Genomic DNA, 57,671 nt, shown 5'->3' with positions numbered 1-57,671 from the left:
GCGACCACGCGGCATGGGCGTGGTCAGTTGGTGATGACGGCAAGCTTGCCCTGTCTCATCGTGCGACCATGTTCGTGTTACCTCGTCTCTGTGCAGGCGAATTTGCGCGCACTGCGCCCGCCCACATACGCCAATCAAGCATACTCATAACGCTGGATAGGCATGCGAAAACCGCGAGCCGCGCCATATGGGTACGGCCCGCGGGAAACGCCTTCTTCCGGTTGTCCGGTTACCTGGACGGTTACTCGGCCTGCGCCGGATCCGGCTGCGCGGCCTGGGCGGCCTCTTCGGCGGCCTTCTCGGCGGCCACCTTCTTGGCGTGCGCCTCGGCGGATTCGATGCCGATCTTCCAGCCGGTGAGCTTGGCGGCCAGACGTGCGTTCTGGCCCTCCTTGCCGATGGCCAGCGACAGCTGATCGTCGTGAATGAAGGCGATGGCGGTCTTGTTCTTCTCGCTGATCACCTGCACGCCGGTGGCCACGGCCGGGGAGAGCGCGGCGGCCACGAACTTGGCCGGATCCTCGGAGTAGTCGACGATGTCGATCTTCTCCGGGCCGAGGTTCTCCATGACGGCACGCACGCGGGCGCCGCCGGGGCCGATCAGCGCACCCTTCGGGTTGACGCCCTCGGTGTTGGCCTTGACGGCGATCTTGGTGCGGGCACCGGCCTCGCGGGCGATGGCCATGATGGACACGGCACCGGAAACCAGCTCCGGCACCTCGCGCTCGAACAGACGGCGCACCAGCTCCGGGTGGGAGCGGGAGACCACGATCTCCGGGCCGCGCACGCCGCGGGCCACGTTCACCACGTACACGCGGATGCGCTCGCCATGGCGGTAGCGCTCGCCGGGCACCTGCTCACGACGCGGCAGGATGGCCTCGACGTCACCCATGGCCACATGCACGTTGGCCGGGTCGGAGGCGTCCTGCTGGATGATACCGGTGACGAGCTTGCCCTTCTGGCCGGAGAAGGCGCCGAAGACCTTGTCGTCCTCGGCCTTGCGGAACAGCTGGGTGATGACCTGACGCGCGGTGGCTGCGGCGAGACGGCCGAAGTCGTGCGGGGTGTCGTCGTACTCCTCGCCCAGCTTCGGGGCGGGGTGCGGATCGTCTTCGGTGGGTTCGACCGGAATCTCATCGGCGGCCCACACGGTGAAGCTGCCGGCGCGCTCGTCCAGTTCCACGCGGGCGTGCTTGGCGGCGTGCGGGGTCTTGAGATAGGCGAGACGAAGGGCCTCGGCCAACGCCTCATCCAGGGTTCCGGGGTCGATTCCTTGCTCAGCGGCAAGCTTGTGCATTCCTGTCAGGTCCAGTTCCATCGATCCGTACCTCCTATGAAGTTATGTGGCGCATGGCCTTGAGTGGTCACAGTTAGCTATTAGTGTAGGTTTCCATGCAGACACGCTCCCCCTTGTTCGTTCTCGGCCGACGCGCGCTGGTTGTGGCGTGCGCCGGGGCGATGCTGTGCTCGCTGACGGCGTGTTCGGCGCCGCGTCTGGCCGGCCGCGCGGAGGCGGAGCGCGCGATGAGCCCGTGCGAACAGGCGTTGACGCTGGTCAATGACGCCGATTGGGCATCGGCCGGGTCGCCGATGATGGTGCGTTTCGTGGTCGGGCAGTCGATTCCGCTGAAGTGGATCGACGTGGCCACGTACTGTCCGGGGCGCTTCGGCGAGGGGGTGCTGCGCGACGCGCAGACCAAGGCCGACCTCGCTTCGCTGGCCGACCGATTGGGCGGCACCGAACCTGCCGTGACGCCGGCACGTCTGGACGGCGTGACTTCCGCGGTCGCCGGGACCGATGTGCTGGATGCGATGGCCGTGGCCGAGGATCGCGCGGGATTCGCGTTGGAGGTGCTGGCCGCCCGTGGCCAGACCGAGGGGGCGACGCTGGCGTTGAGCGACATGCATAAGACCGCCGGACAGCAGTTGGTGTCGCTGGCGGATGGCAGTTGGGGTGACACCGGTTCGTCTGATACCAGTGGTTCCGGTTCATCCAGTGCCGATGGTTCCGGTTCGACCGGCGATTCCACGGCCGGCGATACGGACGATTCTGGTTCGTCCGGTAGTGGCTCGGCTTCCGACGGCAACAGCGGCGGCAACGGTAACGCCGGAACGCACGCCGACCCGCGGCAGAAGGTCTACGACATCAGCCAGCTGCTGGCCAATCCCGTCACCATCGCGGACAAGGCCAGCGGCCTGAGCGTGCCCACGGCCGCCGCCATCGAAATGGATTGCGCCCGCGCGGAGATCAAGGCCGTTACCGATGCCGACGCGCAGTTCGACGACACCACGCTCTCGATTCTCGCCGCCTTGGCCGCCAAGCACGCCTACACCGCCATTCAGCTCGGATACCCCGCCAGCGACGCAGCGTTGTTTGAGTGAGCTCGAATATGAATAACAGGAGGCCGCCGACCTTGTACAGTCGGCGGCCTCCTACCATTTCACAAGGCGAGTCATACGCCTAATGCCGAATCAGAACCCATCGGAGCCGAAGCTTCAAGTGGCCACCTAAAAAGAGCCCCGAAGTTGAACCGATTCCTTCATCGACAGCTTCAGTATACGCGCCATTACTGATTATGCCTCAGGCATATAGAAATCCCCTCTGTCACAATAGTTCTATCGCACATGCGCTTTACTCTTCATTGAACCGGAGATGCCAAGCGAATGAGCGATCGGCCGGGCCATCCGGCCCGACTGCCATTTCACAGAAGAGATTGCCATGAAATCTCAGTCAGATCCCGGTAATCCTGGGCATAATCCACTCATCGTGGTGATAGCCATGGTGGTATTCGCTCCCTATGTAGACAGGACATGGCTTGCAATACTGCTTAGCGTGACCATTCTGTATGGTCTAATCACGGATTGGAGGAGCCAGAGGAAGTAACCGGCTGTTCCTGTGCAGTCTGTCATGCACAGGAACCTATTGTTCGTCACCGCAAGTTCATTGGACAAGCCGCGTGGAGGCACGCTCCACCAGCGTGAAATCGGTGGTGTAGGTGCGGGCGGGGCCGCTGTAGCCTTCGATGCGGTCGATGAGCATGTCCACGGCGTGCTTGGCGTAGTCGTCCACATGCGGGTCGATGGTAGTCAGGGCAGGCACCGAGTATTCGGCTTCCGGCACGTTGTCGAAGCCGACGAGCTGCACATCGTTGGGGATGCGCAGGCCCCGGCGCTGCAGTTCATGCACGGCACCGAGCGCCATGGCGTCGTTGAGACAGACCACTGCCTCCGGGCATGGTAACGAATCCAACATTGCGGCCGTGGCCTGCACGCCGCCGTGCTGGTTCCAACGGTGCACCGGAATCACATACCGCCAGTCGACCTCAAGACCACGCTCCAGAAACGCCTGCACATAACCCTGGGTACGCAACGCCTGTGTGCCTTCACGCTGCCGTTTGATGGTTTCCCAGTCCTCCATGCCGGGCGGCGCGCCCAGCAACGCGATGGCCCTGGTCCCGGAATCCAGGAGCCGGCCGACCGACTGTTTGACGGCTTCCACATTGGGCATGGTGACCAAGTCGCTCTTGCCGTAGGTGAGGTAGTCGCCGGCAAGCACCACCGGATACGGCTGCTGCAACACCGCACCCTCGTCGGCGAGCGCGCGCTCGCTGAAGAAGATCCAGCCGTCCGCGCCAAGACGGTAGGTCTCCTCGATGTTGTCCGCAAGGCCCATGCCGTCGGAGCCGTACGTGTTGATGATCACGCCGTATTGCCGGGCCTTGGCGAATTCGATGACCTTGTCGGTCAGGTAGGGCGCAAACGGCTGGGAGAAGTCGAAGATGTTGAGGCCGATGAGCCGGGTGCCGCCGGAACGGATGGCGCGGGCGGACAGGTTGACCGTGTAGCCGAGCTTACGCATGGCGTTCTCCACCCGCTCACGGGTGTCGGGCCGCATACGACCGGTGCCGTTGATGACGTTGGACACGGTTTTGATGGAGACGTCGGCCTCGCGGGCCACGTCCTTGATTGTTACGCGGCTGGTCATTGTTCTCCTTAAGAAATCCTGCCGTGGCATCGTCATCGTCTGCACATCCATGGTTTCCTCAATTCTAATCAGAATTACAACAAATCACGCCGTATACAGTAAACGCCGAGATGCTGGTGCGAACAGACATCTCGGCGCCTACTTATGCCTCATGCTGCATTGATTACAGTGGCAGAACTACTGATCCGGATTCGGCTTGAGCTCGATGACCGTCATATTCCACCATCCAGTTATCGGCCACATCTTCGGAACGAGCTTCCAGCGTTCCATCAACATAACGAACACGGAACCTGACTTCGGCGGAATCCTCCTCGAATCCTCGACGGAGCGCTACTGTCTTCCACTCAGAACCGAGCGATTCGGCACAGTATACCTTTAGCGTCACGCCTTTGACCAAATCACCTTCAGTGTCATTCCGGCCTTCTTGCATAGGAATAATGGCCCCCGGACGTGCAAGTAGCGGCATCGACAGATAATCGAACTGCTCTTCCACCCACTTCGGTCCGGTGATTTGTTCGCCATTGAGTACATTCGTCCATGTTCCTTCCGGTACATAGTACTTGACCACGCCATCTGGCGAGAATACAGGAGCGACCAGCAAATCTCCGCCGAGCATATATTGACGATCAAGATATTCAGTAGCCGGATCATGCGGGAATTCCAACGCCATCGGACGCATCAACGGTACGCCTTCCTCACTGACCTGCTTTGAGCCACAAGCCAGATACGGCAGTAGCGACAGCTTCAGTTTCGTGAACTTGCGCAGGACATCGCAAGATTCTTCATCGAAGGCCCACGGGACACGTACCGAGTGAGAGCCATGCAGACGCGAATGTGTGGAAAGCAAGCCGAACTGCACCCAACGCTTGTACAGATCGGGACCGGGGTTACCTTCGAAACCGCCAATGTCATGCGCCCAATAGCCGAAACCAGAGGACATTAGAGACAGACCACCACGCAACGATTCCGCCATGGCAGTGTACGTGGATTCACAGTCACCGCCCCAATGCACCGGGAACTGCTGACCGCCAACCGTAGCTGACCGAGCAAACAGTACAGCTTGCCCCTTGCCCATCTTGCGCTCAAGGAATTCATAAACCGTCTTGTTGTACAAATACGTGTAGTAATTGTGCATCTTGACTGGATCGGAACCGTCCTCATACACTACATTGGTCGGCACTGATTCGCCGAAATCAGTTTTGAAGCAGTCCACGCCCATGTCGATAAGCTTTTCCAATTTGGAACAATACCATTCACGAGCTTCGGGCTTCGAGAAGTCCACGAGGCCCATTCCGGGCTGCCAGAAATCAGTCTCATACACGCTACCGTCTGGCAGCTTCAACAGATATCCCTTTTCCATCGCCTCATCAAAGAGCGGAGACATGGAGCTTAGATACGAGTTAATCCAGACGCAGACCTTAAGCCCCTTACGGTGGTGCTCGGCGATAGTTCCTTTTGGATCACGGAACATGTCACCGTCCCATTCGAAATCGCAGAAATGGTATTCCTTAAGCCAGAAGCAATCGTAGTGGAACACGGACAGCGGAATATCACGTTCACGCATGCCATCCACAAAGCCGGCAACGGTCTTGTCATCGTAATCAGTAAGGAACGATGTGGTCAGCCACAAGCCGTAAGACCAAGCCGGCAAGTAGGGAGCACGACCTGTCAGCTCAGTGTATCGACGCAGCACATCCTTCGGCTCAGGACCATTGATTACGTAATATTCGAGTCGATGCCCCTTGACGGAGAACTGCACTTTACCGACAGTTTCAGATCCGACCTCAAAGGAGACATCCTCACTATGGTTTACAAATACGCCATAACCATTGTTCGTCCAGTAGAACGGGATGGCCTTGTATACGGCATCCGAAGAAGTACCGGCATCCGAATTCCACATTTCCACGGTCTGACCATTTTTGACGAAGTGGCCGAAACGCTCGCCCAAGCCATACACCTTTTCGTCCAAAGCCAAACGCAGCTGTTCACGCATGTAATGCGCACCAGTGGCCTGTTCTGTATATGCACCAAGACCTTTATACGAGGTCCCCGTCAGACTGCGACCATTAGCACGGAAATCTATAGACCAGATTTCTCCGGGTGCGGAAATCACCGCTTCCAAGGATCCTGCGCGCAATACAGTACCTTCATCGGTGGTTTCCGCTTCGAAATTCGCATGCTCATCAACATTCAGTTGGAAATGCGGACCGGGATCAACGGCTCCACGGAAATGCTGTTCAACTACCTTGATGATTCCTTCTGCCGGAGTGGACAATGTGACGGTGAACACGGGACCGCCAAGAGAATCGCCTCGCCCATTGACCAAATTGGCTGAGGCATGCGCACATACGCTGCTCTCATTGATTGCAATATCGTGCGTCTGGCGGGCCCAAGCTGCCGTGAATCCTTCGCGTACGCGCCAGTATCCATCAGAGAACTTCATATCTGTTATTACCTTTCTTGTAATACCACAGCTCTTCATCGAACTGCGATAACGAACAATAAACGATACCCAAGGCCGATGGGGAGGAGAGAGGAAAGGAACACCACCGGCCTCGAGAATCGACTCGCTTACTTCACTGCGCCAGCAGTAATGCCCTTGGTAAGAGTCCGCTGGAACAGCAGGAAGAAGACGAATGCGGGGATAAGAGAGATAAGGCTTCCTGCATTGATGGTCGGCACATCCATGATGCGGTCGCCTTGTAGCGATGCAATTGCCAGTGGAATCGTCTGCGTGTCACCAGTGACCAAGAAGATGAGCGTGAAGTAGAACTCGTTCCAAGTCCAGATGAAGAAGAAGATGAACAGCACTGCACAGTTGGACTTCATAATCGGGAACACAACATCCTTGAGGGTACGCCACCTTCCGGCACCATCAATCTGTGCCGCCTCCAGCAATTCCTTGGGGAACGTAGACATCACCGAACTCAGCAGATATGTGCCGAATGCCATGTTGATGATGCCGCAAATAATCACGATTGTCCACTGAGAATTGCCCATACCTACCGCATTGAACATGTAGAACAGTGGGTAGATGAAGCCTTCACCTGGAAGCATCGTCAGAATCATGAACAATGCCACAATCAGCGAACTTCCGCGTACACGTCCTATACCAAGAGCATAAGAGTTAAACAGAGAGAGCACTACCGAAATAAGCGCAGAAACCACAGAAATCCATAGAGAGTTCCAGAATTTGACTGGAAAATTCGTGGCTTTCCAGAAGTTGATAAGGCCGCCGAAATACAGTTCCTTAGGGAAACTAAGAGGGCCGTTCTGTGTGTAATCCGCTGAAGTCTTGAACGCATTAAGCAACATCAGGAACAACGGAGAGAGAATCAAAATGGCAAAGAGTACACAAGCAAGCAGGATTATCCAACGCAACGGATCGAACGGCTTGCGATTGCTAGTTCCACGAGCTTCATCCTTACGTTCGATGCGCGTCATACGACGCTGTATCGTGGTTTTTACTGATGATGACGCGCTCATGAGATCAGAGCTCCTTCACGTTCACGTGCAGCACTGCGATTTTGGAATATCATGATGACCGATGCCACGATGGCGATGACGATTGCCAATACACTGGCGATTGCCGCGCCATAGCCGATTTGGGACTTGCCGAAGAAATTGATGTACGAATAGTAGGAAGGCACCAGCGTTGAGCTTTGCGGACCACCTTTGGTCAACATGTAAACCGGGCCGAAGACCTTAAGCGCGGCAACGGTACAGGTCAACACAACTACGAAAATCTCGGGCTTAATCTGAGGCAAGGTGATAGCCGTGAATCGACGCCACCATCCAGCACCGTCCAGAGCCGCAGCCTCATAGAGTTCCGGATCGACGCGCCCAAGTGCCGACATGAAGATGACCACAGGGTAGCCAATCTGGCTCCAAACCAGCATCAGCATCACCGCGTAAATGGCTAAATCAGGGTCGCCAAGCCAATCCGGAGTCTTATCCATGCCGAAGAATCCCGCAAGGATTCGGTTGATGGCGCCGGTCTGAGAATTGAGAATCCAGTTCCATAGGATGCCAGCCACGCCAACCGGCAGAATCTGCGGAAGATAGTAGCAAGCACGAAGGAAGCTGGAAGTCTTGCCGCCGAATTCACGGCCAATGTAGTCGAACAGCACCGCAGCGAGCACCAAACCGATGAGCAACGGAATAATCACCATGGCCACAATCATGTACAGCGAATTGCTGAATGAAGTCCAGAATTTTTCATCTCCCAACAGCTTGGTGTAATTATCCAAGCCAATAAACTTCATTCTGCTGCGTCCACCGCGCCAACTGTGTAGTGAAATCCATAGATTCGCCACAAACGGAACCAACAACACTACGATGGTTCCCACGGCTCCTGGAATCAAATACCGCCCGTATCCGCTACGAGCTCGTTTTTCATATATTTTCTCGTTCTTTGTACGTTGCTTCTTTGCATGAGACGAGCCGATGGCCTGCGACATTGTCTCCTCCTCGTCAATGCACGCCGTTGTGATTGGTCCAAGGTCCCGGCCCGTCAACGAGTACAGCTGACGGGCCGGAATCGTGGGAATTGTGAGCCCTTACAGACCCAGATCGGCCTTACCCTCCTCGTAGGCGGCCTTGATTTCATCGGTCGCCTGCTCCGGGGTAGAGTTACCGTTAATCAGGCCCTGAAGAGCGGAGTTCAATGCATCATACATGCCTGCACTCGGCCAATCCGGATACAGAGCGATGGCGTCGTTGTCGAGCAGCTGCTTGAAGACTTCATTGAATTCCTTGGCAGAATCCTGCATGTCGTCAAACGTACCCAGCGGATTCTTCAGCTCGGCAGGCAGCGAATCAATGGAGTAGTCAGAAGATGCATTGAACGGCAAGGCAGCTTCCGTGGCAAGCATATTCTGCACATCCTTAGACAGCAGGAAGTTCAGGAAATCGGCGGCAAGATCCTTGTGCTTAGATGTCTCCGGCACAACCCACAGTTTGCCAGTAGCACCGGTATTAAGCTTTTCGTTGCCAGGCAGCGCACGGAAAGTACTCTTGAATTTACCGTCCTGATTGACACGGCCGAACCACCAAGAGCCAGAGAACATAATCGGGTAGTCGCCCGCGCAGAACTGCGTAATCATATCCTCAGCTACCAAACCACCAGAATTGCTCGGCAGGTAGCCCTTCTTAACCCATTCAGAGAATTTATTGGCGGCATAGGTAAACGGCTCGCTGGAGAAGTCTACATCATGCTCATACGACTGATAATCATTGACGAACTGGCGATCGGCTTTGGAAAGCACCAGCTGATACCAGAGATGCTGGGAAGCGGTCTCATTGCCCTCGAAAGCCACTGGAGTGATGCCCTTATCCACGAACTGTTGCATGGCAGACTCAAGCTCATCGAAGGTTTCCGGAATGGCGATGCCATTGGCATCAAACATATCCTGGTTGTAGTAGACCAGCACAAACTCGCCATTGACCGGAACGCCGTACCACTGGCCATCGGGAGACATAATGCCACCATCATCAGCCTTGTACTTGGCTACGGTCTGAATAGATTCCGGCAGAATATCAGTCCAGCCATACTTATCAGCGTATTCACTCAGATCGGCAAGGATGCCCTGAGAAGCAAGGTTGCCCACGGAGCTGGTGCCCTGATTGTAGAGAGCCACATCCGGAGCATCATCAGCCTGAAGAGTCAGAGCAGCATTCTTCTGCATCTGCGGGAAGGACGTGTGAACCTCATTAATCTTCACATCCGGGTTCTGCTTCTTGTATAGCTTGATGGCACGTTCCCACGTGTCGCCGCCGCCGGAAGAGTAATACCAGGAAATCGTCAGTTCCTTCTCATCGGACTGTGCGGTTTCACCGCCGCCACACGCGGCGAAGGAAGTCAGCATCGCCATTGCGCTGACCGCAGCAACCGCATTTCTCAAGAGGTGGTGCTTCATTGTTCTTCTCCTTACTTGTTATGCCTGCACGTTGTTGTGCAGACAAAATCTTTTACTATTCGCAAAGCTCCGGCATGGAGACCGCGAACACCCTAGCGCTTGGACGACTGGACGAAATTATGAGACGGACATGCGTCTCATCAACCGGTTCAATCTGCCAATCGATGGCTTGATTGAGATTGACCAATCCCGGAGTGGGGAATATTTGGCTGATTGAAGCTCCATGGGGAATTTCAACCACAATGGACCGATTGCCTGTACGATGCCAGACCGTCATATATCCGGTTCGGATATCGGAACCGTCTTGCGGTCTCAATCCGCTAGAGAGCCAATCACCCTGGAAATCAGGAAGCCCCAATGGCCAGAACGGTACTTGCTGCGTTTGATGTGCAAGTACCTGACGATGCACGTTAATTGCATTGCGCACCAAGTCCAGCCGCCGTTCATCCATACGGTTTACAAAACCGGAAAGATACAGTCTGCCAGCAATTCCCGCAGCTAACGTAAAGACTGCAGTCTCATCATCCATTTCCTGTTGTGCATATCCCCAGTTTCCCTGCTGTTCAGGCAGAATCGACATGGACGCTGCTGAAGCAATGGCAGCATAAATGGCGGGATCACACTGGTCTGAGGTGGACTGCAGATCCAGACGCTGCAGCATTGCATAATCTGCGCGCATGGCACCCGAGCTGCAGTTTTCGATGATCAGTCCGGGATAGCGACGCTTCAAATCATCTAACCACTGGACGTACGCCCTACTGTGTCCCAGCAATCCGGCACCTAAATAAGGAGTATCAATCTGCGTGCCAACGCCAGGTACGGTGTTGTAGTCGAACTTGAAGAACATCGGGTGGAACTCATCGACCAGCCGATCAATCGCAGCATCCATGTGAGCACGTGCCGCAGAAGAACGAAAATCAAGATGGTATCGGCCATCATCAGCCACACGCTCACCGTTGCGGCAGAAGAAAGCTGAGTTCGGGAGTTTTGCTGCAATCGGAGAACGTACACCCACCACTTCAGGCTCAACCCATAGGCCAAGTTCCATACCGGCTTGATGAATGGCGTCCGCGACACCATGCAAGCCGACTTCACCGAATCGATTGGTTGAGGGCTTCCATTCGCCGACCATATCCCACCAACCACCGTTGTTGCTGTCATACCATCCTGCATCGATGCAGAACACATCCACACCGAGTCGGCCAGCAGCTTCGATTAGCGGCAGTTCCTTGTCGAGAGTCGGATCACCAAACAGCGTGTTCATATAGTCGTTGTAGATGACCATTTGCTCGGATTCATGATCTTGTCTGTTAGCAGCCAAACGCTCCGAGCGCAAAGCTCGACGGTTCAAGGTCATCTGCTCAATAGCTTGCTGCCAATCTCCAGCGCAAATAGCAAAACTTGCCGGAACCGTGGTGAAATCCGTAGACTCATCAAGCACCACAGTCCATTGATGGTCATCAGCATTGGGACCACCAGCAGTAACATGAAGACCTTCAACGCCTTCGCCGATTTCCCAAGTCCACGGACCGTTATGCTCAATCTGCCAGATTAGCGAGCACCGGGCACCTTCTCCCAGCGTAATAATGCCTATAGGCAACTTCTCTCCAGTGGACCATGCCGATCGAGAGGAAAGGGCGAACCGGGCACCCGGTACACGCGGGTTAATTACGGTATTGATATCTGGCAGACCAGATTTACGTAACGGTGCGTGATGCCAGTCGTTTTCCGCCGCCCAAGTACTCGTTGCCCAATATACTTCAGTCGTATCGACTGTAGCTTTAGCGGCATTCAAGGGCACAGTGATGTTCAAAGAAGAGACTGCCTCAACCGGTAGTCTGCGTCGGGAAGCAATGCGGGAGCAACAATTGACTGCGTTTACATCACAGAATACCGAGAACATCGTTTCGGCAAGCAGTCCAGAAGCATCGTCTTGCTGATCAATGCGCAATACACGACGATTGCCTTCTTCATAAGCATATGCCGCAGTGAATCGCAGATTGTTGCCCTCCCTGGTATCAGTCAGACGTTGATGATTCATGGTGCGGCCCGAAGTGGAAGTGAGCACTTCAATTATCGGCGACGCTCCCGTCTCCTCAGCTAATTGATCTGCGGGAGTCATACCTTTACCTGATACTCCAACAAGCATAACTGGCGCTTCATCATTCACTGAGAAAACCATGCACACATCATCAACGCGCCAAATCAGACGACCATCAACAGGCGTCAGCGAAGTTCCTTGGCATGAACTGAACTGATTTACTACCATGTCTTGAATCCTTTCTGAGACGCGAAGCAACACTGCTTAGTCATTAAGAGAGACGGTTTCGCCGTTCGCGTTCACCGCTAACGGCGAAACCAATAAGGAAGGAGGAAGGAAAGCGATTGAATATTACCTGATATGAACGGCGGTCCAGGAGGCCGGCGGCAGGGTCACGTGGACGGTGCCGGTTTCGAGGTCGAGGACGGCGGTGTCGTTGGCGTGCAGAGTCACGCGGTTCTGATCGTCACGGGTGTTCCGGGCGAAGAGGTCGTCCTCGTGCAGGGTCCGGGCCTCGACCGCAGGGCCACTGCCTTCCGGCAGACGAATCTCGAAGTCATTGGCCTGCTCCAGCGAACGGTTGGTCACGAATACGGTCACGGAACCGTCCGCGCCACGCACGGCCACGGCGTTGACGATCGGCACCTCGCCGTACTTGGCGGTCTCATAGGTGCCGGTGGCGAGCTTCGGCTCCAGGACCGTGCCGCCCTTGGCGTACTTGGCGGTCAGCGCGAACGGGTAGAACGTGGTCTGACGCCAGGCAGGACCGCCGGGTTCGGTCATAATCGGGGCGATGACGTTGACCAGCTGGGCCAGGCTCGCGGCATGCACGCGGTCGGCGTTCCTGAGCAGCGTGATCATGAGATCGCCGAACACCACGGCGTCGGCCGCGGAGTAGACGTCCTCCAGCAGACGCGGGGCGACCGGCCAGTTGCCGATGCCTTCCGGGTTCCTGCTCGGTTCCTCGTCGATGTACCAGACGTTCCATTCGTCGAACGAGATGAACACGTCGTGCTTGCTCTTGAGCCGGGCCTTGGTGGCGTCGATGGCGGCGGCCACATCCCTGATGAAACCGTCCATGTCCACGCCGGAGGCCATGAAGCTCTTCATGTCGCGGGTGCCGTCGGCCTGGAATTCGGGGTGGTAGTAGGCGTGGCAGGAGACGAAGTCGACGTTCTCATAGGTCTTCTCGAGAACGGTCTCCTCCCATTTGCCGAACGTGTCCATGGAATGGCTGGAGGAGCCGCACACCACGAGTTCCACATCGGGGTCGATCATGTGCATGCCGGCGGCCACCGATGCGGCGAGCGTGCCGTAATCCTCCGCGCTCTTGTGGCCGGTCTGCCACGGGCCGTCCATCTCGTTGCCCAGGCACCACATCTTGATACCGAACGGCTGGTCCGCACCATTGGCGCGACGCTCCTCCGAAAGCCTGGTACCACCGGGAATATTGGCGTATTCGAGCAGGTCAAGCGCCTCCTCCAGACCACGGGTGCCCAGGTTCACGGCCTCCATGAGCTCGTTGCCACCGACCTTCTCCAGCCACTTGGCCATCTCATGCAAACCGAACTGGTTGGTCTCAGTGGAATGCCACGCCAGGTCGAGGCGACGCGGGCGCTCCTCCTTGGGACCCACGCCGTCCTCCCAGCGGTAGCCGGAAACGAAGTTGCCGCCGGGATAACGGATGGTGGTGGCGCCGAGCTCGCGGACCAGCTCGATGACGTCCCTGCGGAAACCGTCCTCATCGGCCTCGGGATGGCCGGGCTCGTAGATACCGTCATAGACGCAGCGGCCAAGATGCTCCACGAACGAGCCGAACAGGCGGTCGTTCACCGGAGCGACTTCGAAGTCATCATCGACGATCAGGCGGGAGGAATCTGAATTTGTAGTGGACGTCTGCTCTGACATGTGCTCTCCTTTGCTCACATGAAGTTCGATACAACGTTGTCCCAAATAAATAAATCAGACAGCCATTGTCTTCCTGAATTCACCTTAGTTACTTATTTGATACAACATTGTACTTCTTGATGGAAACAATGATACAACAAGGAATCATCCCGCGCAACCAATCCTTCCTTCAATAGCTAAGACCGTTGAAATATCAACGAACACGCCGGCTCCCACCTCACTATTCTCCCCTAAGCCAGCATCACCTCCGGTGCTTACAATATGACATCAACACAGTCATAGAGCACCAGTCAATACAACGCTGTATCATTAAACACATCATTATTTTTCTTGCGCATCGCAGCGCAACAAATCCTCGCTCCACACAAACAGAATCCCAAGAACAGGAATCCTCCAATGAAAAAGAGCCTTCTCACACTATCTTTCGGAGCATTCGCTCTAGGGGCAGCAGAATTCGTCATGATGGGCGTATTGCCACGCACCGCTTCAGAACTCGGCGTGGACATTCCGACCGCAGGACATTTCATATCCTCATACGCCATCGGAGTCTGCTTCGGCACATTGATGCTCATTTTTGGCCGACGCATAGCACCGAAGCAGCTCCTCGTCGGATTTACAGCCCTCATCGCCGCCGGAAACCTCCTAGCCGCATTCTCATCAAGCTATGCGATGCTCATTGCTGCGCGTTTCATCTCCGGGCTTCCGCACGGCGCATTCTTCGGCACAGCTTCCGTTGTGGCCAAACGATTGGCAAAACCCGGGCATGAAGCCGTCGCAGTCTCCATCGTGCTGACCGGCCAGACCATAGCCAACATGCTGGGAGTGTCAGCAGGCACGCTGCTGGGCGAATTATTGACCTGGAGACTCGCTTTTGCGACATTAGGACTCTGGGCAACCATCACGCTGTTCCTAATCAGTCTGTGGCTGCCAAACCTTGCGCCTATCAAGGACGCAGGACTTCGCGGACAATTTCGCTTTCTCGTCACACCAAGACCATGGCTGATACTTGGAGCCGTGCTGCTAGGCAGTTCCGGCGTGTTTTGCTGGTGGAGCTACGTGTCCCCTTGGCTCACTCAGGTTGGAGGTTTTCCCTCATCAATCACGCCCGCACTCATGGCATTGGCCGGATTCGGCATGGTGGTCGGCGGCATTGCCGGCGGTAAGTTAGCGGATCTATGGCATCCCGGTATAGCATCTTCACTCGGTCAAGGCATGATCTGCATAACCCTGCTGCTTATCGCATTGGATCCAGGATCGATGCCAACCACCGCGCTGCTAACTTTCTTGTGCGCATGCGGCATGTTCTTCGTCAATTCACCACAACAGCTGGTCATGGTGGAGATCGGCGAAGGAGGCGGAGAAATGGTCGCGGCCGCGCTCGTACAGATCGGATTCAATTTCGGCAACTCCATCGGCGCAGCCGTCGGCGGCGGCGTATTGGATACGTTCGGTTCCAATTATCATCTCACTGCGTTGGCCGGCATTCCGTTCTCACTTGTTGCCGCAACGTTGTTGTTCATATTCCATATGAGTTACGAACGATCCGATAGAACTGTCACAGGCCACGTATGTTGAGGCAAGACAAGAACGCCGCTCCAGATTCAGAACTCATTCATCTTCTGCCGTTCAGGTCATTTAGTCTTTGCGAATAGCTGCTACAAGGTTACGGGCGCGACGCGCACGAGGAACGCCACGCCCTTAATGAACGCTACACGAGCAGTCTCAGCAACTGGTAAAGCTGCCATAGACTGCACACGTTGAACAACGTGCCGTCAACCGTTGCAGTCGCCTCTTGATCACCCATATGGATAATCACGGTTCGCCCATTCACGGTCAGCGTGCCATGCATCGTGATATGCTTCATTTCGTAACCTTTGGTTTGCGGTAGTAAGCCGCTAGCCACAACAAGGCCCGATGTTCCAGCACCGGGCCTTTTTGCTACCGGTTCACCACCGGTAACGGCCCGTCATATCAACGGGAACGCCGCATGTAACGGCGTCACATCCCAACGTAGCAGAACGCACGGATGCGCTCACATTCACATGACATCAACAGACATAAAACGGAGGAAGTCGGATAAACGTTGCAATTGCAACGTTTTCGGCATGAAAAAGGGGTTTCAGGCGAGTGGCCTGAAACCCCAGAGGCGGATAAGGCGAGATTCGAACTCGCGGAGGGGTTAACCTCACACGCTTTCGAGGCGTGCTCCTTAGACCGCTCGGACACTTATCCATGTCACCAAAAGGCAACTTGTTTATTATGCCACAACCTGCCGATCTGGCAAATCGATGATACCGGCAGCGTTTCGTCCTACAACGAGTTGTATAGGCGTACAGGAAACGCCTCGCGATATTGCTTGGGCGTCAACCCTGTACGACGTTTAAATACTCGCATGAAATACTTAGGATCGTCATACCCGGATTCGCATGCGATATCCGCAATGCTGGATGTCGTGGCACTGAGCAATTCACGTGCACGATCGATTCGGTATTCCGTTATCTGTTCGGTTACAGTTACACCGAATACACGCCGGTACATCGCGGTCAAATAGCTCGGCGAGTAATGGAACCTCTTCGCTATCCCAGCTACCGTAATACGGTCGCAAGCATTGGCCAAAATCCAAGAACGAATTGCAAGCATCGGCTCCAGTCCTGCATTCAAACTGCTCGTCTCGGCCTGGTGCACCACACGGCGCTGTTCCTGGCGTGCACGATCCTTCCCCGTGATGACCAGACGATCTGCCGCGTATCCGGTAATCGTTCGATATCCACGAAAATCAGACTTGAGCCGTTCTTGCGCACTAACCTCCAGTAATAGGCTAGTTGCGAGATAATCACAATACGCATTGGAATATGGCCCAAACCGCGCATAGACATCACTCAATTGATCGCACATCACCGTCAATCGGTCCAGATCAGCAGCCGCACGTACGTCGGGAAGCACCAAATACCGACTATCCTGCGGCATATCATCATCGGACACGACATGCGCATCTGGCAACAGGAAGTGCATCCAGTGAAATTCAATGTTGTCAGTAATAATTGCGGAACCCTCATGTTCTACGTCCGGCGGCAATAAGGCTATCCGACCAGCGTTGACGCGGATGTATCGGTCGCCCACGCGCATCGGGAGCACTCCGCGTCGCACCACCACCAATTCATAGGTATCGATAGTGCGTCTCATATGACGCCACCCCGGCCCGGAGACGAACTGTCCGATAGAGAAAAAGTCCACCGGTCCGGAAAGCCTGGCAATAGTCACCGTCATGGGCACCAGAGTAGTCCGGCGCAAAGAACAGTGAACGGCGATGGCTTCCACCGCATAAGAGGAAGCCATCGCCAATACCAATCAGTCTCGCAACCAGACCGTCATTTCACTCTCACCGCGATTGGCCCACGCGAAGTAAGGAATCAACGTTGCCGTGACAGGCTCACGAGTCGCCGGCCGGTACTTGGCATACAGCGGCGCAGACGCCGCAGTATCCGCGGTGATTGCCGAGGAATCCACCTTGTTCGGCAAGGTTTCTCGCCACGCGGGCACCCGCAACCGCACCATATGCCGGGTAACGGAATCAACTTTGCCCAATCCGCTATCGTTCATTCCGCTCGCCCCGGCCTGGAATTCAAACTCATCCACCGATACGGAATCCGGATTATCGAGGATTACGGAAACATCCGCATGCAGCAGATGAAGATTTCCACCATTGTCATGGCCTTCCGCGCAAAACGTAATCGGACCGCGGACGAACGCCACTTTGTCTGAATCCTCCCTCACTAATGGATTGGCAGAGACCATATGGACGGGCATCGGAAAATCAATGTCAATCGTATCGCCAGCTCGCCAAGTACCGGAAAGATACAGATAACCGTTCCGAACCATACGGGAGATACGTCCATCACTGCTTTCGGATACCGCAACCGAGGACGCGGCCTTTTCTCCGCCAGCCCATGCAGGCATGCGAAAAGCGAGTGTGAAATCAGCGTTAGTAGCATTCATATGAACCACTGCCCGACAATGTCCGCTCCACGGCAGCCCCGACGCCATCGTAAGGCGAATCGGAACTCCTGCCAGTGCAGTCTTCACCTCACCGCCGACGTAAAGATGTGTAAACAATGTTCCGCCATCATCAGCAACGGTGCAGGCGTACTCCTGCAGCGATTCCACGATTCGTGCGATATTCGGCGGGCAACATGCGCAACCGAACCACTTCTGACGTACCGTCTTGACATGATTGAGCCGTTCATCCCTATGACATGCATAGGGGTTGACTTCCAGCGGATTCACATAGAAGAAGCTCTTACCATCCAGCGCCATGCCTGCCAACGTGGTGTTATACAGGGCGGATTCCATAACATCGGCATATTCGGATTTCGGTTCAAGCTCCAGCATTCTACGAGCGAAGAACGCGAGCGCGATTGAGGCACAGGTTTCCGAATATGCGGTGTCGTTCGGCAAATCATAGCGATATGAGAATGACTCGCCATGCACCGTGCCACCGACGCCGCCGGTGATGTACAGCTTTTTGTCCACGATATCGCGCCAAAGTCTACGGGCGGAGTCAGCTAACGCCTCATCTTCGGTAAGCCGCGCGACATCGACCAAACCTGAGTAGAAGTACCCAGCACGCACAGCATGACCAACTGCCTCGTCCTGTTCCATAACCGGTTTATGCGCCTGATAATACGCATAGTGATCACGGTCCGGAACATACTTGGTACCGTCCAGTTCGGCACGGGCGCGATCTTCCTGCGCGAAGTATGACGGTTCTTGGCCACGTTCGGTAACGAAGTACACGGCAAGATCCAAGTATCGGTGGTTGCCAGTGACCTCATACAGACGGACCAGCGCCATTTCCGCGATTTCATGTCCCGGGTAGCCACGCAACTTGCCGGATTCGCGACCAAATCGAGAATCGACATAATCAGCGAATCTTTCAGCCGCCTTGAGCAGTTTATCCTTGCCCGTACCTTGGTAATAAGCCACGGCACCTTCGACCAGATGTCCAAAACAATACAGTTCGTGATGGTCCTTGAGACAGGTGAAATGCCGATTCATGCCATTAAGGATGTAATAGGTATCCAGGTATCCGTTCTCCAGCTGGGCGGCACAAACGATGTCAATGGCCTCGTCAGCAATTCGTTCCAACTCTGAATCGGGATGATGGACGAGGCTGTAGCCTACGGCCTCAATCCACTTGGAGAAATCACTGTCCTGGAACAGGAAGCCGTAGAACTTGTCAGGCTCAGGATGCTGCGGGTCATTCGGAAGCGTCTCGAAGCCGCGGTAGGTATATCGTGGAGGCACAAAGGATTTACCTTGCTGCTTTTTGCTGGCATTTTGCGCAGCGGCAGCCTTGAAATTGTGCATGCAGTAGCTGGGCGCGGCACCCGGCACCTGATCATTCAGGGCCTTCCACTGATATGGAATCACCGCCGTCCGCACCAATTCCTGCTCGACACTCCAGAAAGAATCATGAACAACGACATCCTTGAGCGGAAGAGGATGGCTGTGCCGGTGAATATTCAATGAATCAGGCATCATGGCTCCTTTGCACTTCGATACGCATTGCATCATCGTTAGACGGCAATGACTGTTGGCTCCATGCTAGGGATACGCATCACGCATCAAGGTGGACAAATCGTCACCCCGGTGGACCGAATATAGCTTTGAATCACTGGTCCTCCGGCACGGCCTGGCCGGGGCAGGTGTGGAGGACGGCGAGCATGGCGTCCTTTTCGGCGGAGGTGACGGTGAGGTGGTATTTATCCTTGACGCCGATCTGGCGGGCCACGTAGTCGCAACGGTAGTCGCCGTTGGTGGGCAGCCAGTAGGCGGCGGAGGCGGAGCCCTTCTCCTGATTGGCGGGGCCGTCCACGGCGAGCAGGTTGTACTGGTCGTTGCCGAACTGGCGGCGCTCCGCGGTGCTCCAATCGCGCGCGCCGGACTGCCAGGCGTTTTCAAGCGCCACCACATGGTCGATCTGGACCTTGGCGCTGGTGGTGCGGCCGCGCACGAAGTGGATGGTCTTGCCGGTGTACGGGTCATCGAGGGTGCCGGAGGCGACCTCGCACGAGCCGGCGTACTTGTACTGCACGTCGGTCAGGTCACGGGCGAGCACATCCTCGCGGGCGTCGCATCCGTTGCCGTCCGTATCCTCCTCGCGGAAGCCGAAGGAGTCACGGTCGTAGCCGGATGCGTCCTGGTTGTCGTCCACGATGAGACGGTTCAGGGTGTCGGCGGCCGAACCGGTGGCCGTGTAGCCGCCGGTGATCTTGGCCGCATCGGAACTGACCTGCGGCAACATCAGGCCGACGGTCACGCCGATCACGGCGGCGAGCACCAGCAGGATCAGCACGCGCTCCAACGGATTGGATGCGTTGAAACCGCAGCGGAAATGGGCATTACGACGTCGTGCCATCAATCACCACCATCGAAAACAGTTGTCGAGCCTCGTGGGACTACCCTTCAGTCGCCTTCGGCGCCAGCTCGTTCGTAATTAAGGACAGGCTGCGCCTGAGCTTCCTTGGTTCGCCTATCGGCTCACACATGGTCTACAAACAGTCCACTGGACTGTTTGCTTCACAACCATGTCCTTCAAGGGGAGCCAAGAAAAGGGCATCAATCAGGCGTAGGTGAAGGTGGCGGGGTCGTGGCCGGCGCGGGTCGGACCGTCGAGCGCGTCGATGGCGGCGTGCTCCTCGGCGGTCAGGGCGAAGCCGAACAGGTCCAGGTTCTCCTTCTGACGCTCGGCATGCACGGACTTGGGGATGATGATCGTGCCGTTCTCGATATGCCAGCGCAGAATCGCCTGGGCCGGGCTGACGCCATGGGCCTCGGCGATGCGGGCGATGGTGCCGTCGCCGGCGTTGAGGTCAGCGCCGCGGGCCATCGGCGAGTACGCCTCGACCGCGATGCCGTGCTCCTTGCAGAAATCCACCACTTCGCGCTGCTGCCAGGTGGGGTGCAGCTCGATCTGGTTGACGGCCGGCCAGGAGCCGGTCTCCTCATGCAGTCGCTTCAGGTCGGCGGGCATGAAGTTGCACACGCCGAGCGTGCGGGCGAATCCTTCGTTGCGCAGCTTGATGAACGCCTTCCAGGTCTCGCTGCTGCGCCAGTCGAACGGGGTGGGCCAGTGGATCATGTACATGTCCACGTAGTCGAGCTGGAGCTTGGTCAGGGAGTCCTCGAAGGCGCGCAGGGCGGAGTCGTAGCCCTGCTGGGAGTCGCGCAGTTTGGTGGTGACCCACAGGGTCTCGCGCTTGGCTCCCTTGTTGTAGCCGGTGGCGGCGAGCGCACGACCCACGCCGGCCTCGTTGTTGTATCCGGCGGCGCCGTCGATGTGACGGTAGCCGGCCTCCAGCGCGGATTCGACGACCGGCTCGACACCCTCGTCGTCGATGCGCAGCACGCCCAGACCGACCTGCGGGATGGAATGGCCGTCCTTCAGAGCGATGTCCGGCACGTTGGCGGGGTTGATGTGACCGTTGGTCATGATGCGATGCTCCTTCGTTGCTTCAACTACAGGTCACTGTACACGGTTAGCGCGTGACTCTTCACCATGATTGGCATTCCGAGAGACTACCCCTCAGTCGACTCCGTCGACAGCTCCCCTGACAAGGGGAGCCAAGAATAGGGGCCATGCACGTCTTAACCATCGGTCAGCGCGTGGAGGCGCGGGCGATGACCCGCGATTGGGTGGTGAGCAGTTCAGGGCTGGTGATGTCGCCGCGGATACGGCCGAGAATGCGTTCGACGGCGGTGGGTGCGGTCCAGTCAAGCCGCGAATCCATCGTGGTGAGCGGAATCTGGAGGTAGGGGGCCTCCTCGATGTTGTCGAAGCCGATCACCTGCACCTGTTCGGGCACCGCGTGCCCCGAGATGCGCAGCGCGGTGAGCGCGCCGATGGCCAGCTGGTCGTTCAGCGCCACCACGCCGTCGAACGGCACGCCCGAATCGATGAGCTGCTGGGTCACACGGGCGCCCGCACCGATCGTCCAGTCCTGTTCGGTGGCGCCGATGAGCCGCGGATCGATGGCGAGACCACGGCGATGCGTCTCCTCGATGACGCCGCGAAGACGCAGTGGCGCGTTGCCTTCGACCGCCTTCAGCAGGCTCACCTCATCGTAGGCTCCGCGCGCGCCCACCACGGCGAGATGCGAGGAGCCATGGTCGTACAGGTATCCGGCGGCCGTGGCGGCGGCGGCCACATCGTCCGGCGTCACATGGTCGGCCACGCCCCATGTGGTGCGGGCACCGACCACCACCAGCGGAAAATCGACGTCCAGATCCTCGCGGGTGATGTTCTCCACCTCGCTCATCGACAGGATCATGCCGTCGGATACGGTGGAGTTGAACTTCTGCAGCAGGTCGCGCGCGCCTTTGGCCGACCCTTCCGCGTACGTGGTCACGTATACCGAATACCCGTGCTGGCGGGCGGCGTCGATGATGCGGTTGGCGAGCTCGGCGAGGTACGGCGGCGTGAGCGAGGGCACGGCGAGCGTGATGAATCCGGTGTGGTTGCGGTTGAGGTTGCGGGCTGCCACGTTGACCTGGTAGCCGAGTTCCCTGATCACTTGCTCCACTTTGGCGCGGGTCTCCTCGCTCATGCGGCCGGAGTCGTTGATCACGTTCGAGGCGGTTTTCAGCGAGACGCCCGCGGCTTGCGCCACATCACGCAGCGTGACGCGCTTCTTGGTGTCCGACTTCATCCTGCTCACGCGAGGCCCTCCATACGATACGAGGCAGTTGGCGGGCTCCGTCGAGACGATATCGGTATGAATCCCAACGGACCGCCCCTCGGTCGTCTTTCGCCGCCGGCTCTCGACAGGGGAGCCAGGATGGGGTCGTCGATATCGGTGCAGCGGAGCCTTCCGGTAACGTCGCTATTCTACCTGCCTCATGACGAGCACGGCGTTCCGCGCCAGCGTATATCCGCCCGCTTCCGGGCCGCGCTCACACCGGTGGGCGAGCACCGGCTCCCCGGCAACGTCCTTCAGTTCGACCGGCTGCGTGGTGCGGTTGAGGTAGAAGTCGAATCGGACGGTACCATCCGTGGAACGGCGGACGGTGTGCAGGACGCGAGGGTCGGATGCCTGTGCCATGCCGTTGTCCGGTTCATCGTCCGGTTTGCCGCCAAGCGCAGGCAGCAGACCGACGAGTGTCGCGATGTCGTGACGGTCGAGATCGCAGCCGATGTAGACGGCGGTGCCGGTGCCGTACGGATGGCTGGTGATGGCGGGGGTACCGTCGAGTTCCCAGTCCTCGGCTTCGGGGCCTTGGTAGGTGGCGATGACGTGGGTGTCCGGGGCGAGGGAGGTCACGTCGTTCTGCCATAGGCGGGTGGTCAGTCCGTTGGACAGGCGGATTTCGGCTGGTTCGCCCTCGGCTTCGGGGCCGAGGATGTTGAATTCCTCGCTTCGGATGCCGAGCATCTCACGCAGGAGCCCGTCACCGGCACCGGGGTAGCCGCCGAGGCCGATGTGGAAACGTTCGTCGATCAGTCCGGTGGCGTAGCCGATGACGACGGTGCCGCCACGCTTCGCGAAGTCGGCGATGCGACGGGCGTCCTGGTCGGACAGGGCGATCACGGTGGGCAGGACGATGGTGCGGTAGCCGGACCAGTCGTAGGCGAGCGGCACCACGTCGGCGCGGCGGCCGACGTCCAGAAGCCCCCGGTACCAGTCGCGCACGTCGTGCCAGTGGTTGAGCTTCATGCTGGGCAGGGTCTCGGAACGGGTGGCCCATTCGGATTCGGCGCTGAACAGGATGGCCGTGTCCGCACGCTCGAGTTCAGTGCCCTGCAGACCGGCCTCGGACAGGGTCTCGAGTATGCCGCCGAGCTCGCATACGCCGCGGAATACCTTGGAATCTTCGCCGGCGTGGGGCACCATCGCGGAATGGAACGCCTCCGCGCCGGACGCGGACTGCCGCCATTGGAAGAAGTTGATGGCGTCGGCGCCCATGGCCACATGGGCCAGGGAGTCGCGTACGAGTTCGCCGTGGCGTTTGCGGGTGTTGAGCGGCTTCCACTGGACCGCGGACGTGGAGTGCTCCATCACGTACCACGGCTTGCCGAGGGCCAGCGAATCCATGAGCGCGTCCGAGCAGGCGAGCTCGTCCAGGTGGGATTCGCCCTCGTGGAAGTAGTGGTCGTTGGACACGAAGTCGACCTCGTTCGCCCACTGGGCGTAGTCCATGGTGCATTGGTCGGTGGAGACCATGAAGTTCGTGGTGAACGGTTTGCCGGGGCAGATCTCCTCGATGGCGTCGCGTTCGGCCTTGTAGAAGTCGAGGAGCATGTCGTTGCCGAAACGCTCGTAGTCGAGCTGCTGGGCGGGGTTGACCATCGCGTCGCCGCCCATGTGGCGCGGCAGTTGGACCTCGCCGAAGTCGTTGACGTGCTGGGACCAGAACGCGGTGCCCCAGGCCTCGTTGAGCGCCTCGATGGTGCCGTACTTGGCCTCGCACCACGCGCGGAACGCGGCGAGGGCGTTGTCCGAGTAGTCGTACCGGTTGTTCCAGCCGTATTCGTTACCCATGTGCCATGCGGTGACGGTCGGGTTGTCCTTGTAGTGCTCGGCGAGCTTGCGGCACAGGCGCAGTGCATATTCCCTGAACACCGGGCTCGTGGGCTGCCAGGACTGACGGGAGCCCGCATTGACGGTGTGTCCGTACCGGTCGACGGGCAGGACCTCGGGGTGCTTGGCGTACAGCCAGATCGGCGCGGAGGCCGTGGCCGAGGCCAGGTCCACGGCGATGCCGGCGGCGCCGAGCTTGCCGATCACCATGTCCAGCCAGTCGAACGTGAACTCGCCTTCGCGCGGTTCGATACGGTCCCAGCTGAAGATGGCCAGGGCGACCGTGTTGACGTGCGCCTGTCGCATGAGACGGATGTCTTCGTCGATGACCTCGTCCGGCCACTGGTCCGGGTTGTAGTCGCCGCCGAAGGCGATGCCTCGACCGGTCGGGGTCAGCAACGCCGGCCACTTGAACGATCTGCGTTCGGTCATGGGAATCACACGTCCTTTTGTTGTGTGTGTGGGGGGGGATTGGAGTGGGATTGAGTGGTCTTGGAATCGGCCTTTGGCCGATGCAGTGTGGCCCGCAGGGCCCTGCGCCCTGCTCCGGCTTCTCTCCCCCACCCGCTTCGCGGGAGCCCCCTCGTCAGAGGGGGCCAAGACCCTACACGTATAGGGTTCTTGCCTCCCTCTGACGAGGGAGGTGGCATCGGCGAAGCCGATGACGGAAGGAGAGAAGCGGAGCAGGCGAAGCCTGCGGGAAACACAGCATCAGCCGCAAGGCCGATTCCATTACTCCTTGACCGCGCCGGCGGCGAGGCCGGACTGCCAGTACTTCTGCAGGCACAGGAACGCGATCACCAGCGGGATGATCGTGATCAACGAACCCGTGATCACCAGATTCTGAATCGCCTGACCACCAGCGGTCGAAGCCTGGTCCTTCCACTGGTTCAAGCCGATCGTCAACGGATACCAATTGGAATCCTTCAACATGATCAACGGCAGGAAGTAGTTGTTCCACGTCGCCACAATCGTGAACAAGGCCGTCGTCACGATGCCAGGCGCCAGCAGCGGCAACGAGATCTGGAAGAAGGTGCGGAATTCGCCGGCGCCGTCCACGCGGGCGGCCTCCAGCAATTCGTCCGGCACGGCCTGGTCGCTGAAAATCCACATCAGGTACAGGCCGAACGTGGACACCAGCGAGGGGATGATCATGGCCCACGGGGTGTTGGTGAGGTTGAGCTTGGCGAACAGGAGGAACTGCGGCACGGCCAGCGCGATGCCCGGCACGGAAATCGCTCCGATGATCACGGCGAACACCAGCTTGCGGCCGGGGAAGCGGAACTTGGCGAGCGCGTAGCCGCCCATGATCGCCAGCAAAGTCGCACCGCCCGCGCCGACCAGCACGTAAAGGATGGTGTTGATGAACCAGCGTCCGAAGATGCCGTCCTGATAGGTGAACACCGTCACGATGTTGTCCCACAGGGCAAACGTCTTGCCGAAACCAAGACCGAACGTCGAAGTGAAGTCGGCCTGCGTCTTCGTGGCGTTGATCGCCAGGTACACGAACGGGAAGAGGCAGTAGACCGCGAAGATCGCGCAGATCACGGTCATGAGTGTCGAACGCCTTGGGTTGTTGACGTTCGCGAAGCCGGATTTCTCAGCGCGCTTGCGTTCGGCCTTCTCATCGGCGGCGATGCGCTTCTGACGTTCCTTCTCGGCCTTCCTGGCGGCCTTCTCCTGGGCCCTGAGTTCGGCTTCGGTCATGCGGCCGGAGGCCATGGTCGCGCTACTCATCACGCATGCTCCTTAGTATCGGCATCAACGGGTTCGACGGTCATCACGGGCATTCGGCGCATCACTTCATCTGCTCCTTCATGCTCTTGAGCTGCACGGCGTAGGCTATGGCCATCGTGATCACGGCCATGGTGATGGCCAGGGCGGCCGCGTAGTTGGACTGGTTGCCGGTGAAGCTCAGGTTGTAGGCATACATGTTCGGCGTGTAGTACGTCGTGATCGCATTGCCCGGCACCATGTTCTGCAAAATGCTCGGTTCGTTGAACAGCTGGAAGCTGCCGATGATCGAGAAGATCACCGTGATGGCCAGCGAGCCGCGCAGTTCGGGCAGCTTGATCTTCTTGACGATCTGCCATTCGGAGGCGCCGTCGATGGAAGCCGCCTCATACAGCGAATGCGGGATCGTGGACAGCGACGAATAGAAGATCAGCATGTTGTAACCCGTGAACTCCCACGTGTTGATGTTGCCGATCGCGGCCAGCAGGACGCTCGGCTTCAGCACGTCGATGTTCGTGCCGAAGAAGTCGTTGAACGAGCCGACCAGGCCGTACTTCGCGCCGTACACGAAGCCCCAGATCATGGTCGAGACCACCGCGGGCACCGCGTAGGGCAGGAACGTGGAGATGCGGAAGAACTTGGTGCCGTGCAGCTTCATGGAGTCCAGGGCGAGCGCCATGGCGGCCGCGAGGAACAGCATGATCGGCACCTGCACCACCGTGAACAGGGCCACGCGGCCGACCGAGCTCCAGAACTGCTGGTCCACGAACAGGCGGGTGTAGTTCTCGAATCCGACGAACTTGGTGCCGCCGATCATCTGCTTCTTGAAGAACGAAATGTAGATGGCGTACACGATCGGGATGATGAACACGAACACGAACACCACCGCGAACGGCCACATGAACTTCCATCCACGCCAATCGGCCTTGTGCTTGTTGATACGGGCCTCGGGCGTGTGCAGGCCCGCCATCTCCGGGCTCACGCCTACTGTTTGCGACATTGTTTTTCCTTTTCCTTCAGCCTTCCGGGCATGAAAAGAGCGGGGATACTGGGGAGCATCCCCGCTCCTGTTGTTCAGCTCGCGCCGGCGTGAATCCTACTTGAGGGTGACGGTGTAGCCCTGCTGCTCGCCCTGCTCGGCGAGCTTCTTGCCGTAGTTCTCCAGCGCCTGTTCCAGGGTGATGTCGCCGGAGTAGGCCTTGGAGACCTCGTCGCCGTAGGCGGTCTGCGCGTACGGGTTGTACGGCAGGTACTGGAACTTCTCGGTCGGGCGCTGGGCCGCGGCGGAAAGCACCTCGTTCACGTTCTGGCCACCGAAGTAGTCGTTGGTCTTCTTGTTGGCCTCGGTGGTGGGGTCGGTGAAGGAGTCGGACTGCAGGATCTTCTTCAGGGACGGGAAGGTGCCGGTGTCGGCCATCGTCTGGGCGCCGTCACCGTGGGTCATGTACTCGATGAACTTGTAGGCCGCGGCCTGGTTCTTGGAGAGCTTGACGACCGCGAGCGCGGAGCCGCCGTCCTCGGCGGAGACCTCCTGGCCTTCCTCCCACTGCGGCAGCTGGGCCACACGCCAGTTGCCGGCCTGGTCCGGGGCGCCGGTCATGAGGTTGATCGGCATCCAGGCGCCGATGGTCAGGGATGCGATGGTGCCGTCGTTGAGCTCGCGGTTCCAGTCGTCGGACCAGTTCGGGGTCTTGGTGTCCACCAGGTCCTCATCGATGAGCTTCTGGACGAACTTGATGTAGCGCTGCATGCCCTCGTCCTTGGTCATGTTGATGGTGATCTTCTCGCCATCGACCTTCCACGGCTGGGCGCCGGCCTGCCAGACCTGCGCGGTGAACGGCTGGTAGTCGTTGGAGGTGCCTGCCAGGTTGGTGATGTAGGAACCGGTGGCGCGGATCTTCTTGGCGGCCTCGTAGTAGTCGTCCCAGGTCTTGATGGATTCGCCGTCGACGCCGGCCTTGTCGAACACGGCCTTGTTGTAGAAGAACATCTCCGGGCCGGAATCGATGGGCAGGGCGTACGGCTTGTTGTTGTACTGCAGCTTGTTCCACGGGCCGGCGGCGAAATCATCCGCAAGCTTGTCCGCACCGTACTCGCTCAGGTCCACGAGGCCGTCGGTGACGGCGAACTGGGTGACGGTCGGATCCTCCAGCATCACGACGTCCGGGGCGCCGTTGCCGGCGGCGATGGCGTTGGACAGGGCGGTGGAGGTCTTCTCGGCGGTACCGGTGTTGTTGAACTTCACGGTGATGCCGGGGTTGGCCTTCTCGAAGCCGGCGATGATGTCCTTCATGGAGTTGCCGGAATCCCAGCCCCAGAACACCAGCTCGGCCTTGTCGGCATCGCCCTTGTTGGCGCTGCTGTTGCCGTCCGAGCCGCTGCCGCAGGCCGCGATGCTGACGAGCGTGGCCACGGCTGCCGTCGCCGCGAGAACCTTCTTGACGTTGCGCATGATTGTCTCCTCCTGGGCTGGCCGGAGTACCTTCTCCGGCGATTGCACCCTGTTTCCTGATGCGTTTGGTGGTACAGCTGTGTACCAAACACATTTACGATGATACACCTGTGTATCATCCTGTCAATCAGGCGTGTCGCAAGCACGTCACCGGCACCGGCACCGGACCGGCCACACGTTGTGAACGCTCATAGCATTTTTGGAATCCTCTGGCCTCCCACTCCCCCGATGTCTATGATGGTCGGGTACCCCCTTGTTGCGGTTGAGAGGAAGAGAGCGCATGGCGGGCCTGTTTCAAGCTGCCAAAAAACAGCGGAATCCTTTGGGAACGACCATCCGGACCCAGGGATCGGGCAAATACACCTTCGGTCTGGCGTTGAGCGCCGGCCTCGCGGGCCTGTTGTACGGCTACGACACGGTGTCCATCTCCGGCGCCATCGAATTCCTGCGTTTCCGCTACGGGCTCAGCACCCTGATGGAAGGACTCGTGATCTCCTCCATCATGGTGGGCGCCGTCATCGGCGCGGCGACCGCCGGCTTCCTGTCCGACCGGTTCGGCAGGCGGCGGATCCTCATCATCGGCGGCGCGTTCTTCTTCGTCGCGGCCATCTGGAGCGCGCTGACCTTCGGGCCCATCGACCTCATCGTGGCCCGCGTGGTCGGCGGCTACGGCATCGGCCTGACCTCGGCGCTGGCCGTCACCTACATCACCGAATCGGCCCCCACGAACATCCGCGGGCTGCTGTCCTTCTCCTACCAGCTGCTCGCGGTGTGCGGCATCTTCCTGACCAACGTCATCAACTACATCATCGCCTCCTACGGGTCGAGCGGCTGGGACATCAGCACCGGCTGGCGCTGGATGCTGGGATTAGGCGCGATTCCGGCCGCCGCGTTCCTGCTGGCGATGACCCGCGCCCCCGAAAGCCCGCGCTTCCTTATCCAGGTCGGCAAGACCGACGAGGGTTTCGCGGTGCTTGAGCACATCCTCGGCACCGAACGCGCACGCCTGCGCACCGACGACATCCGTGCCTCCGTGAAGCTGGAGAACGAAATGTCCAGCGAATTCCACGACCTGTTCCGCCCGGGCCTGCGGCGCGCGCTGGCCATCGGCATCTTCCTGGCGGTGTTCAACCAGTTCGTCGGCATGAGCGCCATCTCCTACTACGGCCCGGTCATGTTCGCCAAGCTCGGCTTCGGCGGCGACACCGAATTCCTCACGGCCGCAAGCGTGGGCGGCGTGGAGCTGGTGGCCACCGTGGTGGGCATGTATCTCATCGACACCTTCGGCCGCAAGCGGCTCATGGAGGTGGGCACCGGCATGATGTGCGTGTTCGCGCTGTGCATCTCCGTCGCCTACATGCTGGACAGTTCGTTGCTCGCGCTTGTGTTCGTGATGGCGTTCACTGTCTCGTTCGCCTTCTCGATGGGTCCGATCCCGTGGATCGTCATTCCCGAACTGTTCCCCACGTATCTGCGCGGCCGCGCGACCGGCCTGTGCGTGATGTGCCTGCTGTTCGCCAACTGGATCATCGCGCAGTTCACGCCGCTCATGATCGACGGACTTGGCGGCGGCACGTCGTTCGCGCTGTTCGGCGTCCTGAACCTGATCTGTCTGCTCGGCATCATCACGCTGGTGCCGGAGACGATGGGCCGCACGTTGGAGGAGATCGAGCATCTGTGGCAGCCGAAGACCAAGCTGGCGGCCGCGAAGTACACGCTGAGCTCGGCCGACGCGAACATCCGTCACGCCGAGGCCACGCTGCGCCGTGTGGAGAACGAGCGGCAGCAGGCGCTGGGCATCATGGCCGCGGCCCAGCGTGCGCGCGTCGAGGCGCAGCAGCAGGTCTTCGATCTCGAAGCGGCCGAGAAGGCCGAAAAGGAGCTTCTGGCCGCCGAAAAGGCCGCGAGGAAGGCGGCCGAGGAGGCCCGCAAGGTTGCGATGCGGCAGTCGTCCGGGGCTGGCGTGAGTGCCGAGGCAGGTGCGGCCGGCGATTCCGGTGCCGATGCACCTGACACCGGTGCCCACACCGGTCGCGACGCCGAATCCGGCCAGTCCACGCAACATGATTCCGGGCTGCTGAGGGCGCTCAATTCCGTGGTCATCACGGATGAGGTCACCAGGGCCGTGCAGGAGGCGTCCGAGCGCATCGCGCAGGCGATCGCGCAGGCGACGGCCGCCGCGCAGCACGATTCGCAGACCGCCGGGGCCGCGGAAGCCGACGGCACCGGGGAATACGGCAGCGCACCTCATGAGGCTCACACGCCGATGCTGGACGAAGCCGCCGCCGAGGCCGCCGCACGGGCCGCCGTGGACGCCCTGGTCGATTCGCTGCCCACCGACCTGTCCGAACTGGTCGGACGTCGTTCCGCAAGCGCGAACCGTACCGACGAAAGCCGGCCGAAGGGCTTGAAGCCGGCGTCGATATCGTCGGTGGAGCGCTTCCATGATGCCGATACGGCCCGCGGTGTGCTGCTGCCCGCCGCGCACGAGGAGCCCTTTGACGAACGCACCTACCACGAGGCGGAGGACGCCCGTGAAGCCCGTGCCATCGATGAGGCCCTGGACTCGCTGGACGCCCTTATCAAGGCCTGAATCTCACAGGCCCAGCACGTCGTCAGCGATGCGCATGGCGGATTCGCGGTGGGAGACCAGCACCACGGCGGTGCCGTGTTCGTCGGCGACCCCGCGGATGGAACGCAGGATGATCGCCTCGTTGAGGGCGTCAAGGCGGCTGGTCGGCTCGTCGAAGAGGATAAGATCGGCCCGGCGCAGGAACACGCGGGCGAGTCCGATGCGCTGGCGTTCGCCTTCCGAAAGGCGATCGCCGAGCTCCCCCACCTGCGTGGCGAGGCCGTCCGGCAGCGAATCGATGAGGTCGAGCACCGAGGCTTTGGCCAACGCATCGCGCAGTCGCGCGTCAAGGGCGTCGGACGGGCTTGATTCGATGTCCGATTCAGGCAGAGCGATGAGCAGGTTGTCGCGGATCGTGCCGTCGAACAGGTGGGTTTCCTGACTCATCATCGCCTGGACGCTGCGGCGATGATGCGCGTCGATTGCGGGCAGCGGCGTGCCGGACATCGTGACCCGGCCGGACTGCGGATCCCAGTAGCGCATGAGGAGCTTGAGCATCGTGGACTTGCCGCGGCCGGACGGCCCCTGCACGCCGAGGATGCCGTGGCGCGGGATGTCGATGCTGAAGTCGATGAGAATCGGCGAGGTGGCGGTGCCGGAGGCGGCAGGATAGGCGAATGTCACATGGTCGAGGCGCATGCCATCGTATTCAGGGGTGGCGGTGCCGGTTTCGGTGACGGCCGGGGCCTCGTCCATGATGCCGAACAGTCGGCGGGCGGCGGCGAACGTTTGCGCGAGGTTCGCAGGCAACGCGCTCAGGGCGAGCGTGGGGCCAAACGAGCTGACGAGCAGCACGAACGCGGTGACCAACACGGGGATGTCAAGCGGCTGCTCGGCGGCGAAGCGGATCACGAGCGCCGTGGCGATGCCGATCAGCAGGAACACGAGCAGACCGCCGATGCCGGCGAACCGGCCGTTGACGCTGCTGAGCTTCGCGTGGTCGCGCCACAGGGCCCGCGTGCGGTCCTCGATGGCCCGGGCGCGCTCCTCGCCGCGGCCGAAGCGGATGATCTCGTCCAGGCCGCGCATGTCGTCCAGCATCACGTCGTCCAGTTTGCCGGCGGCGCCACGGATGGCCGGGCCGAGGTTGTGCACGCCGGTGGCGAAGAACTTCGGTACGATCACGCCGATAATCAGATGGGCGGCGATGAGCATGAGCGCCATCCGCGGGTCGAGCGTGACGATGGCGAGCGCGTAGACGACGGTGGTGGTCACGGCGATGGCCACCGGGCTGATGGTGTGCGCGAAGAAGATCTCCAGCAGCTCCACGTCCGTGGTAAGCATGGCGATGAGGTCGCCCTTGCCCTTGCCGGCGAGCTTGGCGGGGGCGAGTCTGCGCAGCGAGGCGAAGGCCTTGGAGCGGAAGAGCGCGAGCAGGTGGAAGGCCACGTTGTGGTTGAGGTACTGCTCCACGTAGCGCGTGACGCCGCGCAGCAGCGCGCACACGATCATGCCGGCGACCGCCGGACCCGCGCCCATGCCCCATACCGGGTGGCCGGCGAGCGCGAAGCCCGCCACGATGCCGAAGACCGGCAGGAACGTGGCTGCGAGATGGCCGATGGAGCCGGATACGGAGGCCGCGACCATGAGTCGCGCGAGCGGGCCGGCTTCCTTGAGCAGTCGACCGACGACCTGCCAGGTGGTGAGCGGTGGTGCGGGTGCGGTCTCCTCGGGTTTCCGGCCGTCCGTCGGTTTGCCGTGCGCGGTCGGAGTACCGGCGTGCGGAATCGCGTCATTCGCGACTCCGGTCGGCTCGCCGGCGGCCCGTCCGGCGGCCCGTCCGTCGAATCGTTCGATGTCGGCCTGGGTGGTGAACAGCTCGGCGTACCGTCCGCCCGCGGCCATGAGTTCGGCGTGCGGGCCGGTTTCGATGGAGCGACCGTGTTCGAGGACCACCACCTGGTCGGCGTGCTCGGCGTTGGCCATGCGGTGCGTGATCATGATGACCGTCTTGCCATGGACCGCCGCGAGTTCGCGGATCGTGTCGAGGATCATCGCCTCGGATTCCACGTCCACGCTGCTGGTGGCCTCGTCGAAGACGAACACCGGGGAGTCGTGCAGAAGCGCGCGGGCGATGGCGATGCGCTGGCGCTGGCCGCCGGACAGGTTCGCGGCGTCCGGTTCGATGGTCGTGTCGAGGCCGGCCGGCTGCGAGCGTACGAAGTCGGCGATGCGTGCCTGTTCGAGGGCGGCCCACAGTCGGTCGTCCAGTCGGTTGCTTATTCGGGCATTCAGTCGGTCGTCCGTGGGCCGGGAAGCCGGGTCGGTCGCGTTGACGGAGTCGGCCGAACCGGCCGATTCAGTCGAATCCGTCGAACCGGCGCTGCCAACGTTCGCGGCGTCCACGGCACCGGCGGGACCGTTCCCCTCCCCGACCGGCAACGCCATCATCAGGTTCTCGCGCAACGTCCCGGCGAACAGGTGGCTGCATGCGCCGATCAGCGTGACCGCGCCGGCCAACGCCTCGCCGGACAGATCGGACACTTCCGTACCGTCCAACGTGAGCGCCCCGCGGTATCCGATGAGCGAGCCGGCCAGCAGCGCGGCGGCCGTGGATTTGCCGGAGCCGGAGACGCCCACGATGGCGGTGAACCGGCCCGGGCGCGCGGTGAAGGTCACGTCGGAGAGGGCTTCGGTGCCGTCGTCGTAGGAGAAGCCCACCTTGTCGAACCGGACTTCGGGAGCTTTATCCCCGACAGGCAGCGCGGCCACGCCATGGGCGGGTTCGGGCGCGTCCAGCAGCGCGAAGATGCGCTTGGTGGAGGTCATGCCGTTCATGGCCACGTGGAAGAACGAGCCGAGCTGTCGCATCGGGATGAAGAACTCGGCGGACAGCAGGATGATGAACAGCAGTCCGGCCAGAGTGAGCGGGAAGCCTACGCCGAACGGCATCAGGTATTGCAGACCGTAGGCGAGGTAGGAGAACGGGTGCGGCAGGTGGTCGGCCAGCACCGCAAGGGACCAGCCGTCCGCGAAAACAGGCGCGTGGGCGAAACGCCACAGAGCCACGCCGATGCCGGCAGCGGCGCCGCCGTACGCCACCACGTCCATGGCCGTGAGCGAGCGCAGCTGGATCTGCAGCACGCGCATGGTCATGACGCGGAAACCCTCGGCCTTCTCGTCCATTTCGGCGGCGGCACGGTCGTCCACGTCGAAGTTCTTCAGCGTTTCAAGACCCTGCAGGTTGTCCAGGAAAGCGGCACCCATGTCCGTGTACCGACCCCAGTACTTCTTGAAGGCGCGGGCGGCGGTCATGGAGACCATGCCGGTGACGATGATGATGAGCGGCGCGCACAGCAGCATGGTGAGCGCCGAGGGCATGTCGATGGGAGCGATGACCGCGAACAGCGTGACGGGTGCGAGGATGGCGTAGAAGAGCTGCGGAAGGAACAGTTCGAAGAAGCTTTGGATCTGCTCGACGCCTTCGCCGGCGGATTGGATGACGTCCGCGGTGGTCACACGCGATTTGTAGGACGGGCCGAGGGCCAGCATCTTGCGGTAGAGCTTGGAGCGCAGGGCGAGCTTGACCCGTTCGGCGGCTTCGGTGCCGAGTCTGGTGGCGTGGGTGGTGGCGAGGTAGCGTACGGCCGCGCACACCAGCGCGAGCAGGACGTAGATCATGAGGTCGCCGGCCATCGGCAGCACGCCGGGCCCGGAGACGTCGGCGAGCGGCGTGGGACAGATCACGTCCGGCGAGGTGTCGTCGCAGTGGGAGATGTCCGGGGCCGCGGCGGCCAGCAGCCCCTGCAGCAGCATGACCAGCGAGAGCATGAAGCCGATGTTGGCCAGCAGACTCACCCACATCAGCGCCACTTTGCCGGCCACCAGACGGCCGAGTCCCGGCGTGATAGCGAACAGTCGTTTATCGAACATGCCTGTCGTTTCCCCTTCCTGACGAGACTCTTTGACGAGACTTTGCGTACAACGCAGACCAACCGTCCTTTTCCTCGGTTCCCTGTCAGGGGAGCTGTCGGCGAATGCCGACCGAGGGGCAGTCCTGCGAATCATTCATCACTTGGTCAAACACACAGCTTCACGTAACGATGACCGCTTGCCACCGTAGCGGAAACGACGGGCACACGCCAGAGACGGTTTGGGGCCGGGCCACCCAGACGGGAGGCTCCGGCCCCAAACGAATGCAATCAGCCAATGATCGATCGCCCGATTGCGGCTGCGTGCGACTAACGACTAGCGGCTAGCGGCGCTTCTGCGCGGCGACAAGCGCCTCCGCGGCGGCCTTGGTGGCGATCGCGCGTTCCTTGGCGCGGCGTGCGCGGGCCAGCTCGGCTTCGGCGGCCTTGATGTCCGCCTCGGCCTGCTTGAGGTCGGCGGTGGCGCGCACCACTTCAAGCTGCGCGTTGGACTGCTGCTCGTCCTTCGGCTTCCACAGCTCGGCGATCTCCTCCAGGGTCTTGTCCTTGGTCTCCGGCACGAAGGTGATCACGCCGAGGAAGCAGATGAGGTTGGTGCAGGCGAACACCAGGAAGGTGCCCATGCCGCCGATGCCGCTGATGAGCATCGGGGTGAACTGGCCGATGGCCCAGTTGGTGGCCCACAGGAACACGGTGCAGATACCGGTGGCGCGGCCACGCAGGTAGGTGGGGAACAGCTCCGGGATCATGATCCACGGGATCGGGCCCATGGAGAAGGCAAAGCAGGAGGTGAAGCACATCACGAAGATGAGCATGAGCAGCTGGTAGTTGTTCGCGTAGGAGAAGGAGATGCCGAGCGCGAACAGCACCATGAGGCCGGAACCCACGGCCATGAGCTTCTTACGGCCGGCCGTATCGATGAGGTACATGCCCACCACGGTGAACACGAGCTCGATGCCGCCCACCAGGGAGGAGGCCAGGAACTCGGTGTTGCCGCCGAAGCCCATGTGGCTGAACATGACCGGGCCGTAGTAGGAGATGGCGTTCATGCCGATGGCCTGGTTGAAGATGGCCAGGAAGATGCCGATGAGCAGGGCCTTGCGCAGGCCGGGCTTGAACAGGTCGGAGAACTGGGCGTTGGCTTCCTGCTCGGCCTTGATCTGGAGCTGGATCTCCTCCACGTCGCGGCGGGCCTTGTCCGAGCCGTTGATGCGTTCGAGGACCTTGTAGCCTTCCTCCACGCGGCCGGCCTGGACCAGGAATCGCGGCGATTCCGGGGAGAACCACAGCGCGGCCACGAAGATGGCGGCCGGGATGGCGCCGATGCCGAGCATCCAACGCCAGCCGAAGTCGATGCCCCATTCGTGGGAGCCGGAGGAGGCGATGAAGTAGTTGATGACGTTGGTCAGGAAGATGCCGGAGATGGTCAGCAGCTGGTAGGCGCTGGTCAGGGCGCCGCGGATGTTGGTCGGGGCGGACTCGGTGATGTAGGTCACGGCGAGCGCGGCGGCCAGGCCGATGCCGATGCCGCCGATCACACGGGCCAGGATCAGCGTGAACGGGCTGAACGTGAAGGCGCTCCACAGGGCGGCCACGAAGAAGAACGCGCCACCGAACATGAGAATCTTGCGGCGGCCGTACTTGTCGGACAGGAAGCCGGAGAAGCCGGCGCCGATCACGCCGCCGATCATGATGGAGCTGATGACCAGGCCCTGCAGCGCCGGGCTCAGCGCGTACTTGGACTGCAGGAAGTCGATGGCGCCGGAGATGGACACGGTGTCGTATCCGTAGAGCAGACCGGCCAGGCCGGCGCTCAGCGCCAGGCCCACGATGTAGCGGCCGGAACCGCGGCGCTGGTGCTCGTCCTCTTCCTCGACCGTCTTGATGGGTTCGCTTGTCGATGTCGCTTGACTCACTGCAGTGACCTCGTGTTTCTCTGATTGCCTTTGGTTCTTCTTCTCTGTGGCGCGGCGTGACGTTGCGTCGCCGACGATGCCCGCAAGGGGTGCAACGCTTGGTCATATTCGGCCGATTCGACCGGTCCGGTTGGTCGGTCGGGCCGGCCCGTCGACCTGCTCCGATTGACTTGTTAGCGTTAACACGATTCTTGCCGAAAGGATATGCTACCCCTTGTCGGACGGTGTAATGACCAAAAATGAACTTAAACGGCAAATCGTTGCCAAACCGTTATCGTTCGGGGTTATCGCGCGGGGTGCCGCTCGGGGTTATCGCTCGGGGCACCGTTCGGAATCATCATTAGGGGGCACCCCTCCCCTATCACCCCGCCATCGCGCGCGATCCGCATATTCCATCCATCGCCCTCACCCATCGATCCCACCCATCACCCCCATCGCTTCCGTCCGCCGCCCTTGTAGGCAACCGACAAAACGCACGCCCCAACTTCTCCGGTACGCACAACGCGCGGCCACCTACGCGCGCGTAACCTCGTGGACAGAATGGCCGAAATCGTCAACAGCCATCCCCGAAAGACTTACGACAGACACGACCCGCGCACCCTAAGGAACCCGCATATCCATGCTCACCGAATACACCACCCCCGGCGAATCCATCACCCTCAACGACAACCAGACCATCTACTCACTGCTGACGGACCGACTCGCCCGCACCGGCGCGGACACGGTCATCGCAGCCAGGAAACTCGGCCCCGGACGCTGGCAGAACGTCACCACCGGCGAGTTCAACGACCTGGTGACCCGCACGGCCAAGGGCCTGATCGCACTGGGCATCGCCAAAGGCGACGCGGTGACTATCTTCTCCTCCACCCGCCTCGAATGGGGCATCCTCGACTTCGCGCTCGCGGCGGTGGGTGCGGTGAGCGTGCCGATCTACGACACGGACTCCGCCGCCCAGGCCCGCAACATCATGAACGACTCCCAGGTCAAGCTCGCCATCGCGGACAACCGCGAGCGCTTCGACCGTCTCGATTCGGTCAAGGACCACTGCCCGTCCCTCAAGCAGATCCTCATGATCGACGGCAATGCGCTGGGCGCGCTGGAGGGCTTCGGCGTGGCGGTCTCCGATGAGGAGCTGGCCGAGCGCGTAGCCACCGTGCACATCGACGACCTGGCCACCATCGTCTACACCTCCGGCTCCACCGGCACCCCGAAGGGCGTGGAACTGACCCACAAGAACTTCGTGTCCATCACCATCGCCGCCTCCGAGGCGCTGCACGAGATGATCCTGGACGACCACCCGCGTCTGCTGTTGTTCCTGCCGCTGGCCCACTGCTTCGCACGTTTCATCCAGTACGCCTCCATCGCCTCGGACGACGGCGTGGTGGGCTATCTGCCGGACACCAAGTCGCTGCTGCCGGACCTGCGTTCCTTCGAGCCGACCTACCTGCTGGGCGTGCCGCGCGTGTTCGAGAAGGTGTACAACGCCGCCTCGCACAAGGCCGGCGCCGGCTTCAAGGGCCGTCTGTTCCTGAAGGCCGCGGAGGCCGCGCGCGTCTGGAGCCGCAAGGAGCAGGACGGCGAGAAGCATACGTTTGCGGAGATCGCCGAACGCGCGAAGTACGAGACGCTCGTCTACCGCACGGTCCGCGGCGCCCTGGGCCCGCGCATCAAGTACGTGGCCTGCGGCGGCGCGCCGCTGTCCCTGGACCTCGCCCACTTCTACAACGGCATCGGCCTGCCGATGATCCAGGGCTACGGCATGACCGAGACCGCCGCCCCCTTCGCCGCCACGCGCGTGAGCGACAACGTGATCGGCACGGTGGGCCAGCCCGCTCCCGGCTCCTCGGTGCGCATCTCGGACGAGGGCGAGCTGCAGGTCAAGGGCCCGAACGTGTTCCGCGGCTACCACAACCTGCCGGAGAAGACCGCGGAGGCGTTCACCGCGGACGGCTGGCTGCACACGGGCGATCTGGCGGAGATCGACGACGAGGGCCGCATCACCATCACCGGCCGCATCAAGGACATCATCATCACGGCCGGCGGCAAGAACGTCTCCCCCATCCCGCTGGAGGAGGAGATCGCCAAGTGCCCGATCGTGGAGCACTGCGTGGTGGTGGGCGACCAGCGCCCGTTCATCGGCGCGCTGGTGACGCTCGACCCGGAGTCGCTGGCCGTCTGGCTGCCCGCGCACGGTCTGTCCATCGAGACGCCGGTGGATCGGCTGGCCACGAACGCCGCGGTGCGCGAGGAGATCCAGCAGTATGTGGACAAGGCGAACGCCACGGTCTCCCGCGCTGAATCCGTGCGCAAGTTCGCGGTGTTGGACACGCAGTTCACGCAGGAGAACAAGTGCCTGACGCCGTCCCTGAAGGTGGTGCGCCCGGCCGTGAACCGTGTCTTTGCGGACGTGATCGACAGCGAGATCTACAACGGCAAGCGGTGAGCGGCGGGGGCTGGTTGGCTGAGATTGGACCGTATTGCACGCCCGTAAGCGGGGCCACACGGTGAGCAGATGACCGTATTGCCCCGCTTATTCAGGCTGGACCGGGGCGAGACAGGCATTAACTCCCGATGTCGCCCCACTGATTCAAGCCAGACCGGGGCAAGGCAGCGTATTGCCACCCGTATTGCCCCGCTGAAAACCAGTGAACGGGGCGACGTGGCGCGTTAATACCCGTGTTGCCCCGCTTCCCACCGCTCAATGGGATATGACGGATAGGTAGCCACCGGAATGCCCCGCTGAACCGATGTCTGCGGGGCTGACAGGTCATCACCTGCCCGGAATACCCCGCTCACATTCATTCATCGCGTCGCAATGACGCATAGCTGCCCGGATTGTCCCGCTGAGGAATAGCCAGTGGGGCAATCCGGGCATATGACAGCCATTACGCCATTGTCAGCCGCCAAGCGTGTAGAGCACCTCGTCGTAGGCGGTGATGACGGTGAGGTCCTGTGCGGCATCCTTGGCGGAGTCATCGGAATCGCCGGAATCGCCGGACTTGGCGGAATCGCCGGCGCCGGTCTGCCCGATCTGGCCGGATTTGCCGGACTTGTCGGACTTGTCGGATTTGCCGGACTCGGCCTGTCCGGAACCCGCATCGGAGGACTGCTTGCCGGTGCCGGTGCCGGTGGCCGGAATCGACGGCTGATGCTTGAGCACATAGGTGGTGTTGGCATCATCGGCCCGCACGATGCCGCGCGAGAATCGCTTGTCCGAGACGACCACCTCGCCCTTGCGCCACCACCATTCGCGGATCTGACCTTTGCCGTCATGGTGGACGGTCACCGGGTCGAGGGTGCTCGGCTTCTCGGCCCAGTCGGCGCTGACGTTCGGGTCGTACCAGAGGACGCGCACCGAGACGCCGCTTGAGTCGTATGACGAGGAGCCGCCCTCGACGTCATCGGCCTGCTGCGTAGGCCCTGTGCCGCGCACCACGAGCTTCAGCACGGATTCACGCCCGGCCTTCACGTCATCGATGAACTGGTCGATGCGCTTCTGGTCCGGATTGAAATACCACGGGTACGACTCGCCGTCGGAGTACCCGTGCCAGCCGTCCACGGCCTCGCCGCCGTACACGTAGCCTTGTGATTCCAGTTGTGCCTCGGTAACGTTCGGGTCGAGGGCGACCAATTCGTCGACGATCTTCTGGGCGGTCATGCGCGTGGAACGCTGCCAGACGAACGCGCCGGTCACGATCACGGCGAATGCCAGGAACGCCGCCAGCAGCCACCACCAGAGGGGTCGCGCGGCGCGCGGGTCGGACGGATTGCCTGGATTGCCGCCCGAATGTTCCGGATCATACCCTGGATCGCGCTTCGGGCCACGGTCGCCATTGGGCACGGGCGTATGGTTGCGCAGTGCCTGCATTGCCTTGTTCATTGCGGGCCTCCTTGCTCGGGTGATGGTTGTTGACCGCTCAATCCATTCCGGGTGTCGGTCGACTCCGTTCAGCCAAGATCGACGCGGTCCTTGTCCTCGGTTCCTCTGTCAGGGAAACCAGCGGCAAAGCCGAGTCCTGCCGGGCCATGTCGGCCGAGTTGTAACGGAGTCTATCGGTTCCGTCCGGCACCAATCGGGTGGATTGATGATTCCAGACTATGACCCGACATCTCAAGAAGCATAGCCGCTGACATGCGCCGCATGACATGGGTTGCCGGACGGCATGGCGAGCGCCATAGACTATGGGTTATGGAACAGGGGAACGGTCACATCACCATCGCGCTGGTGGACAACGATGCGATGGCGTTGATGGCGTTGCGTTCGCTGCTGGCCCGTGAGGGGTTCGCGGTGCTGTGGACCGCACAGCTGGGGGCGGCCGCGATCCAGCGATGCATACGTGTGCAGGACCGGCCGGATGTGCTGCTGGTGGATATGGCGTTGACGGATATGACCGGCATCGACGTGTGCCGGGCCGTCCGCCGCTGGGCGCCGGAGCTGCCGATGTTTGGCATGACCGCATACGACCCGGCTGTATACCGGGATGCCGCGTGCGAGGCCGGCGCGACCGACGTCATCAGCAAGGACGCCATCGCGGCCATCACACGCATGATTCGTCGTCTCGCCGCCCAACGCGCCGTCGGCCTTTCCGCGGCCGGGCTACCGGTCGGCGTGCAGCCGGCAAGAACGCAATCACGGGGAACTTGTACCGCATCATATCTAGCGGATGGCCAACGCACCTCCGCCAGGCTTCCGGATAATGGTCATTCGCTCACCGCACCCACCGCGCAAACCGTCGGTGCGGAGCCCCAGATGAGTGTAGAGGCGGACAGTCAGCCGGCGCGATCGTTCGCATTGTCCGCACAGCAGGCGGCCATCATGCGGCGGTATGCGGACGGCCGTTCCACCGAGGAGATCGCAGCCGAGCTCGGCATCTCGAAGGGCACCATCTTCTCGCAGGTCGCCCGGGTGCGGGAGAAACTGCATGCGCGGGACCGCGACGAGGCGGTGGCGTTGTGCCGCCGATATCTGAGGATGTGAGTCATGGGAGTCGTTGATTCGGCCGGTACCTCAACCGGCATCACGAACGGCGGGAACATGGGCAAACGTTTGCTCTGGGATACACGCACCCGTCTGCTGCTGGCATGCGCGGCGATTCCGTCGGCGATCGAGACCGCGTACCTGTATATGGCAGGCGAGGCCAGCGATGTCACGTTGCTCTTCGCATTGCTCGCAATCGTATGCAGTCTACTTATGGCCTTGCTGCCAAGCGTCGGCGGTTGGGCGATCGTGGCGCTGTGGGCGGCCCGGTGCGTGGCGCCGCAGACCACGCCGTTTTCGATACTGTTCTGCCTGCTGGTGGCCATCACGGTCATGACCTACCTGCATGTCGGTATGGCGTTGGTCGCGGCGGTGGCGGCCGAAGCGGCCACGGCGTCGCGTATCTGGCTGTACCCATGGGATTCTTCGGTGTTCACCATCGTGTGCGCCACGGCCGCGTTCCTGATGGTGGCGCTCTGGCTTGGTTCGATGATGAGCTGGCGCGAACGGCAGGAAATCGAGGCACAGGAACGCGCGGAACTACTGCATACGTTGGCCGATCAGGAACTGGCGACGCAACTGCATCATTCGGTGGCCAACGACCTGGCCACGATTCTGCTGCTGGCCCGGCAATTGGAGTCGGATGCGGTACGAAGTCGGACTCACGGCGAAATGGATGTGCCGGAAGACATTGGCATGCCGAACAGCGGACGGTCGGCTCTCATGCATGACCCCGGCCAGGAACGCGCCAATCCAATCGGACGCATCGATGAGGCCGAGACCATCTCCCTCATCGAACGGACTGCAACCGAATCGCTGGCCAAGATACGCGCGCTGATCGCAGGATTGGACCATGCAGTCGGCGGCCCGGTGACCGACGACTCGCATACCGGGATCCGGCCCGCCCCCGAGCCTGATCCCGGAACAGGTTCCGAGGCAGCGCAGGATGTCATGTACAACGGGATCGCAGCCTCTGCGCCCGCCGTCAGTTCATCAGCGAAAAGGCCATCATGGACCCGACGTGCCGGCACAGCGTCATCGGCTGCCCCACCGGCACGCATCGACTCGCTTACGGCGGACGAATTGCGGGAGTTGGGCGAATCCGTCGATGCACGGCTGCATGCGAACGGGCTGGTCGGCGAGACCATCATCGGCGGTGCGGAATCCTCGGCGTGCACGGATGAGCGCAAGGCCGCCCTCTCCGATATCCTGCATGAGATCGTCGGCAACATGATGAAATACGCCGACCCGGATGCCGGCTATTGCATCGCGGTCACTCTCGGACCGGGATTGGCCACGGTGTCGGCATCGAATGGCATCGGCTCCAAGCGATGCGGACGAGCCGGACAGCCGCTGCCGGATGGTTCTCCAGATGCCGGTTCGGAAGACAACGTTGACGCTGCCGTACGTAATCCGTTGACATCGGTACTGACCGGCGGCACGGGAATCGCCCGATGCCGGCAGGCGGCGGAATCGGCGGGCGGCGAGTTCACCGCTTCCGTCGAGGACGGCACGTGGACCTGCCTGCTCAAACTGCCCCTGATCTGACGGTTACATCGGTCCGGTACAGTGGCGGCGTCGCTGCGAATCGACTGGCGGTCCGATGCGGGCCACCGGAATGGAGGTGCCATCATGACCGATAGACCAATGATCGCCGTGACACCGTTGATGGATTACGGGCGGGACAGCCTGTGGATGTTGCCCGGTTACATGGATGCGGTGCTGCGCGCGGGCGGCACACCGGTGATGTTGCCGCTGACCGACAACGCGGATGCGGTGGAGGAATGCGCCGAACGGTTCGATGCGTTCCTGTTTACGGGCGGGCCTGATGTGGGACCGGGTGTGGGGCCGGACGTGGGGCCGGATGTAGGGCCAGACGTGGGGCCGGATGGCACGAAGCCGGATGCGGATTCGATTACAGGCTCCGGTGCCACACTTCCCATGACAGCCGTCGCCGATTCGAAGACCGGTTCCCCAGCCGGTGGCTCCACCGCTGCGTCCGTCGTCGGCGCCACAGGTCGCAGCGAAGCGCTCAGTCCCGAACGAGACCGCATGGAATCGCTGTTGTTGCCGGCCGTGATGCAGCGGGACAGGCCGATTCTGGGCATTTGCCGCGGCATCCAGTTCATCAACAGATATCTGGGTGGCACGTTGTGGCAGGATCTGCCCAGCGAGCATCCCAGCACGGTCGAGCATCATATGAATCCGCCGTACGATGCGTTCGGGCATTTGGTTTCTCTGGTTCCCGGCACACCGTTGGCCGCGCTGTTCGCCGGGCGGTCGGAGATCGCGGTGAACAGCTATCATCATCAGGCCGTGCGGGAGCCGGCGGCGGGTCTCGAAGTGATGGCCACCGCGCCCGACGGTGTGATTGAGGCGCTGTGGAGGCCGGCGAGCCGGTTCCTGTGGGCCGTGCAATGGCATCCTGAATTCCTGTACCGCGTGGACGTCCGCTCACAGGCCATTTTCGACGTGTTTGTGGCCGCGGCCCGGGGAAAATAGGCCTCCGAATTCACATCAAAACGCTTGGGGCTGCGAATCGGCGCGGTTCAGCGACGTCAGAAAGCCTGTCCTTGGTCTGCTGACGTCATTGACGACGGTTTCAGCGACGGCGGAAAGCCAAGAACTGGCCCCACGCCGTCAATGAGAAGCTCGGCGACGGCGTCCAGCCATCAATTGGCCCGATGACATCATTCATGACGGTTTCGGCGACGGCAGAAAGCCAAGGACCGACCCCACGCCGTCAATGAGAGGCTCAGCGACGGCGTCCAGCCATCAATTGGCCCGATGACATCTGCAATCCGGGGTTCAACGACGTCAGAATGCCAGTCCTTGGCCCGATAACAACGGTCCGATGGCAACGGCAGGAGCCACTACCGGATCCAACCCTCTTCTCGCTGTAACGCGAAAGGGCCGCCCGGTTTCCCGGAACGGCCCTTGCATGGCAATCAACGGTCAGGCTCTGATCTTGATGGGACTACCCCTCAGTCGGCTTCGCCGCCAGCTCCCCTGACAAGGGGAGCCAAGAAAGTGGCAGAGACCTGAATTCAGTTTCACCATTCACCTATTGACGTGTGCGGTATCGGCGCGATGGAAGGTAAAGGCGCACGAAGACGCCGAACCTTCCACCGTGCCGATACCGCTCCGTCAATCAGTGCTGGAAGCAGTGATTTAGCGGATGCAGCTGCAAGGCGCACCGAGGGAAGGCGTACAAAGGTACGTCGACCGAGGAGCAACGCCGCAGATGCGTCCGATAAATCAGTGCTGGTTGTTGAGACGGTGGTACATCTCGGACAGCTCCAGCTCCTTCTCGAACTGGCGGGCGGTGGTGTTCTCGTCGATGACGGCGAGCTCAACACCGGCGATGCGGGCGAAGTCCTCCCAAGCCTCACGACCGACGGAGGTGGTCATGCAGGTGTGGTGGGAGCCGCCGGCGGTGATCCAGCACTGGACGGCGGTCTTCAGGGACGGCTGCGGCTTCCAAACGGCGCGGGCGCACGGCAGCTCCTTGAGGGAGCCCTGCGGCTCGACGACGTCCACGACGTCCATGAGCAAACGGAAGCGCTCGCGCTCGTCGGCCATGGAGACCACGACGGCGTCCTTCTTCGGGGCGCCGGAGAAGACCAGGCGCACCGGGTCGGCCTTGCCGCCGATGCCCAGCGGGTGGATCTCCAGCTTCGGCTTGGCGATGGTGCCGATGGCCGGGGAGACCTCGAGCATGTGGGAGCCCATGTCGAGCTCGTTGCCCTCGGTGAAGTTGTAGGAATAGTCCTCCATCAGAGAGGCGCCACCGGGCAGGCCGTAGCCCATCACGGCGCCGATGCGCACCAGGACGGCGGTCTTCCAGTCACCCTCGGCGGAGAAGCCCCAGCCGTACTCGGACGGGAAGCGCTGCGGGCCGACGCCCGGCAGCTGCGGCAGGGCACCGAGGTCCTCGAAGTTGTCGACGCCGGCGGTGCAGCCGTTGGCGCGCATCATGTTGACCATCGCGGCCTCTTCCTTGGCGGCGATGAACAGGGAGTCGTACTTGGCGTCCAGCAGGGCCGGGTCGACGTCGTACTTGGCCTTGTAGTCCTCGATGATCTCCTTGACCTGGTCGTCCTTGACGGCGTCGTACGCGGCGACGAGCTCGTTGACGGCCCAGGTGTTGATGGAGGCGCCGAACACGCGCTCGGCCTCGGTCTTGTCGCCCTCGGTGACGGCGACGTTACGCATGTTGTCGCCCCAGCGCATGACCTTCATGTTGTTGGAGGCGTCCCAGCCGGCGCAGGCGCGGGCCCAGGTGCCGACCTTCTCGGCGACTTCCGGATCGGTGTAGTGGCCGACGACGATCTTGCGCGGGATGCCGAGGCGGGAGACGATGTAACCGAACTCACGGTCGCCGTGGGCGGCCTGGTTCAGGTTCATGAAGTCCATGTCGATGGTCTCCCACGGAATCTCCTTGTGGTGCTGGGTGGCCAGCTGCAGCAGCGGCTTGGTCAGCACTTCGAGGCCGCGGATCCACATCTTGGCCGGGGAGAAGGTGTGGCACCAGGCGATGACGCCGATGACGTTCGGGTTGGCGGAGGCCTCGACCATGAACTGCTTGACGCCGTCGGAGGACTTCAGGGTGGGCTTGAGGACGATCTTGGCCGGGATCTTGCCGGTGGCGTTCAGGTAGTCGACCATTTCGGCGGAGTGAGCGGCGACCTGGCGCAGCGCTTCCTCACCGTACAGGTCCTGCGAGCCGACGCCGAACCAGATTTCCTTGCCCTCAAACGGGTTTTCCATTGCCATGATGGCTCCTTTGTTTACTTCGTTGTGTGGAGTGTTGTACATTTCGTGGCTGACCGAGGGCTCCCCTCAGTCAGCTTCGCTGCCAGCTCCCCTCAGAGAGGGGAGCCAGAGGAAAGGTCAGTGCTGACGGAGTCAGCGGTGATTTGATGCGTGCGGCCTCTAGGCGTGGAAGGCGAAGGAGTACGAAGGTACTTCGAGCCTTCCACAACGACGAGGACGCTCCATCAAATCAGTGCTGGAAGCACTGGGCCGGCGTGTGTCCGCAAAGCGCACCGAGGGAAGGCGTACGAAGGTACGTCGACCGAGGAGCAATGCCGCGGACACTCCGCCGGGTCAGTGCTGTCCGTAGACGTTCTGGTAGCGGTCGTTCAGCTTATCGATATCGGCCTGGTCGATCTCGATGATGTCGCCGAGCTGACGGGCGGCCCACATGGTGTGGGCGACTTCCTCGGTCATGGCGGCGGCCTTGACGGCGGCCTCGGCGTCCTTACCGATGGTGAACGGGCCGTGGTTCTGCATGAGGACGGCCGGGGACTTCGGGTACTTCTTCAGGGTCTCGACGACGCCCTTGCCGATGGCCTCGGAGCCGATGAGACGGAACGGGCCGACCGGCACCGGGCCGCCGAACTCGTCGCCCATCATGGTCAGGCCGCAGGGGATGTTCTGACCGGTGGCGGCCCAGGCGGTGGCGTAGGTGGAGTGGGTGTGGACCACGCCGTAGACGTCGGGCATGTTGCGGTAGATGTAGGCGTGGGAGGCGGTGTCGGAGGACGGGGCCTCGGCGCCGTCGACCACGTTGCCGTCCAGGTCGCACACGACCATGCTGGACGGGGTCAGGTACTCGTAGCGCAGGCCGGAGGGCTTGATGACCATGAGGTCGGCGGTGTGCAGGCGCTGGGAGACGTTGCCGGCGGTCCACACAACCAGGTTCCACTTGATGAGCTGCTCGTGCAGGGATGCGACGACCTCGCGCACCTGCTTGACCTCGGCACGGACCTCGGGACCGTAATCAGCCAGAGTTGCCATTGTTGGTTTCCTTTCCACTGAAATGGATGGACGTTTGCTAAATCTTGTGTTATCGATGATGGCCAAACCGGTGGGTAGTCAGACAGCAACCTGTCCGGCTACCCCTCAGTCCGCCTTCGGCGGCCAGCTCCCCTGACAAGGGGAGCCAAGCCATACGGTCACTTGTCTTCGAGATCGATGGACTCGATGGCGGTGTGTTCGATGGGCAGGCCCTTGGTGAAGCGGGCGAAGAAGTCCTCGAAGCCGATCACGTCGGAGGCGATTGGGCTTTCGGTGGTGGACTTGGCGTCCTTGAACACGCAGCCGTCAAGGTAGTCGGCCAGGTTGGTGTGGTCCTCGTTGGTGTTCCACAGGTAGTTGGCGAGCACGGCCATACCCCAGGCGCCACCCTCGGCGGCGGTGGACATGACCTTGATCGGGGTGTTGAAGGCGGCGGCCAGGATGCTCTGGGCGACCTTCGGGGTGGTGAAGATGCCGCCGTGGCCCACCAGGGAGTCCACCTGGACGTGCTCCTGCTTGGTCATGACGTCCATGCCGATCTTGACCGGGGAGAACGCGGAGAACAGCTGGGCGCGCATGAAGTTACCGAGGGTCATGTTGGCCTCGGGGCTGCGGGCGAACAGCGGACGGCCTTCGGGCAGGCCGGCCAGGAACTCGCCGGAGCGGAACGGGTAGTTCAGCAGACCGCCGCAGTTGGAGTCCACATCGTCGGCGATGGCCGCACGGAACAGGGTGCCGTACAGCGTGCCGGCGTCCACCGGGGTGCCGAGCGCCTTGGCGAACTGGCCGAACAGGCCCACCCAGGCGTTGAGGTCGGAGGTGAAGTTGTTGGCGTGGCTCATGCCGGCCAGATCGCCGGCCGGGGTGGTGACGAGGTCCACTTCGGGGTGGAGGGCCTTGAGCTTGTGCTCCAGGACCACCATGGCGAAGATGGAGGTGCCGGCGGAGACGTTGCCGGTGCGCACGCGCACGGAGTTGGTGGCCACCATGCCGGTGCCGGCGTCGCCCTCAGGCGGGGCGAGCACGATGCCGGGCTCCAGGGTGCCGGACGGGTCGAGGAGCTTGGCGCCTTCCTCGGTGAGCTCGCCGGCCGGGGTTCCGGCCACGAGCGGGGTGGGCAGCAGGTTCTCGAGCTTCCACGGCTGGGCGGCCACTTCGGGCAGGGCATCGAACTTCTCGATGAACTCGGCCTCGTAGGTGTGGGTGGTCGGATCGATCGGGAACATGCCGGAGGCGTCACCCACGCCGAGCACCCTCCTGCCGGTGAGCTTCCAGTGCACGTAGCCGGCCAACGTGGTGAAGTAGGCGACCTTGGAGACGTGCTCCTCCTTGTTGAGCACGGCCTGGTACAGGTGGGCGATGGACCAACGCTCCGGGATGTTGTACTGGAACAGCTCGGAAAGCTTCTGGTGGGCCTCGGAGGTGTTGGTGTTCTGCCAGGTGCGGAACGGCACGAGCAGTTCGCCGTTCTCGTCGAAGGCGAGGTAGCCGTGCATCATGGCGGAGAAGCCGATGTGGCCGATGTGCGTGAGCTTCTCGCCGTAGGCGGTCTCCACGTCGTTGGCCATGGAGGCGTAGGCATGCTGCAGGCCGCCCCAGATCTCCTCGGTGGAGTAGCTCCACAGGCCGTTCTCCAGGTGGGAAGCCCAGCTGTAGTCGCCGGAGGCGATGGTGCGGAAGTCGTCGTCGATGAGGACGGCCTTGATACGGGTGGAGCCGAATTCGATGCCCAGCGTGGTCTTGCCCGCGCGGATCTTCTCGGCAATGGTGGCGACCTGTTCGGCCGCGTTGTCGATTGCTGCCATATCTATCCTTGTCTTTGAAAACGCCTGGGCGCGAACCCCCTCTTTGGGGTGGCTGTTAGCGCTCACAATTTCCAGAAATCATTGTACAGATAACCCGTATTCGACACAACTTATACCGTGTCCCAAAAGATAACGGTTAGATAACAACCGCCGAATCGCAATGCTTTCGGGCTGCCTTTCCGGGCGTGGCGCGCGCTTTCAGCGGCGTGGCGCGGGGCCCAGCGAGCGGCGTGCCATCACCTGCGTGGGGATCAGGCCCACCCCGTGCTGACTGGCGAGGAACGCGGGCTCGCCGCTCTCCCCCAGCAGGCGCAGCGTCTCGCGCATCGCGGCCACGCCCAGCCCCTCGAAGTCGGGACGGACGGTGGTCAGCGGCGGGTACATGTTGTCCATGCCGGACATGTCGTCGAAGCCCACCACGCTCATGTCCTGAGGGATGCGCAGGCCGTGCTCGTGCAGGGCGCGGCAGATGCCCATGGCCTGGCTGTCGTTGGCGGCCACGGCCACGGTGGGCAGCGCGGCGCCGCGACGGCCGTACTCATCCAGCAGGTGGTTCATGTGCGCGTACGCCTCGTCCGCATCCCAGCTGTGGCAGCGCACGATCTGCGAGTCGATGGACTTGGCCGCGGCCATCTTGCGCCAGGAGTCGAGACGGGTGTGGGCGTCGCGCCATTCGTTGGGTCCGGCAAAGTACAGGGCCGACTTGTGGCCGTATTCGGCGAGCAGGCCCACCACCTTGGCCATGGCGCCCCACTGGTCGATGCCCACCAACGCGGTGCTGCGGCGGCCGTCCGCGGTGAGCAGGCTCAGCCCCTCGCGCACGGTCATCTGGCCGTGGGTGGAGGTCACGATCACGCGCGGCTGGGTCACCTTGGCCCGGCAGGCGGCGGCGAACATCACATCCGTGGGGGTCAGGAAGATGAAGGCGTCCACGTTCTGTTCGTTGAACGTGTCACACAGGTTGTCGAAGTCGGCCTGGGTGCACAGCGCCTCGTGGACCATCATCACGCTCATGAACAGGCCATGGTCGCGGGCCATGGATTCGATGGAGGTGATGGCGGAGATCGGGCCGAAGAACTTGAGGCCGCCGGCGATCAGGCCGATGGTGCGCGAACGGCGGGAGGCCAGCGCGCGCGCCGAATTGGACGGGCGATAGCCGAGCTGGTCGATGGCGGCCTGCACACGGGCGCGGGTGGCGTCGGAGACGTCCGGCGAGTTGTTGATCACGCGGGAGACGGTCTGGTGGCTGACCCCGGCGAGTTTGGCCACCTCGAACATGGACGGACGTTTGCCTGGCTTGCGGCTGGTTACCATAGAACTTCCCGAACCTTCCCGCTGGCGGGTCTGCGATCGTTGCGGACCCGGCTGATATATGTCTCCTCTGACTTTAGCGCGTTCCGGCCGGTTCCGCGTTAGCGCTCACATCGTCGTGTCGCGGCGCGGGACGGGGCGTTTGGCCCGGCCCGCATGTCCGGTTCTGGTCGGGCGGATCGGATCGAAAGCGGCCGGATGGCCGGGAAACGTCAGGTGAGGTGCCAGGAGACGCGATGCAGCGCGGTGGGCCCGTGTTCGGCGATGGCGGCGCGGTGGGCCGCGGAACCGTAACCCTTGTTGTGGGCCCATTCGTACGGCGCGTACTTCGGGTCCGACTGCGCGAGGTCGACCATGAGCCGGTCTCGGGTCACTTTGGCGATGACCGCAGCGCTGGCCACGGTGGCGCAGCTGCGGTCGCCCTTGACTTTGGTGGTGACGATGGCGGGGATGGGCACGTCCGGCGCGTCGAAGGTGCCGAGTGCCTTGGTGATGTAGTCGCTGGGGCCGTCGAGGATGGCGCCGACGCGGATTGGACGGGTGGGAGCGGAGGCGGTTATGGGCGCGGTTACGGTGGAGCGGGGGCTCCCCTCAGTCAGCTCCGCTGACAGCTCCCCTCGGAGAGGGGAGCCGGAGACGGGCTCGGCTAGTATGGTATTTCCCGCTTCGCGATGAACGGCTGCGCCCGGCTGGGAACCGTCGAGTCCGAGCTGGCGTTCGACGTCGGCGAGGGCGCGCAGGGCGGCGATGCCGAGGGCGTAGGTGATGCCCCAGTCGTCGATTTCGGTGTTGCTGGCCTGGCCCACGGCCCAGGCGGCGCACCAGTCGCACAGTTCGTCATAGATGGCCTCACGGCGGTGTTCGGTGAGCAGCTTGGAATCGGCCACGCCGTCCGGGACGGTCAGGAATCGCGGCTGTGATGCGGCGGTATCTCCGCAGGCTTCGTCGGATGCCGCTCCGGCGGTCGTCCGGTCGGCACCACCACGGGCTTCGTCGGATTCTCTCTCGGCAGCCGCCCGATCGGTATCGTTCAACGGTTCCAAGTCGCGGGCCCAGATGGCGGCGCAACCGACCATCACCGGGCCGGCGAGCGCGCCGCGGCCCACCTCGTCGAATCCCACGATGAGGTCGTAGCCCTGAGCGGCCAGTTCACGCTCCAGTTCCAGCGTCGGTGTGATTATCGCCATGATTCTCCCTAGTTGTCCCGCACTATTCGACGGAGGCGTCCGGGACGTCGGCGAAGACCTCATGATGGGCGTCGATGCCGGCGATGCGGTTCAGCGGCCAGTAACGCACGAATGCGGTGCCGACCACGTCTGAGATGGGCACCAGACCATGGTCCGCATCGTCCTGGTGGTAGCGGGAATCGGCGGAATTGGCGCGGTTGTCACCCATGACGAACACGTGCCCCTCGGTCACGGTCACGGAGAACGGGAAGGAGCTCGGATCCACGCCGGGACGGATATAGGAGGTCTCGTTGATGGCCACGCCGTTGATGGTGATCGGCTGGCCGGCACCCTTGCATTCCACCACGTCGCCGGGCATGCCGATGAGTCGCTTGATGAGGTAGCCGCCACCGATGCCGCTGCTCTGCTCCGCGCTCAGCCAGTTGTTGGGGTCCTTGAAGACGACCACGTCGCCGCGCTGCAGGCCCGAGATCTTGGTCGTGATCTTGCTGGCCACCACGCGGTCGCCGGGCACCACGGTGTCCATCATGGAGCGGGAGGGGATCTCGTAGAAGCCGACCAGGAACAGTCGGATGAGCAGCACGATGAGCACGGGCACGCCGCACCACAGGAAGAAGTCATGCAGGGTGAACCGGTCGTCGGCGGACTTGGCGGCCGCATGGGCCTTGCGCCCCCTGCCGCCTGCCGAAGCGATGCCGGCATCCGCACGGGAGCCGTCGTCCGCGAGTTCGGCGGCGATCGCCACGCTCGGGGCGGGCGGCACCGGCGAGGAGTCCACGCCGTGATCGGCCACCTGGAAGGTACGGGCGTCGCGGGCCGCGGCGTCGGCGGCGGATTCGGTTTCGACGGCGGCGTAGGGCTGCGCGGCGTTCCCCGGCGTCGCATCGAAGGAAGCGTTATCGGGATTTCCGGAACCGGCGTCTTCCACCGCATCGACGTCACGGAAGTCGGCCGAGACGATCATGCCGTCGTTGGCGGCGGCGCCAGCGGAAGCGGCCAACCCGTTGCCGGAATCTGCGACATCATCGGCATCGCGGAAGTCAGCCGAGACAATCATGCCGGAATCGGCCGCCGGACCGGCAACGTTCGCATCGGACAGGCCGGGAACGGACTGCGGCATCCGGGATTCATCGGACCGGGGCCGCTCCCCCGCCGAATCCACGGGTGCCACGGGTGCCACGGAAGCCGGGAATACGCCGTTGTCCTGATCGTCCTGCATGCCATCTCCTTGAGTTCCAACCGATGCGCATACCGCGGCGGTGCCGCCGGTGCGCGTCCATCATACGCGGGTTCTACGAAAACAGCCCGGAGCCAAAACGGTTCCGGGCTGAATTTCACGGTTTATTCGCGTGGGTCACGCGGCCAACCGGTAGACGAACTCACTTGGCGGAGTTGTCGCGGCGCTCGACGATGCGGGCGGCCTTACCGCGCAGGGCGCGCAGGTAGTACAGCTTGGCGCGGCGCACACGGCCCTTGCGCACGAGCTTGATGGAGTCGATGGACGGGGAGTGCACCGGGAAGCGGCGCTCCACACCGGTGCCGAAGCTGATCTTGCGGACCACGAAGGTCTCGCGCACGCCAGCACCGTGACGGGCGATCACCACGCCGGTGAAGGTCTGGATACGGGAGTTGTTGCCTTCCTTGATCTTCACGTTCACGTCGACGGTGTCGCCGGGACGGAAGGCCGGGATCTCCTCGGCCGGCTTGAGGTGCTTGGCGTCAAAAGCCTCAATAGCGTTAACCATTGTTGTTCCTTCAGTGCTGCCGCATATCAGCCCCAGGTTTGGGATCGCACGCCCGTGTTGTTGCGTTGCCGGGGCGCGATCGCTCACGTGTATCCCTTGGGTTTGCCCTTGGGAAGCCTGTCAATCCGCCGAAAGTCGGGCCTTGCGTTCGTCTTGCGACTCGCGCGGCCGTTCGGACTGGACCCGTGGAGAAGCCGGCTTATGCGGCGGCCTGCTTCTCGACACAGCAATCGATAAGTGTACGGCAGATTATGGACACGAAAGGGCCGGCTGACGCGCCTGCCAGCCGGCCCTCAATGGATGCGGATCGGACCGCCGTGACTACCGTTCGATGGATTCGTTGACCTGCTCGATCGCCTTCAGCGCGGATTCGACGGTGGCGTCGCCGGTGTAGATGTTCTGCATCTGCACGCCGATCTCGTCGTTGAGCTCCTGGGAGGTGAGCTTGCGCTGGAGCTTGGACGAGGCCTGGCCCTTGGTCACCAGGTCGATGCTGGCCTTGGCGGATTCGGTGGCGTCGGACGGCACCTCGACCTTCATGTCCTTGTCGACCGGGGCGCCCTGCAGCGTGTTGATCCACTCCTGCTGGCCCTCGCCGGTGGTCATGAACTCGATGAACTTCATGGCGGCCTCCTGCTTCTTGGAGTCCTTGTTCACCGCCAGGCCGAAGTCCACGCCGGTGGTCGGGCCGGTGGCGTTGTCGCCCACGGTCGGGAACTCCATCATGCCCAGCTCGTCCTTCTCGACAGCCGTGCCCTTGGTCTCATCGTTCGGGAGCACGGCGGAGACATGCCAGGAGCCGGTCGGGAAGAACGCGGTCTTGCGGGCGTAGAAGTAGTTGTCGCGGGCGTCCGGGTAGGTGGCGGTGCCCACGGCGCCGTCCTGGAACAGGCCGTCGTCGATCATCTGCTTCCAGGCCTTCATGGTCTTGACGAAGGTCTCGTCGGTGAACTTGGCCTTGCCTTCGGCGGCCTTGTACACGTCGCCCTCGCCGTACTGGTTGGACAGCCACACGAAGATGTCGTCCAGATGCCAGCCGTCCTTGGCGCCGAGGGCCAGCGGCATCAGGCCCTTGGAGACGAGGGTCTTGTTGGCCTCGACCAGCTCGTCGTAGGTGGTGGGCACCTTGACGCCGTTCTCGTCCAGCAGGGTCTTGTTGTACAGGATGTATTCGGAGCCGGAGGTGATGGTCGGCATGGCCACCATCTTGCCGTCCGAGTTGGTGGTCTGCTCCACGGCGCCCTCGGCCACCTTGGAGTCCCAGCCGGGCATGTACTTGTCCGCCAGGTCCTTCATGTCCTCGGCGAAGCGGCCGTACTGCTCCACGGTGGAGCCGGCCTGCACGCCGAACACGTCCGGGCCCTCGCCGCCGGCCATCGAGGTCTGCAGCTTCTTCTGGTAGTCGGCCATCTCGGAGGTGCGCCACCAGTCGATCTTGATGTTCGGGTACTTCTTCTCGAAGGCCGCGTAGATGGTCTTCCACTGGGCGTCGGTGGGCTGCCAGGTCCAGAAGGTCAGGGTGACGGGGTTGTCGGCGGTGCCCAGGCCCTCGTCGGAGCCGCCGCCCGAGCTGGAACCGCAACCGGCCAGCAGGCCGACGGACATGGCCAGCGCACCTACGGCGGCAACCGTCTTCTTCATATTGAACATGATGGTTCTCCTTGTTTCTCTTGTGTTTTCACACCGTTGTGGAAAGCGGGGTTGATGGTGATTGGTTGATTTGGACGGGACATTGGACGGGACATCGGACAGGGTGGAAGAGGAAGGACTTTGCCAGTCACGCTCCTTTCCGTTCGTCGGATACGAGCGATGTCCTCGCGTATCCGGTCAGGGAGGTGCGGTCGAGGGTGATGCGGACGTGGGCGCCCGGGCCGTTCAGCGGCATCTGCCAGCTGCGGCCGCGCACGTGGATGCGCAGCGTGCCGTCGAGCGCTTCGATGCGGACGGTGAGCGCCGCACGGCCGAGCCAGTCGCGCCGGACGGGCCCGCCGATCTCGCGCAGGCGCACCGGCCGGGCCGTTCCGTCCAGCGTCTCGCCGTCGTGCATGAGCACGGCGCCGCCCGCGGTGATGGACAGCCGGTAGTCGTCCACGGCGATGAGCGTCTGGCCGCGGTCGGTATCGGAGGCGAAGTCCAGCACGAACCGGTTGCCGTCGAGCGGCGTGGCGAGGGTGATGGTGGCGGGCCGCACGCCGTGCGGTCGCACGCCATCGCCGATGACCAGCCGTTCGTCGGTCCGGACCTCGCGGCCGAAGTCGCGCAGCCGCGCGCCCCACAGATCCACATGTTCGGTGGCCACGTATGCGCTGAACGCGGCGGCGGTGCGGCGGGCGAACAGTCCCGTACGGCCGGGGACGTCGCTGATGGTGCAGGAGGCGAAGGACCGTCCGTCGATGGTCACGTTCAGGCGGCAGTAGCGGCGTTCGATGCGGTATTCGTGCCAGGCGTTGAGGTCGAGGCCGTCGAATCCGCGGCGGATCACACGTTCGGAGGCCACGCCGCCGATCACGTCGATGACGGCGATCAGGCCGCGACTGGCGTCGATTTCGACCTTGGTGAGGTTCCGGTCGTCCGTGTACCGCACCATGATGCCGAAACACGCGCCCAGCGGCGTCACGGGGGCCTTGGCCCAGACGTCCACCACCTGCGTGGCGGAGGGGGCGCCGGCCACGGCGATGAAGGTGCCGGCCTCGTCGGCGACGAGCGCGGCGTCGGCGAGCGCCGCCGTCCCGCCATCCGATTCCGGCGCGGCCGCGGCGTGTGCGGCACCGGACACCACGGTCCATGCGGGGCCCAGCCCGTGCGCGAAGTCGTCGTGCACGGTGCCGGCGAGTGGCGCGTCCTGGGCGTCGGCGGTGGGGCCAGGCGTGTCCAGCCCGCCTTCGGCGTAGTAGAGCGGGTCGATGCGCATCACACGCTGTTCGGTGCCCACGTACAGTTCGTCGGCGGCGTTGCGGCCGTGGTAGACGATCCAGTCGTCGATGGCGTTGGGCGCGCGGACGATGGAGTTATGGCCGGTGCCTTCCACCTGCGGGCTACGGATGAGCAGCGGGTCGAAGCTGGTGCCGTTGAGCTGCTTGGCCCAGTCGAGCGTATCGATGTGCGCGTCGGCCGGGTCGGCGGGCAGCTGGGCGGCCGAGTAGCCCACGAAGTAGTCCTCGTGCTCGTAGGCGTTGGCGGAGTAGGTGATGAAGGCGCGGTCGCGGTAGGTGAAGTAGGTGGCGCCTTCCACGGTGTGCCAGTCGCGGCCGTCGCCGAAGCGGTTGCGGGCGAAGATCTCCTCGTCCATCGTGGGCACGATGAGCGGGCGGGGCCTGTCTTCGCGGGCGAACGGGGTGGCGAGGCGGTCGATCATCACCGAGGTGCCGGGGCGGTCCTCGGACAGGCCGGTGACCTGGTTGTCGGCGTAGAGCAGGTAGAGCCTGCTGTCGTCGCCCCAGACCACCTGGGAGTCGATGGCGAAGGTGCCGAACAGCTCCGCGCGCTTGGCGAACGGGCCGAGCGGGTCCTCGCTGGTGGCCACGCGCATGATCTCGGTGTGGGTGTCCGTCTCGCCCTCCGGCATGTTCGAGAAGTACATGTGGAACACGCCGTTGATGAGGATCACGGAGGGGGCCCAGAAGTTCTTGCGGCCGGATTCGGTGTAGCAGTAGCCGTGCGAGGTCCAGTGGATGAGGTCCGGCGAGGTGGAGACGAGGATGCCGTGCTCGTCGGTAGCGTAGCAGTAGTAGAGGCTGCGGTAGCGCAGGACGAACGGGTCCGGTGCGGTGTGGGGCTTGCCGTCCGCGTACGGGACGGGGTTCACGTA

Annotated in this window: 37 protein-coding genes and 1 tRNA gene; 7 read left to right on the top strand and 31 right to left on the bottom strand. The window is 61.9% G+C overall.

The genetic code is table 11. The features are described 5' to 3' along the window. Positions 1 to 241: 241 nt before the first annotated feature. Complete coding sequence (gene nusA / locus JS536_RS06750; RefSeq protein WP_214303965.1) at positions 242 to 1,318, bottom strand: transcription termination factor NusA; 1,077 nt, start codon at positions 1,316 to 1,318, stop codon at positions 242 to 244. A 206-nt stretch (positions 1,319 to 1,524) separates the two neighbouring features. On the opposite strand from nusA, the gene JS536_RS06745 reads away from it, so the two are divergent. Further along, the gene (locus tag JS536_RS06745) at positions 1,525 to 2,382 is read left to right on the top strand and encodes a hypothetical protein (RefSeq protein WP_240544301.1); all 858 of its coding nucleotides are present in this window, start codon (positions 1,525 to 1,527) and stop codon (positions 2,380 to 2,382) included. Between the two features lie 559 nt (positions 2,383 to 2,941). Here JS536_RS06745 and JS536_RS06740 read toward each other — a convergent pair. The 7 genes from JS536_RS06740 to JS536_RS06710 form a co-directional block, all read right to left on the bottom strand. Continuing rightward, positions 2,942 to 3,985, bottom strand: a complete 1,044-nt coding sequence (locus JS536_RS06740; RefSeq protein ID WP_214356316.1) for a LacI family DNA-binding transcriptional regulator — start codon at positions 3,983 to 3,985, stop codon at positions 2,942 to 2,944. Positions 3,986 to 4,148: 163 nt separating this feature from the next. Further along, positions 4,149 to 6,428 (bottom strand): alpha-xylosidase, encoded by a 2,280-nt coding sequence (gene yicI / locus JS536_RS06735; protein WP_214356315.1) that lies wholly within the window; start codon positions 6,426 to 6,428, stop codon positions 4,149 to 4,151. Positions 6,429 to 6,556: 128 nt separating this feature from the next. Further along, entirely contained in the window at positions 6,557 to 7,471 is a 915-nt protein-coding gene (locus JS536_RS06730; RefSeq protein ID WP_240544295.1) for a carbohydrate ABC transporter permease, read from the bottom strand. Beyond that, positions 7,468 to 8,445, bottom strand: a complete 978-nt coding sequence (locus tag JS536_RS06725) for a sugar ABC transporter permease (protein WP_214356314.1) — start codon at positions 8,443 to 8,445, stop codon at positions 7,468 to 7,470. Before JS536_RS06725 ends, JS536_RS06730 begins: the two co-directional genes overlap by 4 nt. Before the next feature lie 99 nt (positions 8,446 to 8,544). Continuing rightward, the gene (locus JS536_RS06720; protein ID WP_214356313.1) at positions 8,545 to 9,903 is read right to left on the bottom strand and encodes an extracellular solute-binding protein; all 1,359 of its coding nucleotides are present in this window, start codon (positions 9,901 to 9,903) and stop codon (positions 8,545 to 8,547) included. 55 nt (positions 9,904 to 9,958) lie between these two features. Then, positions 9,959 to 12,172 carry a glycoside hydrolase family 36 protein gene (locus JS536_RS06715; protein ID WP_214356312.1) on the bottom strand — a complete coding sequence of 738 codons (2,214 nt, stop codon included), beginning with the start codon at positions 12,170 to 12,172 and terminating at the stop codon, positions 9,959 to 9,961. A 123-nt stretch (positions 12,173 to 12,295) separates the two neighbouring features. After that, a complete protein-coding gene (locus JS536_RS06710; protein WP_214356311.1) occupies positions 12,296 to 13,852 on the bottom strand; it encodes an alpha-N-arabinofuranosidase in 1,557 nt (518 codons plus the stop codon). Positions 13,853 to 14,248: 396 nt separating this feature from the next. On the opposite strand from JS536_RS06710, the gene JS536_RS06705 reads away from it, so the two are divergent. Beyond that, positions 14,249 to 15,427 (top strand): MFS transporter, encoded by a 1,179-nt coding sequence (locus tag JS536_RS06705; RefSeq protein ID WP_214356310.1) that lies wholly within the window; start codon positions 14,249 to 14,251, stop codon positions 15,425 to 15,427. Positions 15,428 to 15,560: 133 nt separating this feature from the next. Here JS536_RS06705 and JS536_RS06700 read toward each other — a convergent pair whose 3' ends face one another. The 11 genes from JS536_RS06700 to JS536_RS06650 form a co-directional block, all read right to left on the bottom strand. Next, a complete protein-coding gene (locus JS536_RS06700) occupies positions 15,561 to 15,716 on the bottom strand; it encodes a hypothetical protein (RefSeq protein ID WP_214356309.1) in 156 nt (51 codons plus the stop codon). Between the two features lie 283 nt (positions 15,717 to 15,999). Next, a tRNA-Ser gene (locus JS536_RS06695) sits at positions 16,000 to 16,084 on the bottom strand. 78 nt (positions 16,085 to 16,162) lie between these two features. Then, entirely contained in the window at positions 16,163 to 17,119 is a 957-nt protein-coding gene (locus JS536_RS06690) for an AraC family transcriptional regulator (RefSeq protein WP_214356356.1), read from the bottom strand. An 81-nt stretch (positions 17,120 to 17,200) separates the two neighbouring features. Further along, on the bottom strand, positions 17,201 to 19,393 hold the full coding sequence (locus JS536_RS06685) for a glycoside hydrolase family 127 protein (RefSeq protein WP_214356308.1): 2,193 nt from the start codon (positions 19,391 to 19,393) through the stop codon (positions 17,201 to 17,203). Positions 19,394 to 19,523: 130 nt separating this feature from the next. Further along, positions 19,524 to 20,270 (bottom strand): HNH endonuclease family protein, encoded by a 747-nt coding sequence (locus JS536_RS06680; RefSeq protein WP_214356307.1) that lies wholly within the window; start codon positions 20,268 to 20,270, stop codon positions 19,524 to 19,526. A gap of 204 nt (positions 20,271 to 20,474) precedes the next feature. Then, positions 20,475 to 21,344 (bottom strand): aldo/keto reductase, encoded by an 870-nt coding sequence (locus JS536_RS06675; protein WP_214303979.1) that lies wholly within the window; start codon positions 21,342 to 21,344, stop codon positions 20,475 to 20,477. A 166-nt stretch (positions 21,345 to 21,510) separates the two neighbouring features. Further along, positions 21,511 to 22,560 (bottom strand): LacI family DNA-binding transcriptional regulator, encoded by a 1,050-nt coding sequence (locus JS536_RS06670; RefSeq protein ID WP_214356355.1) that lies wholly within the window; start codon positions 22,558 to 22,560, stop codon positions 21,511 to 21,513. Between the two features lie 174 nt (positions 22,561 to 22,734). Continuing rightward, positions 22,735 to 24,861 carry a beta-galactosidase gene (locus tag JS536_RS06665; protein WP_214356306.1) on the bottom strand — a complete coding sequence of 709 codons (2,127 nt, stop codon included), beginning with the start codon at positions 24,859 to 24,861 and terminating at the stop codon, positions 22,735 to 22,737. Positions 24,862 to 25,161: 300 nt separating this feature from the next. Further along, positions 25,162 to 26,166, bottom strand: a complete 1,005-nt coding sequence (locus tag JS536_RS06660) for an ABC transporter permease subunit (RefSeq protein ID WP_214356305.1) — start codon at positions 26,164 to 26,166, stop codon at positions 25,162 to 25,164. A 61-nt stretch (positions 26,167 to 26,227) separates the two neighbouring features. Continuing rightward, positions 26,228 to 27,163, bottom strand: coding sequence for a sugar ABC transporter permease (locus JS536_RS06655; protein WP_214356304.1), 936 nt, complete (start codon positions 27,161 to 27,163; stop codon positions 26,228 to 26,230). A gap of 96 nt (positions 27,164 to 27,259) precedes the next feature. Further along, the gene (locus JS536_RS06650; RefSeq protein ID WP_214356303.1) at positions 27,260 to 28,615 is read right to left on the bottom strand and encodes a sugar ABC transporter substrate-binding protein; all 1,356 of its coding nucleotides are present in this window, start codon (positions 28,613 to 28,615) and stop codon (positions 27,260 to 27,262) included. A gap of 322 nt (positions 28,616 to 28,937) precedes the next feature. On the opposite strand from JS536_RS06650, the gene JS536_RS06645 reads away from it, so the two are divergent. Next, positions 28,938 to 31,208 carry a sugar porter family MFS transporter gene (locus tag JS536_RS06645; protein WP_240544293.1) on the top strand — a complete coding sequence of 757 codons (2,271 nt, stop codon included), beginning with the start codon at positions 28,938 to 28,940 and terminating at the stop codon, positions 31,206 to 31,208. A 3-nt stretch (positions 31,209 to 31,211) separates the two neighbouring features. Here the strand turns inward: JS536_RS06645 and JS536_RS06640 are convergent, their stop codons facing one another. Together JS536_RS06640 and JS536_RS06635 are read right to left on the bottom strand one after the other, a co-directional pair. After that, the gene (locus JS536_RS06640) at positions 31,212 to 35,120 is read right to left on the bottom strand and encodes an ATP-binding cassette domain-containing protein (protein WP_214356301.1); all 3,909 of its coding nucleotides are present in this window, start codon (positions 35,118 to 35,120) and stop codon (positions 31,212 to 31,214) included. Between the two features lie 322 nt (positions 35,121 to 35,442). After that, a complete protein-coding gene (locus tag JS536_RS06635) occupies positions 35,443 to 37,113 on the bottom strand; it encodes a sugar porter family MFS transporter (RefSeq protein ID WP_214356354.1) in 1,671 nt (556 codons plus the stop codon). A gap of 541 nt (positions 37,114 to 37,654) precedes the next feature. Here JS536_RS06635 and JS536_RS06630 point away from each other — a divergent pair. Continuing rightward, positions 37,655 to 39,478, top strand: a complete 1,824-nt coding sequence (locus JS536_RS06630; protein WP_214356300.1) for an AMP-dependent synthetase/ligase — start codon at positions 37,655 to 37,657, stop codon at positions 39,476 to 39,478. A 453-nt stretch (positions 39,479 to 39,931) separates the two neighbouring features. On the opposite strand, the gene JS536_RS06625 is transcribed toward JS536_RS06630, so the two are convergent. Further along, positions 39,932 to 40,915, bottom strand: a complete 984-nt coding sequence (locus JS536_RS06625) for a hypothetical protein (protein WP_214356299.1) — start codon at positions 40,913 to 40,915, stop codon at positions 39,932 to 39,934. Between the two features lie 309 nt (positions 40,916 to 41,224). Here JS536_RS06625 and JS536_RS06620 point away from each other — a divergent pair, with 309 nt between their 5' ends. The 3 genes from JS536_RS06620 (at position 41,225) to JS536_RS06605 (ending at position 44,515) form a co-directional block, all read left to right on the top strand. Further along, complete coding sequence (locus JS536_RS06620; RefSeq protein ID WP_214356298.1) at positions 41,225 to 42,013, top strand: response regulator transcription factor; 789 nt, start codon at positions 41,225 to 41,227, stop codon at positions 42,011 to 42,013. Between the two features lie 3 nt (positions 42,014 to 42,016). Then, a complete protein-coding gene (locus JS536_RS06615) occupies positions 42,017 to 43,561 on the top strand; it encodes a hypothetical protein (RefSeq protein WP_214356297.1) in 1,545 nt (514 codons plus the stop codon). Positions 43,562 to 43,642: 81 nt separating this feature from the next. Then, positions 43,643 to 44,515, top strand: coding sequence for a gamma-glutamyl-gamma-aminobutyrate hydrolase family protein (locus tag JS536_RS06605; protein WP_346427469.1), 873 nt, complete (start codon positions 43,643 to 43,645; stop codon positions 44,513 to 44,515). A gap of 756 nt (positions 44,516 to 45,271) precedes the next feature. Here JS536_RS06605 and araA read toward each other — a convergent pair. The 9 genes from araA to JS536_RS06560 form a co-directional block, all read right to left on the bottom strand. After that, positions 45,272 to 46,789 carry an L-arabinose isomerase gene (araA, locus tag JS536_RS06600; RefSeq protein WP_109057650.1) on the bottom strand — a complete coding sequence of 506 codons (1,518 nt, stop codon included), beginning with the start codon at positions 46,787 to 46,789 and terminating at the stop codon, positions 45,272 to 45,274. A 333-nt stretch (positions 46,790 to 47,122) separates the two neighbouring features. Then, positions 47,123 to 47,815 (bottom strand): L-ribulose-5-phosphate 4-epimerase, encoded by a 693-nt coding sequence (locus JS536_RS06595; RefSeq protein ID WP_109057649.1) that lies wholly within the window; start codon positions 47,813 to 47,815, stop codon positions 47,123 to 47,125. Positions 47,816 to 47,973: 158 nt separating this feature from the next. After that, the gene (locus tag JS536_RS06590; RefSeq protein WP_109057648.1) at positions 47,974 to 49,620 is read right to left on the bottom strand and encodes an FGGY-family carbohydrate kinase; all 1,647 of its coding nucleotides are present in this window, start codon (positions 49,618 to 49,620) and stop codon (positions 47,974 to 47,976) included. A gap of 198 nt (positions 49,621 to 49,818) precedes the next feature. Next, positions 49,819 to 50,934 carry a LacI family DNA-binding transcriptional regulator gene (locus tag JS536_RS06585; RefSeq protein ID WP_109057647.1) on the bottom strand — a complete coding sequence of 372 codons (1,116 nt, stop codon included), beginning with the start codon at positions 50,932 to 50,934 and terminating at the stop codon, positions 49,819 to 49,821. Between the two features lie 209 nt (positions 50,935 to 51,143). Beyond that, complete coding sequence (locus JS536_RS06580; protein WP_214356352.1) at positions 51,144 to 52,112, bottom strand: ribonuclease HII; 969 nt, start codon at positions 52,110 to 52,112, stop codon at positions 51,144 to 51,146. A gap of 28 nt (positions 52,113 to 52,140) precedes the next feature. Further along, the gene (lepB, locus tag JS536_RS11830; RefSeq protein ID WP_346427468.1) at positions 52,141 to 52,911 is read right to left on the bottom strand and encodes a signal peptidase I; all 771 of its coding nucleotides are present in this window, start codon (positions 52,909 to 52,911) and stop codon (positions 52,141 to 52,143) included. A 586-nt stretch (positions 52,912 to 53,497) separates the two neighbouring features. Then, on the bottom strand, positions 53,498 to 53,863 hold the full coding sequence (gene rplS / locus JS536_RS06570; RefSeq protein WP_109057646.1) for a 50S ribosomal protein L19: 366 nt from the start codon (positions 53,861 to 53,863) through the stop codon (positions 53,498 to 53,500). A 321-nt stretch (positions 53,864 to 54,184) separates the two neighbouring features. Continuing rightward, positions 54,185 to 55,513: an extracellular solute-binding protein gene (locus JS536_RS06565; protein ID WP_109057645.1), complete on the bottom strand. Its 1,329-nt coding sequence runs from the start codon at positions 55,511 to 55,513 to the stop codon at positions 54,185 to 54,187. A gap of 127 nt (positions 55,514 to 55,640) precedes the next feature. After that, positions 55,641 to 57,668, bottom strand: coding sequence for a family 43 glycosylhydrolase (locus JS536_RS06560; RefSeq protein WP_214356350.1), 2,028 nt, complete (start codon positions 57,666 to 57,668; stop codon positions 55,641 to 55,643). Positions 57,669 to 57,671: the final 3 nt, after the last annotated feature.

It is taken from the genome of Bifidobacterium sp. SO4 (genome assembly GCF_018555355.1).
Lineage (GTDB): Bacteria > Actinomycetota > Actinomycetes > Actinomycetales > Bifidobacteriaceae > Bifidobacterium > Bifidobacterium miconisargentati.
The sequence above is the reverse complement of the archived record's forward strand: the minus strand, read 5'-3'. Positions and strand labels throughout refer to the sequence as shown.

What these genes read in the sequence shown, in the direction of transcription:
- JS536_RS06710 (WP_214356311.1), bottom strand. Translation starts at nt 13,852, where the DNA reads ATGTCAGAGCAGACGTCCACTACAAATTCAGATTCCTCCCGCCTGATC.
- JS536_RS06720 (WP_214356313.1), bottom strand. Translation starts at nt 9,903, where the DNA reads ATGAAGCACCACCTCTTGAGAAATGCGGTTGCTGCGGTCAGCGCAATG.
- JS536_RS06690 (WP_214356356.1), bottom strand. Translation starts at nt 17,119, where the DNA reads ATGACGGTGACTATTGCCAGGCTTTCCGGACCGGTGGACTTTTTCTCT.
- rplS (WP_109057646.1), bottom strand. Translation starts at nt 53,863, where the DNA reads ATGGTTAACGCTATTGAGGCTTTTGACGCCAAGCACCTCAAGCCGGCC.
- araA (WP_109057650.1), bottom strand. Translation starts at nt 46,789, where the DNA reads ATGGCAATGGAAAACCCGTTTGAGGGCAAGGAAATCTGGTTCGGCGTC.
- JS536_RS06665 (WP_214356306.1), bottom strand. Translation starts at nt 24,861, where the DNA reads ATGACCGAACGCAGATCGTTCAAGTGGCCGGCGTTGCTGACCCCGACC.
- JS536_RS06725 (WP_214356314.1), bottom strand. Translation starts at nt 8,445, where the DNA reads ATGTCGCAGGCCATCGGCTCGTCTCATGCAAAGAAGCAACGTACAAAG.
- JS536_RS06585 (WP_109057647.1), bottom strand. Translation starts at nt 50,934, where the DNA reads ATGGTAACCAGCCGCAAGCCAGGCAAACGTCCGTCCATGTTCGAGGTG.
- JS536_RS06625 (WP_214356299.1), bottom strand. Translation starts at nt 40,915, where the DNA reads ATGAACAAGGCAATGCAGGCACTGCGCAACCATACGCCCGTGCCCAAT.
- JS536_RS06620 (WP_214356298.1), top strand. Translation starts at nt 41,225, where the DNA reads ATGGAACAGGGGAACGGTCACATCACCATCGCGCTGGTGGACAACGAT.
- JS536_RS06670 (WP_214356355.1), bottom strand. Translation starts at nt 22,560, where the DNA reads ATGAAGTCGGACACCAAGAAGCGCGTCACGCTGCGTGATGTGGCGCAA.
- nusA (WP_214303965.1), bottom strand. Translation starts at nt 1,318, where the DNA reads ATGGAACTGGACCTGACAGGAATGCACAAGCTTGCCGCTGAGCAAGGA.
- yicI (WP_214356315.1), bottom strand. Translation starts at nt 6,428, where the DNA reads ATGAAGTTCTCTGATGGATACTGGCGCGTACGCGAAGGATTCACGGCA.
- JS536_RS06660 (WP_214356305.1), bottom strand. Translation starts at nt 26,166, where the DNA reads ATGAGTAGCGCGACCATGGCCTCCGGCCGCATGACCGAAGCCGAACTC.
- JS536_RS06615 (WP_214356297.1), top strand. Translation starts at nt 42,017, where the DNA reads ATGGGAGTCGTTGATTCGGCCGGTACCTCAACCGGCATCACGAACGGC.
- JS536_RS06655 (WP_214356304.1), bottom strand. Translation starts at nt 27,163, where the DNA reads ATGTCGCAAACAGTAGGCGTGAGCCCGGAGATGGCGGGCCTGCACACG.
- JS536_RS06650 (WP_214356303.1), bottom strand. Translation starts at nt 28,615, where the DNA reads ATGCGCAACGTCAAGAAGGTTCTCGCGGCGACGGCAGCCGTGGCCACG.
- JS536_RS06730 (WP_240544295.1), bottom strand. Translation starts at nt 7,471, where the DNA reads ATGAGCGCGTCATCATCAGTAAAAACCACGATACAGCGTCGTATGACG.
- JS536_RS06715 (WP_214356312.1), bottom strand. Translation starts at nt 12,172, where the DNA reads ATGGTAGTAAATCAGTTCAGTTCATGCCAAGGAACTTCGCTGACGCCT.
- JS536_RS06565 (WP_109057645.1), bottom strand. Translation starts at nt 55,513, where the DNA reads ATGTTCAATATGAAGAAGACGGTTGCCGCCGTAGGTGCGCTGGCCATG.
- JS536_RS06700 (WP_214356309.1), bottom strand. Translation starts at nt 15,716, where the DNA reads ATGAAGCATATCACGATGCATGGCACGCTGACCGTGAATGGGCGAACC.
- JS536_RS06590 (WP_109057648.1), bottom strand. Translation starts at nt 49,620, where the DNA reads ATGGCAGCAATCGACAACGCGGCCGAACAGGTCGCCACCATTGCCGAG.
- JS536_RS06640 (WP_214356301.1), bottom strand. Translation starts at nt 35,120, where the DNA reads ATGTTCGATAAACGACTGTTCGCTATCACGCCGGGACTCGGCCGTCTG.
- JS536_RS06630 (WP_214356300.1), top strand. Translation starts at nt 37,655, where the DNA reads ATGCTCACCGAATACACCACCCCCGGCGAATCCATCACCCTCAACGAC.
- JS536_RS06675 (WP_214303979.1), bottom strand. Translation starts at nt 21,344, where the DNA reads ATGACCAACGGTCACATCAACCCCGCCAACGTGCCGGACATCGCTCTG.
- JS536_RS06685 (WP_214356308.1), bottom strand. Translation starts at nt 19,393, where the DNA reads ATGATGCCTGATTCATTGAATATTCACCGGCACAGCCATCCTCTTCCG.
- JS536_RS06745 (WP_240544301.1), top strand. Translation starts at nt 1,525, where the DNA reads ATGAGCCCGTGCGAACAGGCGTTGACGCTGGTCAATGACGCCGATTGG.
- JS536_RS06595 (WP_109057649.1), bottom strand. Translation starts at nt 47,815, where the DNA reads ATGGCAACTCTGGCTGATTACGGTCCCGAGGTCCGTGCCGAGGTCAAG.
- JS536_RS06705 (WP_214356310.1), top strand. Translation starts at nt 14,249, where the DNA reads ATGAAAAAGAGCCTTCTCACACTATCTTTCGGAGCATTCGCTCTAGGG.
- JS536_RS06680 (WP_214356307.1), bottom strand. Translation starts at nt 20,270, where the DNA reads ATGGCACGACGTCGTAATGCCCATTTCCGCTGCGGTTTCAACGCATCC.
- JS536_RS06740 (WP_214356316.1), bottom strand. Translation starts at nt 3,985, where the DNA reads ATGACCAGCCGCGTAACAATCAAGGACGTGGCCCGCGAGGCCGACGTC.